Annotated in this window: 59 protein-coding genes and 1 other RNA gene (1 of these 60 running past the window's edge); 33 read left to right on the forward strand and 27 right to left on the reverse strand. The window is 67.8% G+C overall.

What is annotated here, in order from left to right; all coding sequences use genetic code 11:
- The 9 genes from A5705_RS23060 to A5705_RS23100 all read right to left on the reverse strand — a co-directional run.
- On the reverse strand, positions 1-744 hold a 744-nt coding region (locus A5705_RS23060), incomplete at its 3' end, for a hypothetical protein (protein WP_231982556.1).
- Between the two features lie 35 nt (positions 745-779).
- Positions 780-1,745: an MlaD family protein gene (locus A5705_RS23065; protein ID WP_067883428.1), complete on the reverse strand. Its 966-nt coding sequence runs from the start codon at positions 1,743-1,745 to the stop codon at positions 780-782.
- On the reverse strand, positions 1,742-2,794 hold the full coding sequence (locus tag A5705_RS23070) for an MlaD family protein (protein ID WP_067883429.1): 1,053 nt from the start codon (positions 2,792-2,794) through the stop codon (positions 1,742-1,744). The genes A5705_RS23065 and A5705_RS23070 overlap by 4 nt, the downstream gene beginning before the upstream one ends.
- Positions 2,791-3,948 (reverse strand): MlaD family protein, encoded by a 1,158-nt coding sequence (locus tag A5705_RS23075; protein WP_067883430.1) that lies wholly within the window; start codon positions 3,946-3,948, stop codon positions 2,791-2,793. Before A5705_RS23075 ends, A5705_RS23070 begins: the two co-directional genes overlap by 4 nt.
- Position 3,949: 1 nt before the next feature.
- On the reverse strand, positions 3,950-4,975 hold the full coding sequence (locus A5705_RS23080; RefSeq protein ID WP_067883541.1) for an MlaD family protein: 1,026 nt from the start codon (positions 4,973-4,975) through the stop codon (positions 3,950-3,952).
- Positions 4,972-5,982 carry an MlaD family protein gene (locus tag A5705_RS23085; RefSeq protein ID WP_067883431.1) on the reverse strand — a complete coding sequence of 337 codons (1,011 nt, stop codon included), beginning with the start codon at positions 5,980-5,982 and terminating at the stop codon, positions 4,972-4,974. The genes A5705_RS23080 and A5705_RS23085 overlap by 4 nt, the downstream gene beginning before the upstream one ends.
- Positions 5,979-6,962, reverse strand: a complete 984-nt coding sequence (locus tag A5705_RS23090; protein ID WP_369803389.1) for an MlaD family protein — start codon at positions 6,960-6,962, stop codon at positions 5,979-5,981. The genes A5705_RS23085 and A5705_RS23090 overlap by 4 nt, the downstream gene beginning before the upstream one ends.
- A 74-nt stretch (positions 6,963-7,036) precedes the next feature.
- Positions 7,037-7,906, reverse strand: coding sequence for an ABC transporter permease (locus A5705_RS23095; RefSeq protein ID WP_067883432.1), 870 nt, complete (start codon positions 7,904-7,906; stop codon positions 7,037-7,039).
- Positions 7,906-8,724, reverse strand: a complete 819-nt coding sequence (locus A5705_RS23100; RefSeq protein WP_067883543.1) for an ABC transporter permease — start codon at positions 8,722-8,724, stop codon at positions 7,906-7,908. The genes A5705_RS23095 and A5705_RS23100 overlap by 1 nt, the downstream gene beginning before the upstream one ends.
- Before the next feature lie 508 nt (positions 8,725-9,232).
- On the opposite strand from A5705_RS23100, the gene A5705_RS23105 reads away from it, so the two are divergent.
- Positions 9,233-9,961, forward strand: a complete 729-nt coding sequence (locus tag A5705_RS23105) for an N-acetylmuramoyl-L-alanine amidase (protein ID WP_197517061.1) — start codon at positions 9,233-9,235, stop codon at positions 9,959-9,961.
- 488 nt (positions 9,962-10,449) lie between these two features.
- On the opposite strand, the gene A5705_RS23115 is transcribed toward A5705_RS23105, so the two are convergent.
- The 3 genes from A5705_RS23115 to A5705_RS23125 form a co-directional block, all read right to left on the reverse strand.
- Positions 10,450-10,908 (reverse strand): hypothetical protein, encoded by a 459-nt coding sequence (locus A5705_RS23115; protein ID WP_067883434.1) that lies wholly within the window; start codon positions 10,906-10,908, stop codon positions 10,450-10,452.
- Positions 10,908-12,674, reverse strand: coding sequence for a hypothetical protein (locus tag A5705_RS27965; protein ID WP_068280310.1), 1,767 nt, complete (start codon positions 12,672-12,674; stop codon positions 10,908-10,910). Before A5705_RS27965 ends, A5705_RS23115 begins: the two co-directional genes overlap by 1 nt.
- A gap of 102 nt (positions 12,675-12,776) precedes the next feature.
- Entirely contained in the window at positions 12,777-13,085 is a 309-nt protein-coding gene (locus tag A5705_RS23125; RefSeq protein ID WP_231964576.1) for an RNA 2'-phosphotransferase, read from the reverse strand.
- 226 nt (positions 13,086-13,311) lie between these two features.
- Here A5705_RS23125 and A5705_RS23130 point away from each other — a divergent pair, with 226 nt between their 5' ends.
- Positions 13,312-13,626 (forward strand): hypothetical protein, encoded by a 315-nt coding sequence (locus tag A5705_RS23130; protein WP_067883436.1) that lies wholly within the window; start codon positions 13,312-13,314, stop codon positions 13,624-13,626.
- Between the two features lie 70 nt (positions 13,627-13,696).
- On the opposite strand, the gene A5705_RS23135 is transcribed toward A5705_RS23130, so the two are convergent.
- Both A5705_RS23135 and A5705_RS23140 read right to left on the reverse strand, forming a co-directional pair.
- Positions 13,697-14,896, reverse strand: a complete 1,200-nt coding sequence (locus A5705_RS23135) for a PE domain-containing protein (protein ID WP_082956651.1) — start codon at positions 14,894-14,896, stop codon at positions 13,697-13,699.
- Between the two features lie 125 nt (positions 14,897-15,021).
- Positions 15,022-15,438, reverse strand: coding sequence for a DUF4189 domain-containing protein (locus A5705_RS23140; protein ID WP_067883438.1), 417 nt, complete (start codon positions 15,436-15,438; stop codon positions 15,022-15,024).
- A 773-nt stretch (positions 15,439-16,211) separates the two neighbouring features.
- Here A5705_RS23140 and A5705_RS23145 point away from each other — a divergent pair.
- A complete protein-coding gene (locus A5705_RS23145; protein ID WP_067883439.1) occupies positions 16,212-17,111 on the forward strand; it encodes a universal stress protein in 900 nt (299 codons plus the stop codon).
- Between the two features lie 92 nt (positions 17,112-17,203).
- On the opposite strand, the gene ssrA is transcribed toward A5705_RS23145, so the two are convergent.
- From ssrA to prfB, 10 genes are all read right to left on the reverse strand, one after another.
- Positions 17,204-17,571: a transfer-messenger RNA gene (ssrA, locus tag A5705_RS23150) on the reverse strand.
- Positions 17,572-17,753: 182 nt separating this feature from the next.
- Positions 17,754-18,716, reverse strand: a complete 963-nt coding sequence (locus A5705_RS23155; protein ID WP_067883444.1) for a hypothetical protein — start codon at positions 18,714-18,716, stop codon at positions 17,754-17,756.
- Between the two features lie 134 nt (positions 18,717-18,850).
- Entirely contained in the window at positions 18,851-19,696 is an 846-nt protein-coding gene (locus A5705_RS23160) for a maleylpyruvate isomerase family mycothiol-dependent enzyme (RefSeq protein WP_067883445.1), read from the reverse strand.
- Between the two features lie 28 nt (positions 19,697-19,724).
- A complete protein-coding gene (locus tag A5705_RS23165) occupies positions 19,725-20,474 on the reverse strand; it encodes an EamA family transporter (protein ID WP_197517064.1) in 750 nt (249 codons plus the stop codon).
- 92 nt (positions 20,475-20,566) lie between these two features.
- Positions 20,567-21,076, reverse strand: a complete 510-nt coding sequence (smpB, locus tag A5705_RS23170) for an SsrA-binding protein SmpB (protein WP_067883447.1) — start codon at positions 21,074-21,076, stop codon at positions 20,567-20,569.
- Between the two features lie 2 nt (positions 21,077-21,078).
- A complete protein-coding gene (gene ftsX, locus A5705_RS23175) occupies positions 21,079-21,972 on the reverse strand; it encodes a permease-like cell division protein FtsX (RefSeq protein ID WP_067883448.1) in 894 nt (297 codons plus the stop codon).
- Positions 21,973-22,662, reverse strand: coding sequence for a cell division ATP-binding protein FtsE (ftsE, locus tag A5705_RS23180; protein ID WP_067883548.1), 690 nt, complete (start codon positions 22,660-22,662; stop codon positions 21,973-21,975).
- A 43-nt stretch (positions 22,663-22,705) separates the two neighbouring features.
- Positions 22,706-23,188 (reverse strand): hypothetical protein, encoded by a 483-nt coding sequence (locus A5705_RS27530; protein WP_082956653.1) that lies wholly within the window; start codon positions 23,186-23,188, stop codon positions 22,706-22,708.
- A complete protein-coding gene (locus A5705_RS23190; RefSeq protein ID WP_067883450.1) occupies positions 23,185-24,183 on the reverse strand; it encodes a mechanosensitive ion channel family protein in 999 nt (332 codons plus the stop codon). Before A5705_RS23190 ends, A5705_RS27530 begins: the two co-directional genes overlap by 4 nt.
- Positions 24,173-25,285: a peptide chain release factor 2 gene (gene prfB / locus A5705_RS23195; RefSeq protein ID WP_067883451.1), complete on the reverse strand. Its 1,113-nt coding sequence runs from the start codon at positions 25,283-25,285 to the stop codon at positions 24,173-24,175. The genes A5705_RS23190 and prfB overlap by 11 nt, the downstream gene beginning before the upstream one ends.
- 91 nt (positions 25,286-25,376) lie before the next feature.
- Here prfB and A5705_RS23200 point away from each other — a divergent pair, with 91 nt between their 5' ends.
- Complete coding sequence (locus A5705_RS23200; RefSeq protein ID WP_067883452.1) at positions 25,377-26,747, forward strand: FAD-dependent oxidoreductase; 1,371 nt, start codon at positions 25,377-25,379, stop codon at positions 26,745-26,747.
- An 8-nt stretch (positions 26,748-26,755) separates the two neighbouring features.
- Here A5705_RS23200 and A5705_RS23205 read toward each other — a convergent pair whose 3' ends face one another.
- Complete coding sequence (locus A5705_RS23205; RefSeq protein WP_369829619.1) at positions 26,756-27,379, reverse strand: response regulator; 624 nt, start codon at positions 27,377-27,379, stop codon at positions 26,756-26,758.
- A 21-nt stretch (positions 27,380-27,400) separates the two neighbouring features.
- A complete protein-coding gene (locus A5705_RS23210; protein ID WP_231982557.1) occupies positions 27,401-28,234 on the reverse strand; it encodes a universal stress protein in 834 nt (277 codons plus the stop codon).
- Positions 28,235-28,698: 464 nt separating this feature from the next.
- Between A5705_RS23210 and A5705_RS23215 the strand changes: the two genes are divergently transcribed.
- Entirely contained in the window at positions 28,699-29,856 is a 1,158-nt protein-coding gene (locus A5705_RS23215; RefSeq protein ID WP_068280316.1) for a PPE family protein, read from the forward strand.
- Here the strand turns inward: A5705_RS23215 and A5705_RS23220 are convergent.
- Positions 29,853-30,182 carry a hypothetical protein gene (locus tag A5705_RS23220; RefSeq protein ID WP_067883454.1) on the reverse strand — a complete coding sequence of 110 codons (330 nt, stop codon included), beginning with the start codon at positions 30,180-30,182 and terminating at the stop codon, positions 29,853-29,855. The genes A5705_RS23215 and A5705_RS23220 overlap by 4 nt on opposite strands.
- 23 nt (positions 30,183-30,205) lie before the next feature.
- On the opposite strand from A5705_RS23220, the gene hisN reads away from it, so the two are divergent.
- The 28 genes from hisN to nuoL all read left to right on the forward strand — a co-directional run.
- Positions 30,206-30,985: a histidinol-phosphatase gene (gene hisN / locus A5705_RS23225; protein ID WP_067883455.1), complete on the forward strand. Its 780-nt coding sequence runs from the start codon at positions 30,206-30,208 to the stop codon at positions 30,983-30,985.
- Positions 30,986-31,077: 92 nt separating this feature from the next.
- Positions 31,078-32,484 carry an acyl-CoA dehydrogenase family protein gene (locus A5705_RS23230; protein ID WP_068280318.1) on the forward strand — a complete coding sequence of 469 codons (1,407 nt, stop codon included), beginning with the start codon at positions 31,078-31,080 and terminating at the stop codon, positions 32,482-32,484.
- A gap of 44 nt (positions 32,485-32,528) precedes the next feature.
- Complete coding sequence (locus A5705_RS23235; RefSeq protein ID WP_068280321.1) at positions 32,529-33,734, forward strand: acyl-CoA dehydrogenase family protein; 1,206 nt, start codon at positions 32,529-32,531, stop codon at positions 33,732-33,734.
- Between the two features lie 81 nt (positions 33,735-33,815).
- Positions 33,816-34,838 (forward strand): acryloyl-CoA reductase, encoded by a 1,023-nt coding sequence (locus A5705_RS23240; protein WP_068280324.1) that lies wholly within the window; start codon positions 33,816-33,818, stop codon positions 34,836-34,838.
- 22 nt (positions 34,839-34,860) lie between these two features.
- On the forward strand, positions 34,861-35,832 hold the full coding sequence (locus A5705_RS23245; RefSeq protein WP_067883459.1) for an NADPH:quinone oxidoreductase family protein: 972 nt from the start codon (positions 34,861-34,863) through the stop codon (positions 35,830-35,832).
- A 106-nt stretch (positions 35,833-35,938) separates the two neighbouring features.
- Positions 35,939-37,045, forward strand: a complete 1,107-nt coding sequence (locus tag A5705_RS23250) for a homogentisate 1,2-dioxygenase (protein WP_067883460.1) — start codon at positions 35,939-35,941, stop codon at positions 37,043-37,045.
- Positions 37,042-38,217, forward strand: a complete 1,176-nt coding sequence (locus A5705_RS23255; protein ID WP_067883461.1) for a S9 family peptidase — start codon at positions 37,042-37,044, stop codon at positions 38,215-38,217. The genes A5705_RS23250 and A5705_RS23255 overlap by 4 nt, the downstream gene beginning before the upstream one ends.
- Positions 38,218-38,321: 104 nt before the next feature.
- Positions 38,322-39,521, forward strand: a complete 1,200-nt coding sequence (locus tag A5705_RS23260; protein WP_067883551.1) for a CaiB/BaiF CoA-transferase family protein — start codon at positions 38,322-38,324, stop codon at positions 39,519-39,521.
- Positions 39,518-40,414 carry a hydroxymethylglutaryl-CoA lyase gene (locus tag A5705_RS23265; RefSeq protein WP_067883462.1) on the forward strand — a complete coding sequence of 299 codons (897 nt, stop codon included), beginning with the start codon at positions 39,518-39,520 and terminating at the stop codon, positions 40,412-40,414. Before A5705_RS23260 ends, A5705_RS23265 begins: the two co-directional genes overlap by 4 nt.
- Positions 40,414-41,025 carry a TetR/AcrR family transcriptional regulator gene (locus A5705_RS23270; protein ID WP_068280326.1) on the forward strand — a complete coding sequence of 204 codons (612 nt, stop codon included), beginning with the start codon at positions 40,414-40,416 and terminating at the stop codon, positions 41,023-41,025. Before A5705_RS23265 ends, A5705_RS23270 begins: the two co-directional genes overlap by 1 nt.
- Positions 41,026-41,034: 9 nt before the next feature.
- On the forward strand, positions 41,035-42,273 hold the full coding sequence (locus A5705_RS23275; RefSeq protein WP_068280329.1) for an acyl-CoA dehydrogenase family protein: 1,239 nt from the start codon (positions 41,035-41,037) through the stop codon (positions 42,271-42,273).
- Entirely contained in the window at positions 42,270-43,244 is a 975-nt protein-coding gene (locus tag A5705_RS23280; RefSeq protein ID WP_068280332.1) for a phosphotransferase family protein, read from the forward strand. The genes A5705_RS23275 and A5705_RS23280 overlap by 4 nt, the downstream gene beginning before the upstream one ends.
- An 84-nt stretch (positions 43,245-43,328) precedes the next feature.
- Positions 43,329-43,667 carry a DUF6285 domain-containing protein gene (locus A5705_RS23285; RefSeq protein WP_067883466.1) on the forward strand — a complete coding sequence of 113 codons (339 nt, stop codon included), beginning with the start codon at positions 43,329-43,331 and terminating at the stop codon, positions 43,665-43,667.
- 11 nt (positions 43,668-43,678) lie between these two features.
- Entirely contained in the window at positions 43,679-44,080 is a 402-nt protein-coding gene (locus tag A5705_RS23290) for a nuclear transport factor 2 family protein (RefSeq protein ID WP_068280335.1), read from the forward strand.
- 25 nt (positions 44,081-44,105) lie between these two features.
- Positions 44,106-44,642: a YceI family protein gene (locus A5705_RS23295; RefSeq protein ID WP_067883468.1), complete on the forward strand. Its 537-nt coding sequence runs from the start codon at positions 44,106-44,108 to the stop codon at positions 44,640-44,642.
- A gap of 29 nt (positions 44,643-44,671) precedes the next feature.
- Entirely contained in the window at positions 44,672-45,070 is a 399-nt protein-coding gene (locus A5705_RS23300; protein WP_067883469.1) for a response regulator transcription factor, read from the forward strand.
- Positions 45,071-45,332: 262 nt separating this feature from the next.
- Entirely contained in the window at positions 45,333-45,710 is a 378-nt protein-coding gene (locus A5705_RS23305) for an NADH-quinone oxidoreductase subunit A (RefSeq protein ID WP_067883552.1), read from the forward strand.
- A 7-nt stretch (positions 45,711-45,717) separates the two neighbouring features.
- A complete protein-coding gene (locus A5705_RS23310; RefSeq protein WP_068280338.1) occupies positions 45,718-46,272 on the forward strand; it encodes an NADH-quinone oxidoreductase subunit B family protein in 555 nt (184 codons plus the stop codon).
- On the forward strand, positions 46,269-46,997 hold the full coding sequence (locus tag A5705_RS23315; RefSeq protein ID WP_067883470.1) for an NADH-quinone oxidoreductase subunit C: 729 nt from the start codon (positions 46,269-46,271) through the stop codon (positions 46,995-46,997). The genes A5705_RS23310 and A5705_RS23315 overlap by 4 nt, the downstream gene beginning before the upstream one ends.
- Positions 46,997-48,295 (forward strand): NADH dehydrogenase (quinone) subunit D, encoded by a 1,299-nt coding sequence (gene nuoD / locus A5705_RS23320; RefSeq protein WP_067883471.1) that lies wholly within the window; start codon positions 46,997-46,999, stop codon positions 48,293-48,295. The genes A5705_RS23315 and nuoD overlap by 1 nt, the downstream gene beginning before the upstream one ends.
- Positions 48,292-49,056, forward strand: a complete 765-nt coding sequence (nuoE, locus tag A5705_RS23325) for an NADH-quinone oxidoreductase subunit NuoE (RefSeq protein WP_067883472.1) — start codon at positions 48,292-48,294, stop codon at positions 49,054-49,056. The genes nuoD and nuoE overlap by 4 nt, the downstream gene beginning before the upstream one ends.
- Positions 49,056-50,387 (forward strand): NADH-quinone oxidoreductase subunit NuoF, encoded by a 1,332-nt coding sequence (gene nuoF, locus A5705_RS23330; protein WP_068280342.1) that lies wholly within the window; start codon positions 49,056-49,058, stop codon positions 50,385-50,387. Before nuoE ends, nuoF begins: the two co-directional genes overlap by 1 nt.
- Entirely contained in the window at positions 50,384-52,810 is a 2,427-nt protein-coding gene (locus A5705_RS23335) for an NADH-quinone oxidoreductase subunit G (protein WP_068280345.1), read from the forward strand. The genes nuoF and A5705_RS23335 overlap by 4 nt, the downstream gene beginning before the upstream one ends.
- A gap of 8 nt (positions 52,811-52,818) precedes the next feature.
- Positions 52,819-54,078, forward strand: coding sequence for an NADH-quinone oxidoreductase subunit NuoH (gene nuoH / locus A5705_RS23340; RefSeq protein WP_197521324.1), 1,260 nt, complete (start codon positions 52,819-52,821; stop codon positions 54,076-54,078).
- On the forward strand, positions 54,071-54,616 hold the full coding sequence (nuoI, locus tag A5705_RS23345; RefSeq protein ID WP_067883476.1) for an NADH-quinone oxidoreductase subunit NuoI: 546 nt from the start codon (positions 54,071-54,073) through the stop codon (positions 54,614-54,616). Before nuoH ends, nuoI begins: the two co-directional genes overlap by 8 nt.
- Positions 54,613-55,395, forward strand: a complete 783-nt coding sequence (locus A5705_RS23350) for an NADH-quinone oxidoreductase subunit J (protein ID WP_068280351.1) — start codon at positions 54,613-54,615, stop codon at positions 55,393-55,395. The genes nuoI and A5705_RS23350 overlap by 4 nt, the downstream gene beginning before the upstream one ends.
- Positions 55,392-55,691, forward strand: coding sequence for an NADH-quinone oxidoreductase subunit NuoK (nuoK, locus tag A5705_RS23355; RefSeq protein WP_047313174.1), 300 nt, complete (start codon positions 55,392-55,394; stop codon positions 55,689-55,691). Before A5705_RS23350 ends, nuoK begins: the two co-directional genes overlap by 4 nt.
- Positions 55,692-55,702: 11 nt before the next feature.
- A protein-coding gene (nuoL, locus tag A5705_RS23360; protein WP_068280354.1) for an NADH-quinone oxidoreductase subunit L crosses the window boundary here: on the forward strand, positions 55,703-57,341 show its 5' portion. 248 nt of this gene lie beyond the right edge of the window; the window shows 1,639 of its 1,887 coding nt (coding positions 1-1,639); the start codon lies at positions 55,703-55,705; its stop codon lies beyond the right edge, outside the window.

Below are 57,341 nucleotides of genomic sequence, written 5' to 3' on the forward strand. Positions count from 1 at the left end.
GCTGTCCTCCGCGGGCTTCTCCGTGTCGTCCTCCGGCTCCGAGTCGGCTTCGGGCTCTTGACCTTGGGGCTCGGCGGGCGGGATCTGCTGCTCGACCGGCGGGTGGGACCCGGTCTTGGGGCCGATATCGGAAACCTGCCAGGTATTGCCCACCTTGTTGACGGTGACCTGCAACAGGATGATGGACACCTTCGGCGTCGGGTTCTGCAGATTGCGGGTGGTTTGGTGGGCCGACACCACTACCTGGTAGACCCCGCCGGGCTGAGCGACCGGGTCGATGGCCAGCACCTCGCCGGTGGAGGTGACCTGGGCCTGCAGCATCACGCTTTTGAGCAGATCGCTGGCGTTGACGTATTTGTCTTTAAGCTGCTGCGACACACCGTCTTCGACGGAGCGGAAGAAGGCGTCGGGGTCTTCGAAGCTGTAGGTCAGCGACTTCAGCGCGTAGTCCTTGGCCAGCTGCGCCACGGTGTCGCGATCGGCCTGCTGTCGACGGAGCTCCGCGAGCTGGCCGGTCACCTGCCGATACTTCAGGTAACCGAACACGCCACCGGCGAGCACCGCCGCCACGAGTAGGGCCGCGACCCAGTGCCAGGGCTTTTCCAGCCTCGGGGGCTGCAGTCGCCACCTCGAGGACCGGTCGGGCCGCGCCTGGTCGTCTGCGGCGCTACCGGTCTCGTCCCGGTCGGCCGCCGGCGTTGCCTCGTCCGCCTTTTCGTCTTCGCTGACGATGGAATTGGTCATGTCAGTTCCTTCTTTGCCGTTGCCTTCTTCGCCGATCACCGATGCCATTCGGGCACGTTGAGTTGCACCCGCATGCCGCCGGTGTCGTTGAAAGTCGATTCCCAGAAGTCGAGCCAGTGCCCGGCGTCCACCTTGATGTCGTGCAGCGGTGCGACGGCGGGTTCCAGGACGGTCGTGAACGTGCTCAGCGGGCCGGCCAGCATGTCGAGCCATTGGCTGAGCTTGGCTACCAGAACCCCCGCCGGATCGTCGGGGCCGACGACGCCCACGCCGGTGTGCGACAGCGTTTCGATTTCGTGGATCATCCGCAAAAACGCCGGCACCGAGCGGGGAAGCAGCTTGCCGGTCTCGCTGATCACTTCGCCCGCGTTGATGTCGCCCAGGTTGGTGGTCATCGTGGCGAAGTTGCTGAACAGCGCGGCCAGCAATTGCTTGTCGTCGTGGATCACCTTCGCGGTCAGCCCCGCGGTTGTGGCCAGGGAATCGACCGTGTCGTCGTTGCCGGCGAACGCCGCGGAGACGTTGTCGATGATCGTGTGCACCTGCTCGAGGTTCAGCGCCGACATCAGGGCGTTGGCCTTGGTGAGCAAGTCGGCGCCGGTCACCATCGACGCGACCCGGTCCGCGGGGATCACCGTCCCGTCGCTGAAGTACGGCGGCGCAATCAGTTTCGGCTTGAAGTCGACGTACTGCTCGCCGGCGGCGGAGAGGTTTTCCACGCTGATCGCGCTGTCGGCGGGCACCGGGTGCGTGCTGTCGAGGTCGATCGACACCGCCAGCCCGCTCGCCGTGGTCTCGATGCTCCTCACCCGGCCGACCTTGATGCCACGCATCGTCACCTCCGATGTGGGCATCAGGCCGCCGGAAGTGTTGAGCATCAACGTGAGTCGGGTGACTTGTTTCGTCGGGCTGATGTCGAGCACGCCGATCGACATGTACGCCGCGCCGGCCAGTGTCATCACCGCCAGGATGGCCAGGGTGGCGCGGGCACCGAACTTCATGGCAGCATTCCCATGCTCTGCATCGCCTTGACCGCCTGGTCGGCCTTGTCGGCGGGATCCACGCCCTCGTGCCCGGTCGGTGGGTGAAGTTCGGAGACAATGTATTTCGGGCCTCCGTTGCGGAAGAACCCGAGAAGCTTGTAGTGCAGGAACGCGATCAGCTTGTCGGCGAGCACCGGAATGGTGGTGTCAAGGGTTGCCACCGTTCCGACCATTGGCGTGAGGTAGGAGAGCATTTGCATGATGTCGCCGGTGATCGGGTTGGTGAGTTCTCCGCCGAGCTTGCTGACGTCTCGGGAGTCCCCGACGACGTCGAGGATGGCCATGGTGATCGCCGACAGCCCTTCGAGCTTCGGCGGGCCCTCGGTCACCAGCCGGTTGAACACCGCGGTATTGGCCGCCATGTTGGTGGTGATGTTCTCCATGCTGGACAGGATGCCGTCGATGGTGTCCTGGTTGGCCGCCAGGTCATTGAGGACGCCGGCGAGGGTCTGCTGCATCCGGGTCAGCTCGGCGGGGTTTTTCGGGAACGACTTGTTGACGTTGACGACGGTGCTCTGCAGCGTGCCGATCGCGCCGCCCGCCACCAGGTTCGACACCGATCTCAAGAGATCCTCGACGTTGTCGGCTGGGGCGGTGTTGCGCAACGGGATGGTGCCGCCGTCGCGCAGCATTGCGGTGTCCCCGGCCCGGTCCTCTGGCGGCACGAGCGCGATGTAGATGTCGCCGAGGGGGGTGGCCTGGCGCAGTTCGGCGCGAGTGTTGCCGGGAAGCTTTGTGCCGCCGGCGATATCGACGTAGGCGACCGCCGTGGTGCCGTCGAGCTGGACGTGGTCGAGCACGCCGATCTGCACTCCGCCGGAGTCCACCTTGGCCCGGGCGGGCAGGTTGAGCACGCTGGAGAACTGGATCTTGATCCGGTAGGCGTGGTCGGGACTGTAGGCGCCCGGGACCGGCAGCCGGGTCGGATCCAGCGAGCACGCCGCCGTCAGGCAGATCGCCATCGCGGTCAGCAGCACGCGCACCGAGCTCCGGGTCCCCAGCTTCATGACAGCGCGGCCCCCAGGATGAGATCGGTCAGGCCGAGGGTGACCGGGTCCGACGCGGCGCCCGACGCGCAGGCCGCCGCGGCGCCGGGGACGTTGCGCTGCCGCAGCCCCTCGCAGATGGCGCCGGCCTGCGACGGCGAAATCGCCACCTGCGGCGGAATATAGGTGACGTTGTGGGTTCCCCACGCCGGTTCGTAGATGTCGCTCAGCCAGTGGCTGAACTGCGGCCACGACTTGATCATGGCCATGATGGCCGGGGTGTGTCGGTTCAGCATGTCGCTCAGCCAGCCGATCCAGTGGTCGAACCTTTGGTAGACCCGCGGCCCCCACCGGTTGATCGCCTCCACCAAGATCGGCAGCAGGTGCGACAGACGGCTCATGGCCGCCCCGAAGTTGTCCGACAGGCCCTCGACCAATTGCGTCGTGGCCGGCAGCGTTTCGACAAACCCGGCGAAGCTGTCCCAATTCTTGAGGAAGTCCGAGGTGAGGATCTCGCTGTTCTCGAACAGCTGCCGGTAGTCGGCGTCGGCCTTGTAGGGGTCGGCGAGCATGGTGACCAGATTGCGCAGGGTCTGGTTGAGGCCGGTGCCGGTCCCGTCCAGCGAGCGGCTGGCCGCGCGCAGGCTGTCGTTGATCGCTTGCACGCCCGGCGCCCGGGACGGGTCTTGGCCGTGTTGAGGTTCCATGATGGCGTCGGCGAGCTTGCCGATGGCAGTGAAGGTTTCGCTGATGCTGATCGGGGTCTTGGTGGACTTCAGCCTGATGCACCCCGGCCCGGTGAACTTCGGGCCCGAGGTGTAGGGCTTGGTCAGTTCGATGTGGCGGTCGGTGACAATCGATTGCGAGTAGGTGACCGCCCCGACGTCGGCCGGTAGGTCGAGGTCGGTGGGCACGGTGAAGTCGACCTCGACATGGTCGGGCTTGTTGACGATCGCGGTCGTCGTGCCGACCTCGATACCCAGCAGCGCCACCTTGTTGCCGGGATAGAGCCCTACCGCGTCGGTGAATTCGGCGCACATCGCGCGGGTGGGTGTGCGCATCAGCGTCTTGGTGCCGAAGATCACCGCCGCCGCGACCGCGGCTACCGTGGCCACCACCACGGCGACACCCCACCGGGAGCGCAGCCGCGAGCCGACAGCCGACAACCTGCTCATCTCAACAGTTCCTCATGATGTTGGGCAGGCACAGGTCCTGTCCGGGCACCAGCCGGCTGTGTTTGTCGAAGACGACCCCGTTGCCGCTGAGCATCGGCAACACGATGTTCAGGCTCTGCCCCAGGCCCTCGAGCGCCTCGCCCCACCGCTCGGGATGGGCGTTCAGCGTGTCGGTGATGTCTTCGAGTCCGTTGACAACCGGCCCGACCTCGCGGCCGTAGAACACCACGATGCGGTCGAGGATGCGGGCCAGTTCGCTGAACAGGCCGAAGAACTCGACAATGTCGACCGACTTGGAGGTGTAGGACTGGCCGATGATGTCCAGCTGCTCGAACAGCGTGATGAGCTGCTTACGCGCGGCGACCGCCGCCCGCAGGCCGTTGTTGGTGAAGTCCAGGCTGCGATGGAAGTCGGCGGTGGACTTGCTCATCGACGTCGTCAAGGCATTGGCCGAGCGGAGCAGGTCGCGCACCGCCTCGGGAAACTTGTTGGCGGCGTTGGCCACCTCGGTGAACGTGTCGTGGATGACCTGGCCGTCGACTTCCTTGATCAGCGGGGTCGCCGCCTGGATGATGTCGTTGACCTCGAACGGCAGCGCGACCCGTTGCGGCGGAATCACGTTGTGGCCCAGCGGAAGAGCACCCTTCGGGTCAAGCGCCACGTAATGGCCGCCCAGCGGCGTCAGCAGCTTGATGTCCAGCGTGGATTCCGAACCGACCGCCACCGAACGCTCGACGTCGAACTTCATCTCGACGACGGCGCCGTCGAGCCGCACGCCGGTGACCTTCCCGACCGGGATGCCGGCGATGCGAACCTGGTCGCCGGCGCGCACACCGCCGGAGTTGGACAGGCGCGCGACATAAGCGGTCTGGCCGGTCGGATTGAGGTAGGCCATCGCGGTGGCGGCCAGCGCCGCGACGATGACGACGACACCGACGATCCCGTGCCGGCGATTGCGGACCGCCGCGGCGCGCTCGTCGAGCACCGGACGCCGCCGCCGTACGCTCTTGTCCCCGAACGGCATCATCGGCACACCACCAAGTTCTGCTGCGCGAAGGACACCTGCCCGATCCCCGGCAGGGTGACTTCGCCGTGCGAGCACGAGAACGACGGTCTGGCGGGCTGGTCGTCGGCCAGCCAGTCCCGCATTCCCTGGATCAGCGACGGCGCGAGCGACAGGCCCGCGATGATCGTCGCGGTCTGCGGCCACATCCGGCTGGTCAGGTCGTAGAGCGGAACCGTGGTCCCGTCGAAGGTGTGCTCGGTGTACTGCAAGATGTGCGTGGTGTTCCGCAGGACGGGCAGCCCTTCGTCCATCGCCGCACGGAACTCCTCGGCCTTGGAACCGAACTTGGTCACCACGTCGTTGAGCGTGGCGATGAGATGAAAGAGTTGCTGCGATTTGCCGCCCAGGTCCGCCGAGATCGCGCTGAGGTTGCGGAGCACGGCGGTGATGACCGCCTGGCGGTTCACGGCCAACTTGGAGATGACGTCGAGGTCGTGCAGGAACGGGCCGATGCCGTTTTCGTCACCTTGGATCAATCGCAGCAGGTTCTCGCCGAGCAGATTGAACTGGGCCGGGTCGAGGGTTTGAAATATCGGCCGAAACCCGTTGAACAGCTTCGCCACATCGAACGAGGGAATCGTCTGCGCCAGGCCGAGGGTGGCCCCGGCCCGCAGCCGTTGATCCGGCCTGGCCGGCTGGACGAGTTCCAGGTAGCGCTGACCGACCAGGGTTTGGTAGCGCACCGCGGCAACGGTGTTGGTGAACACCGGGTGATCGTCCTGCGCGGTGAAATCCACCTTGGCGATCCGGCCGTCGAGCCGGATGGTTTCCACCTTGCCGACCTGCACGCCGGAGATGCGGACGTCGTCGCCGGCGTAGAGGCCCGACACGTCGGAGAATGCCGCGGTGTAGTGGGAAACCGCCCCGGTGACGGGACTGCGCAAGGCGGTCAGCACGATGAGCGTGCAGACCACCGACACCGCGGTGAAGATGGTCAGCCAAATCACCGATTTGGTAACACTTCTCATCGGCCACCCCGCTGCGGTGCGGGCGCGGGCGGCGGGGACGGTAGGGCCGCCGCCAGCCCCGGCATCGTGTCCAGGGTGACTTCGATCTGCATGCGGACCTTGCCGTTGATGATCGGAAACGCCGCGCTGGTGCGGTCCAGCAGACCCGAGAGCCGGTCATAGACCGGCGCCTGGCTGCCCTGGAGGTACGAGAGTGGCAGCAACACGTCCATCACGGATTTCATGAAGGGCGCGAGCCACGCGATGTTCTTCGCGAAGATCCCGTCCGTCTTGAAGAGGAGCTTCGCGGTCTGGTCCAGGATCAGGTTCATGCGCTCGACCCCGTCGGGGTGGGCCAGAAATTCCATCCCGTTGAGTAGGTCGTAGGCCAATCCGATGAGCGGGATCGCGTCGCTGGCGCCGTTGACCACCGAGGCGAACACCGACAGCGACTGTGAGAACGGCACCTTCTGGGCGTCGACGAGCATCTTGATCAGATCGAAGTAGGACCGGGTCACCGGCTCGGTCAGGTCCGCGTGTCGGCGCACTATCTCGATGATGTGGTCGACGTCGGGCGAGTCCACCATCTTGCCGATTTTCTGGCCCTGGCGTAGCAGGCCGGTGATGGAAGCCGACCGGACGTTGGCGCCTATCAGCAGCGTCTGGTTCGGCCTCAGCCGGGCGCCGGTGCCGCTGCTGACGAGTTCGACCGCCGCGAGGCCAAAAGTGTTGGAGGACATGAAGTTCGCGGTCGTGTCGGCGGCGAGGGCCCGCGCTTGCCGCGGCTCGAGTTCCACCGTGATCTTCTGGCGGTTGTATCCGGCGGATTCCAGCGATTTCACCGATCCGATCGTCAGCCCGCGGAACTTCACCTCCGCGCCCGGCGTCAGGCCCTCACCGATCGAATCGGCCACCACGGTCAGCTTGAACGTGTCGTCGTAGCCGCCGTTGCCCAGCTGATACAACGAGACGCCCGCGATGCTCAGCGTCACCGCTGCGATCAAGCCCCGGATCCGCAACGAGCGCGGACTTGGCGCCCGCACTCCTTGGTCCGACCCCGGCAGTATCGGCACGACTACCCCGATATCCGGATGCCGGGGTTGTTGCCCCAGAACAACAGCGTCAGCACCATGTCGGCGGCGACCACGGTGACGATGCTGGCGCGGATGGCCCGGCCCGAGGCCCGCCCGACCCCCTCGGGACCACCGCTGGCGAAGTAGCCCTGGTAGCAGTGGATGGCAATGATCAGCGTCACGAAGATGGCGGCCTTGAGCACCGAGAACACCACGTCGGACGGGTGGATGAACGAGTCGAAGTAGTGGTAGTAGGTGCCCGAGGACTGCCCGTGCAGCACGTTGACCACCAACGCGCACGACACATAGCTCAACGCCAGCGTCACCACGTACAGCGGAACGATGGTGATCATCCCGGCGATGACCCGGGTCGTGACCACGAACGGGATCGACTGAATGCCAAGGGCTTCCAACGCGTCGATCTCCTCCGAGATCCGCATGGCGCCGATCTCGGCGGTCATGCGGCACCCCGCCTGTGCCGCGAAGCCGATCCCCGCGATCATCGGCGCCATCTCGCGGGTGTTCGCGTACGCGGAGACGAACCCGGTCAGCGGGCCCATGCCGACCATGTCGAGGGCCCCGTATCCCTCGATTCCCACCGAACCGCCGACCGCCGCGCCCATGAAGATCAGCACGCCGATGGTGCCGCCACCGACGATGAGCGACCCGTTCCCCCAGATCATGTCGACCAACAACACCCCGGTCTGGTGCCGGTAACGCTTCAGCGTGTGCGGGATCGCACCGAGCACCTGGAACAGGAAGGTGATCTGGTGTCCGAGGCGCTGAAGCAGCGAATCACCCCGTCCGGCGACCCACCGCGAGGCCCGCAGCGGCGCGGGTAGGTAGCGTGCCGGCACGGCGATGCGGGCCATCAGCCCACCCTCAGCGGCATGGACATCGACAACCCTTGCGTGATCAGGAGGTTCAGCAGGAACACCGCCACGATGCCGATGACGACGGAGGCGTTGACCGCGTCGGCCACGCCGCGCGCGCCGCCCTTGGCCTCGAGGCCGCGCTGGCAGGCCACGAGGATCACGACCACGCCGAAGAGCCACGTCTTGAGGACGGCGACGACGACGTCGTTGACGCTGGCGAAGGACGCGAACGACGCGATATAGCTGCCGGGGGTGCCGGACTGGAAGCCGACGTTGATGGCGTAGCCCGCCGCGAGCCCCATGAAGATGATGAAGGAGCACAGCACCGGCGCCACGATCACGATCGCCGCCAGCCGCGGGGTGACCAGCCGCTGCACCGGGTCGATGCCCATGACGCGCAGCGCGTCGACCTCTTCGCGGATGGTGCGGGCGCCGAGATCGGTCGCCACCGCCGAACCCGCCGCACCGCCCAGCAGCAGCGCGGCGACGACCGGTGCGCCCTGCCGGATCACCCCGAGGCCGCCGGCCGCACCCGACACCGAAGAGGCGCCGACCTGCTGGATGAAGTTGCCCACCTGTACCGCGACGATGACCCCGAACGGGATGGACACCAGCAACGCGGGTATCGCCGTGACGCTGATGATGAACCAGGCCTGGTTGAGGGTGTCGCGCCACGGGTGACGCAACCTGATCAAATCCCTGAGCAGGTATACGAAGGACTGGGCGGCGAGGTCGAAGAAGCGGCCCAGCGTCTGCAACGAGGAATCGAGTTGGTTGAGGCCGTACCGCAGCGGTTTGGCAAGCAGCGGGACGATTCGCCCGCCGGCGGGCCCTTCGACGGCGGGCCGATCTTCCGGCCCGGCGGCCTCCAGCGGATGGGCGACGTCTTCGCCGTCGGTGATGGTGCTCGCGTCGACATCGACACAGGAGACTTCACTGCCTTCTGTCTCGGTGGCCGGTTCAGCCGCTGTCGCGTCGTGGACACCTGCGGTCAACGGCAAATCCCTTCCTGATCGCTGTCAGGACTTCGCCCCCAGCAAAGATTACGCGTGTTTGACGTGTGTTTATCAGCGGTAGGTGCGTTCTACCAGCGGCAGCGAGGGTCTGTTCGCGGAAGCAGGCGAGTGTGACGTACGTCACATTTCGTGGAGCGTGAAGACCTCCACGGCGGCAGTTTGCCCTGCAACGCGTGGGATCCGCTATCGATGAGCCCAGGCGGTCGAGAAGCCAGTCCGTCGACGCACGAACGGGTGAGAAGGATGGCGTCGCCCGTGCGTTTTCGGGTCTTGACCGCGTCGGGAGCGCAGGGGAGGTTCAACTGGTATGCCCACACCCGACCGGCCCGGCGAACCCCCGGGTCTGCTCGACCGCCGTCAGCTGCTCACGCTGGCGGGCGGCCTCGGCGTGGCGTCCATACTCGGTGCGTGCTCGACGTCGACGACCGGTGTCCGGCTGACCGCTGCGACGTCGGCTCAGTTGCTGTGCCGAGACGCCTGGGGCGCGCGGGCCGCCCGCCCCGGCGGCAAGCCGCACACCATCACCCGCATGACGCTGCACCACGAGGCCGTGGTTCTCGGTGACAACCGCAACGCTCCGAGCCGCCTCCGAGAGGACCAGCGGTACCACCAAGACCAGAAGGGCTGGATCGACATCGCGTATCACGTCGGTGTCGATCGCAACGGCAACATCTACGAACTGCGGAGCACCGAAATCGCCGGCGACACCGCGACGGACTACAACACGACCGGCCATTTCCTCGTTCTCTGCGAAGGAGACTTCGATCAAGAGGCCGTGTCGGAAGCCCAGCTGCACGGCGCGGCTCTGGCGTTCGCCTGGGCCGTGCAGAACTTCCGCATCGCGACCGACACGCTGGCCGGCCATCGCGACCTGGCCCAGACCTCGTGCCCCGGTGCGAACTTGTATGCCCATCTCACCTCAGGAGACCTGAAGCGGCGCATCAACGATCTGGTATCCGCCGGTCCAGTGGATCTTCAGCGCTTCTGCGGACCCGACGCCGCCGCGAGAGTCGCGGCGATCGAGGCGGGCGGCTGAGCTTCGTGTTGGGCACCGGCCAGCCGACGCGCCGACAAGCGACGAAAAGAATGTTTGCGGTCAGGTAAAGCGGGCATGGCTCTCAAACAGCTGACTACACCGGTCTACAGCCGGTGTCCGCATCTACCAAGAAGGGGCCAGCGTGTCGGTCACACATCTCAGCGGTTTCGGGACCGCCTGTCAGGAGGCCGTGAGGGCGGTCCTACACGCCATCACCACCGGCGGGGACGAACGCCGGGGACACCTCTGCGACGCGAAGTTGGCAGTCAACACGGCCTTACGCGTCGCTAATAGCGGCGAAGAATGGTATCTGGCCGAGCACCTGCGCCAGGGCATCAAGGATGTGGAGACTCGACTGCGGGACGCTTCCTAGCCGCCTCGCGTCTGGCTGCCATAGCGACGGCGAAAGTCCTTGTCCCGCAAGGACGCGCGGCGGCAACTTTCGTTGCGTCATCGCAGCTGGGCGCTGCGGAGGCTGTCGCCGCGGCCTACCGGCCAGGGCGTTCGCCGCTCGAGTCCCAGTATTCCGGTCCATCCATCTCGAGAACGCCATCGTGGGCAACCGGATAATATTTTTCGATGCGGCGGCGCACTGACTCAAGAAACTGATCAGTCGTCGGGAAGTCCACCGGCAATTTGTCCTTCATGATTTCTTCGGCCGGGACCCCTTGCCGAATGGCAAATCTGGGAAGGTATTGCCACTTCCCGGACTGATCGTGCGGGCCAAAAACATTCATCGCATCAAGCGGAGCAATCATGCAATTGATCGATCCATCCCGCGTTGAGTCATAGATCTGAATCTTGCAATCACTTGAACGGAAGAAGGCGACGGCGCCGTTCCGGCCGCCTTCGTCAACATCACCGTCGTACTCCTCCAGCCGAAAGCCCAGTTCGTTGAGCAGAGGCTCGACAATGGACTTGACTCCCGCCAAGAACTCCTCCGTCATTACCGCCCACCCCCAATCCGCACCCACGTGTTTCCGACCTGCCGATAGCCATACGCCTCGGCGTTGCTCTTCAAGAACGCAATTTCCTTGGCGGAGAAGGAATCTGCATCCAGCGCCAAGACCTGTTCCACACTACTGAATTGTTGCGGCAAATGGTATTCGATGCGAGGCACACCGTTCTCCATCTGGCTGCGGAGGAAGTTTTCGTTCACTTGCCACGCGAGGCCGTTGGCGTCAGGCTTGCTCAGCCCGAAGGTCATGGCGTCCCAAACCGGGTCGCCGGTATCGAAATAAATTCCGCCGGTGCCCCGGGCCTCCCCGATGTAGCCACCATCCTGGCCCGCCCACTTACCTAGGACCACCCGGTCCGGGCTGTCACCAACGTAGTGAGTCGACATGTCAGCGAGTTGCTGGCTGAGCCCCGCAGTGGGTTCCCCGTGCACGAACGAGGCATAGAGATCCTGCGCCGCCTCGTCTGCGAAGGGCTGGTAAGTGACGGGGTGATCGAAGCCCACCGGTACGTGCGGCAAATGCGTTGGACCGTAATCGATTGCGGCGGCGGCATCGATGTCGGCCAGTCGGCCCACGCCCGCCCCTTCGCCACCGAACAGCAACCCCGGCAGGGCGAACGCGCCGTCGGAGGCCTTGCCGCCCAGGTAGTAGGCGGGACTGGGCGAGTCCAGCATGTTCTTCACTTCGCCGACCGCCGCACCGAACGGGTTCTGGACCGTCTCGACGGTGCCCTTGAGCATCTGCTGCCACGACTCGAGCACGCCGGGCGCCCCCGGGCCTCCTACCCCGAGAAGGTTGTGGATGCCCTGTTCTGTGGCGAGCCAGCGGTCAGCGAACCCTTCGCCGAACCCCGGGGGCGGCGGCGCCTTCGGCTCGGGCGGAACGTAGTTCGGCATCCCGCTGTCGATCCACTGTTGGGTGCGGCCCACGATGTCGTTCAGGCGCGCCTCGATCTGTTCCGGCGGCACGCCATCGCGGATCATGGATTGGCGGGCCAGCGCCTTGAAACTCTCCACGTCCGCGGGCTTGAGCTGTGGCGGCGGGCCGGGGACAACGGGTTGATGAAGCCGGCTCAAGAGGTCCGGCAGGCTGCCCGGTTGCGGCTGTTCGGCCTGGCCGGTCGAGGGCTGCTTGCCGTCGGGCAGCAGGAGGTCTTGCAGGGACGGCGGCTTGCCCGCGGCGCCCGCCGCCGGGGCGGGTGCGTCCGACGGCGGGCCGTTACCGGCCGCCGGATCTGCGGCGCCTTCGGGCAACAGCATGTCTTCCAGCGACCGCGGGTGGCGTGCTCCGGGGGGCTTGGGCCGGCCTTGGGCCGGCGGGGGACCGCCGGCCGGCGGACGTCCGCCGGCATCCAACGGGACCTCGCTCACGGCCGCGCGGATGGCGGCGGCGAGCTCGTGGTCGGCGCTGTCGGCGTGCGCCTTCAACAGAATCAGCCGATCCTGCAACAGCTGCTGCTGTGCGGCGAACTCCAAGGTGTCGCGCCCAATCCAGGTGTCGCCCACGTCTATTCGCCAGTCCGGCGTGATCTTCCAGCCCTTGGCGTCAGCGGCGCGCTCGATGTCCGCCAGCTCGTCCTTACACGCGCGCACGTCGGCCTCGGCGCGTGACACCGCGGCGGCCACCTGCCTGGACTCCTGGCCGTCCGCCTCGACGTCGCGACGAGCCTTACCCAAGTCGGCGCGAAACGCCTCGCCGGCCTCCCCGTCCCAACCGGCAAGAACGCTGTTGACCTGCTGCAGGTTGTCCCCCAACCGCTACAAGGTGGCGGCGCGTCCGTTGGCCGTCTCGAACACCTGCTGGATCGCGCCGAGATCCCACCGCTTGACGTCATTTGGGGTCAACGGCCCCACGGGCTACCCCTCGTCCCGCAGCGACCCGAAAGCCCGCGCCGAGTCGTCCTCGTTGGTCGCATAGCTGAACATCGCCTCGGCGACATGCGACCCCAGCCCGTCCACGCGGAGCCGGTGTTGGTCGTGCCGGATCTCCCACCGCGCCGCCAGCTCAGCCAATGCCAGCTGCGAGGACCCGACCCAACCCGGCGCGGCCCCGGCAAGCCCTTCCTCATGCCTGAGGAACTCCACAGCCGCCTGACCGATTGCGTTGAACATGTCGTTGCTGCCGACGTGCAGTGCCGCGGGATCGACCTTGAATCCATCGGTCACGACGGCCCCCCTTCGGCTCACCGGCGTTGCGCCCTGAATCGTAATTCGTCCCGGGAACGCGCGCCCTTCACCTTGAGCGATCGACTGAACACGAAGCCCAAATCAGGCGGTCGACTGCCGGACCGACACCGACAAATCACGGCGCCGCAAGCAGAAGTGGGTAAACAACCCAAACAGCATGGCACCAGGTTGGGAAACCGGGTCAGTAGTCGGAAGGCGGCATCAGATGGTTGGTCAAGAGGGGGGCCGGTGGGACGTCGGCACCAAGGATAAGGCGGTCTACCTTGAGCGCGTCTCCGAGAGCGACGAGCGGGTATTCGACGACTTGCTGGCAGCCGATGAGGCCCGTGCATTGGCCGGGCTGTTGGCGAAGTACGCCGACAAGCTCGACGCCGCGGAGGACTCCCGCAAGTCTGACGATTCCGACGAGACGAACAACTCCGAGGACGCTGACGCAGCCGACGAGCCCGAGGATTCCGGCAAATCGGACGATTCCGACGACTCGAAGGACTCCGAGGACGCCGACGAGTCGTCGGCGTAGCAACGGAGTTGCCCGGAACCGGGGCCGATGGGTGGGAAGTCGTGTGGAGGTCCGGCTTTTTGACCCGCGCTCAGTGCACGAGGCCGAGTTCCTGGTCGATCTGCGCCCAGTAGCGGGGGCCGGTCGGGGTGAGCAGGATCCAGTCGTGAACTTGGCCGTTGGCCAGTATGAAGCTCATCGGGGCGCCGTCGGCCAACGCTGCTTGCTGGAGCGCAAGCGTCTCGTTGAAGAGTCCATCCAGCGAGCCCGAGTAGACATACGTCGGCGGAAGGCCATGAAGTTGCGCGGGTGACCCATCCAGCGGACTCACCTGATAGTTGGTCAGAGGAAGGTTGGCCGCCCACACCGTGCCGATCTGCCCCCCGGACCGCGCCAAGTCCAGCCAGGGGGACAGCAACACAATCGACGCGGGCACGGTTTGGCCGTGGGCCACCAGGTATTCGGCGGCGGCCAGGGCGAGGTTGCCGCCCGCTGAGTCACCGGTCACGCTGACGTGCGAGGCCCCGTGTAAGGCGATCTCCGAGGAGATGAGGCCGGCCATGTTGGGCACCACCGTGCCGGCGGTGCCGCCCTGCTGCATCAGCGGGTAGATCGGCACCTCGATCGTCGCGCCGGTCTGGTAGGCCATCACCGTGTAATCCAGCCAGTGGAAGATCGACGGCCCGAAGATGAACGCGCCGCCGTGAATGGCCACCACGTAGTCGCCGGTCGGATGAGCCGGGGTGATCTGTACGACGGGCATGCCGTTATAGGTGGTGTGCTGCACCGTTTCGCCGAGCAGCAGCGGCAGCAACCGCGGCGGCGTGTTGGACACGCCTATCCCGAGCAGCGGATTGTCGCCGGTAAACGCCGCTAACAGCGGGGAACCCGGCTCGAAAAACAGGAAATTGAGTTCCTGGCTCAACCCGCTCGCCAGCGTCGTGGGGAGCTGCTGGATTTCTTGTTGAACACCGAGCACCGCCTGCTCGAGGGCCACCAACGGGGATGCGTTGGCCGCCTCGGTGGCGGCATACGCGCCGGCCGCGCCGGTCAATGCCTGGGCAAACCACTTCTGATAGGCCGCCGCCTGTGACCCCAGAGCTTGATAGCCCTGGGCGTGGGCGGAGAACAGCGCGGCGACCGCCAGGGAGACCTCGTCCTCGGCCGCGGCCACCACTCTCGTGGTGGCACCAGCGGCGACCTGGTTTGCCTTCGCTACCGCCGAACCAACCGAAGCCACGTTCGTGGCCGCGGCTGACATCACCTCTGGCAACGCAACAACATACGACACCGCGCCGCTCCCATTACCAATCGCCGATCAGCCAGAGCTTATGCCTGCCCCGAGGAGTCACGTACGAGTTTGCCGTGACTGCCTGGACAGGATCCGACACGGGCACAAGACCGTCGCGGGGACTTTCAGTCCCAACTGCAACGCCCACCTCCGGGCAGGTTGACGCGGTCGTGGATCTCCATGGAGGCCAAGACCTGCGCCGTCTGCACCGTCGGGGCGTAGGCGACGGCGTAATTACTGCCCGCACCGAGGGCGATGGCCATGCAGCTCGTGGTGCTTCCAACGAGTTGGCAGCCGGTCGGGAACTTCGCGCGGCAGTTCGCCATCGCGTATTGCTCGGCATCAGACTGGGTGTAGGCGTTTGTGTAGAAAAACGCCTGGGTCTTGTTGCTCGTCGAGCTGGAGCTCACCGCCCCGGCCATCCAGGTGGCGGCGGCGTGTGCGGGCGACGCATGCCAGAGGGCGCCCGTCAGGACGAGCGGGGCGGCCACTGCCAGCGGCGCGATGCTGCGGGCAGCCGGTTTCCAAGAGTACGTTGCCATTTGACTGGTCTTTCTGTCGTTTCTTCCTGTCGTTGTGGTGCAGCACCCGGCAGTGGCCACGGACGACATCGGCTTTCCTGACCGGACAGATCGACCGCGACGGCTGCTGGCGGTTTGAGGCACGCCCGCGCCAGGCATCCCGGCTGGCGCGGAGTGATGAGCAAACCAGTAGCTCATTTAACGATGATATTACATACTCGACGCATGATCTAGATGTCTTGTCTAAACTTTAAGTATTACCGCCGTGGGTGTCTCGGCGCTCGGCAGCAGCAGGTCGAGGCGTGTCGCAAAGGGCGCTAATGGCCAACTCGACGGGCCCGAGTGAGGTGAGTGAAACGGGCGAGCGTAAAGCCGGCTGACCAACCAAATTGGCCCTGTGAGCGGCGTAAACGATGGTGGAGCTACCGGGACGAACCCGACGCCCTACCAGGCATTTTGGATTCTGAGCTGCGTTTTCGTTACGTCTCGTCAGATTTCGGTCCCGCTCGTTACCTGCCGATTCGTTTTCGAGTCTTGGCGGCGTCAAGAGTGGTCAAAGCAGTGAGTCGCCGGGCGCAGGTGGTGCCAAGACGGACGCCGCGGTCCGGCGGCTACGTCGCAGCCTCGTTCACTCCATGTCCTTTGTGGCCTCAAGCGCCGCCGCGTCGGCCAGAGTGCGTTGGGCGTTTCAATCGGTGCCTTTGGTCCTTCGGCTTGATCTCTTCGGCCCTGACGGTCACGGCCACCCTGAGCGATCGTGCCGGTGGGTAATCGCCGATCAGAAATGAACTCAGATGTGGCAACCACCACGTGGCGCGATCTTGGTAGGCGTTGACGGCTCGGCAGCGGCACTGATTGCCGTCCGGTGGGCGGCCCGTGATGCAGCGCTGCGGAATGTGCCGCTGACTGTGGTCCATGTCGTCGACGCCCCCTTACCGGAGTGGTTCGAGGTCGCCGCGCCAGCCGGCTTCAGGCAATGGCAGGAACAGCGGGCACGGGGCTTCATCGAGTCGGCGATCAAGGTCGCCAAGGCGAGCACTGATGAGTGCGGTCCGGTGCAGATCGATGGCAAGGTGTTTCATTCGGCGACCATCCCGACGCTCGTCGGCATCTCCGCAGACGCGGAGATGGTCGTCGTCGGCTACCGGGGACATCGCGGCGCGCTGGCCCGCAGCTCCCTGGGCTCGGTGAGTTCGGCATTGGTCTACCACGCGCATTGCGCGGTCGCCGTGATCCACGACGACGGAGCCATGATCGGCGACGACGCACGGACGACGGTGCTGTTGGGTATCGACGGCTCGCCGGCGTCGGAAGCGGCGACTGCTATTGCATTTAACGAAGCCTCCCGACGAGGTGTCGGTCTCATGGCTATGCACGTCTGGACCGATCCCCGGGTTTCCGGCTCCAAGGGGTTGTTTCAGGACGCCAAATGGGACGCTCAGCTATCCGAGGAGGAGGAGACGCTCGCTGAACGGCTGGCGGGTTGGCGCGAACGCTATCCCGACGTGGGGATCCGTCGCAGAATCGAAACCGGTGATCCGGCACGTCGGCTGATCGAGGCGTCCGAACAGGCGCAACTGATTGTGGTCGGCAGCCACGGCTGCGGCCGGTTCAGGGGCACTTTGCTGGGATCCGTCGGGGCGGCGGTGGTCAACAGGGCCAGGATCCCGGTGATCGTGGCGCGTCAGCCCTGACGGCGGCCGTCGTGGGTGGGCTTAACCAACAAATGTTGATGTTGACGGGAAAAGAGAATGGCCAGAGCTTGTGGCCCTGACCAGTCAGTTCTCAGTGGAGCTGCCGGGAATCGAACCCGGGTCCTACGGCATTCCCTCAAGGCTTCTCCGTGCGCAGTCCGCTATGCCTCTACTCGGATCTCCCGGTCACGCGAACCAGCCAGGATGACGATCCCAGTCGCTGTGTATGTCCCGATGAGTCCCGCGACCGGACTCACCGGTGGATCCCTCTAGCTGACGCCAGGGTCCGGGTCGAGGGCGTTCCCGGTCTGACGGACTAGCTGTCGCTTAGGCAGCGAGAGCGTAGTCGCGCTGATGTGAATCGGCGCTTATATGGTTGCAACGACGCTTACGGTGGTCTCTTGCCTGCACCGGCACGCTTCCCTTGATTCGATGCGCGAAGTCGAAACCTTTCAGCCCCTTGTCTATCTTCCTTCGAGCATCCCCGCCGATTTTCGGCAGGAAAATCAATGGTACGCGCTAACCAACGACGGACGACGGAAAAAACTTCCCGACCGACCGACCCGCGACAGCCGAGTACCCCCCGGTCTCACGACTCCAGGGGGTACTCGGTGTCGAAGCGGCGAAAACGTTGCCGACCGCTTACTTGATCCCCACGACGTCCTGCGCGATGGCGGCGACGCGGGTCTGCGCTGCCGAAACGATGCGTTGCCGGTTCTTGTGCGCCTCCTCGTAGGCGATGATCGTGCGGACGTCATCGGCCGAGGTCAGCTCCTTGATCGCGGCGACCGCGTCGTTGACGTTCAGGTCGTCGTACTTGCGGATGGGCAGTTCCTTGGCGTCCAGGACACCGGCGGCGGCACGGCCCGAGTGCAACGCGTCGGCGGCCCCGTCCGCCCCCTCGGAACGGGTGACGCGCTCGGCGGCCTTCAGCGCCGCACTCTGCGAAGCCGACAGCGCCTTGGCCGCGATCTCACCCGCGTTGCCCCCGCGCTTGACCAGGTCGTTGAACGCCGGACCCGCGGAGCGCAGCGCATCCACGGTCCGGTCCACGCCGCGCGCCGACCATGCGACCGGCAGGTTGACCAGCTTCACGGCGGTACCCGCGGCCACCTGGAGAGGTGTGCGACGAAGTGCGGCCGGCCCGCCGAGCGCATCCTCGGCCAGCACGGTGGTCAGCCAGTCGACCGTCGCCGAGTGGGCGGTGATCAGGCGCTCGGCCAGGTTCTCGATGTCCTGGCGCTTGGCGGCCACCGCCAGTGCCTTGGCGTAGCGGGCACGGTCCAGCAGCTGGTCCTCGAGCGCGAGGTCACCCAGCAGGGCCTCGTCGAACGGTTCGGCCTGCTCCGTCAGCGCCTTGACCGCCGCGGCCGCGCGACCCAGGAACGGGCCGATGACGTCGGGGTAACCGCCGAGCTTGCGGATCGCCGCGGCCAGAGCCTCGGCCCGCTTGCGACCGTTCGCAGCGTTCTGCGAGAGCTCGCGGCGCACCGCCTCGGTGCGCGCCTGGATCACGCGGGTCTCCGCGATTTGGATCTCGGTGTTGGTCAGATCGAGCAGCGTGCGCAGCTGCGCGAGCAAACGAGTGGTGTCGGGTGCAGTCATAACTAGTCGGCCCTCCTGGCGTTGACGATTCGGTGTCGGCGCGAGGCGCGCCTGTACTTCTGCGGCTACCCAATGAGGCGGCAGGGCTACACATACGCCGCGCAGTGTGACCTACATCGCGGCCAAAGATGCTGCTAAATCACGAAATTGAGATTTTCGACGACCTGGGTCGCGACGTCCCGCGCACCGGCCAGTTCGATGTCCCGGGAGCGCGCGGGACTCATCGGGCGCCCGCCGGAAAGCCTGGTGAACTGCAACCCGTCCAGCCGGATCGTCGCCGTCGGTTCCTGGCCGCCGAAGTCGCTGACCAGCCGGGCGCGACCATCCACGCTGACCCGGATCTCGCGGGCCACCGGGCCGGTCAGCTCGAACAGGATGCGCGAGCCGTCGGGCGCCTTGCCGCGCTTGCCCACCACGTATCCCATGGTGGAGGCGATCTCGTCGAGGGAGAGTTTCGTCGCGGGCCCGCGCAACGCGTCATCGGACGACGGGCGCGACAACGCCTCGCGGATGTCCTGATCGTGCATCCAGCAGTCGAACACGCGGACCCGCATGAACCGCCCGTAGCTTTCCGGGCCGACCGGCGTCGGCGTCACCGCGTCCCATTCCTCGTCGGACATGCTCGTCAGCGCCTTGCGCCGGTCGCTGGTGACGTCCCTGAACCGTGCCAGGACGTCGGCGCCGGCTTCGGTGCGCAGGTGACGAACCCAGCATTCGTTCATCACGCCGATATCGTTGCGGACGTGCTCGAGCGCCGAGACGTCGATGTCGGGCTGCGGCGCGGCGACGCCGGCGAGGAAGGACTCGGTGCCGATCATGTGCGCCACCAGTGCCTTGACGTCCCACCCGGGCAGCGGGCTGGCCGCCTGCCAGTCCGCCTCCGTGAGCCCGTCGAGCAGGGCGTCGATGTCGTCCCACACCGCGAAGAGGCCGGCGAGCACCTCGGACTTGTCGAGTTTGGTCACGGGGCGATCGGCCATGGTCGGATAGTAGGCCGCGAGCCGTCCCTCAGCTAGCGGCGATCATCGCCACCGAGCCCATGGCCATCACCATGCCGACCCCCTGCAGACGGCTGACCCGCTCGCGCAGCACCACCATCGCCAGCACCACCGTCGCGGCCGGATACAGCGAGATCAGGATGCTGGCCAGCGAGAGCAGCCAGGTGTGCAACGCCAGCAGCATCGTCACGTTGGCGCAGATGTCCAGCAGGGCCACCGTGAGCGCCATCTTCATCGGCTTGCCGCGCGGTAGCCGCAAGTTGTTGCTCATTGCCGACATCCCGAACACCACGATCGTGGCGGCCAACCGGGCGAACACCAACGGCCACAGCTTGGTCGCATGAGGCGCCTGGTGCAGGAACACCATGTTGAGTCCCATCGCCGAGCCGGCCAGCACGGTGAGCCAGGCCACCTTCGGGGTGAAGCGATACGGCGTCACGCCGTCGGCGGTGGCCTCGCGGCTCACCAACGTCACCGCGATCAGCGCCAGGACGACGCCCACCGAGGCCGCCTGGCCCGGTCGCTCCCCCAGCGCCACACCTACCGCCACGGGCACGGCCGCGTTCAGGACGGCGGCAAGCGGCGAGACCACCGAGATGGGTCCGGAGCCGAGCGCGGCGAAGAACGCCCACATCCCGAACGCCATGCCAATGCCGTACAGACTGCCCCAGATGATCGCGCCGGACTGGATCGGGCCGCCCACGCCGATCGCCAGCACGCCCAGTATCAGCGCCTCGAGCGGGTAGGCCACGAGCATCACCCGCAGCGCGGCCACCCGTCGAGCGGCGACACCGCCCACAAAATCGCTGACACCGTAGGTAACGGCCGACAGCTGGGCGTAAGCCGCCCCGATCAGTTCATGCCCTTGGCTCGCCGACCCAGCTCTCGATGCAGTTCGCGATTGGCGTCGCGACGGGCCATGTCCTGGCGCTTGTCGTAGGCTCGCTTGCCGCGCGCGAGCGCGAGCTCGACCTTGACCTTTCCTTCGGAGAAATACAGAGACATTGGCACGAGCGCGAGGTTACCATCTCGGATCTTGCCGACCAGTCTGTCGATTTGTTGCCTATGTAACAACAACTTTCGATTGCGACGGGGCTCATGGTTGGTCCAGCTACCATGCTGATACTCGGGGATGTACAGGTTGCGCAACCACACCTCACCGTCGTCGACGGTTGCGAACGCGTCGGCCAGCGACGCGTGGCCCTGACGCAAACTCTTGACTTCGGTGCCCTGTAAAGCCACTCCCGCCTCGTAGAGCTCCTCAATCGAATAGTTGTGGCGCGCTTTGCGATTGGTGGCCACGATCTGTTTGCTGCCGCGCTTGCCGCCCGCCGCCTTGCCGCGGCTCGAGTCTTTGGCCACGGCTACCGCCGCACGTACAGGCGCAAGGTCGCGTAAGCGGTCGCCCCGGCCATCGCCAGGCCGAGCAGAAACAGCCACGGGGCGATGTAGAGGATGTCGGCATAGTCGATCTTGGCGATCAAATGAGCTTGGTAGAACTGGCTCAACGCGTTGTCGAGGAAGAACGCACGCACCAGAACCAAGCCGACGACGGCGATCACCACGCCGATCGTGGCGGCCACCATCGCCTCTACCAGGAAGGGAAGTTGGGTGTACCAGCGGCTGGCCCCGACCAGACGCATGATGCCGATCTCGGTGCGCCGGGTGTACGCCGCGACCTGAACCATATTGGCGATCAATAGAATCGCGCCGACGGCCTGCACGAGCGCGACGGCGAAGGCGGCGTCCCGCAAGCCGTCCAACACGGCGAACAGCCGGTCGATCAGCTCTTTTTCGTTCTGGATGCCGCGCACCCCCGGCTGGCCGCGCATGGCGTCATCGAAATCCCGGTGTTGTTCGGGGTCGTTCAGCTTGACAACGAAAGATGCTGGAAAAGCGTCTTTTCCGGCGACGTCCTTGTACTCCGGGAACTTTCGGATCGCATCGTTGTAGGCGTCCTGCTGATTGATGAACCGCACCGACTTGACGTCTTGTCGCGCATCGATCTTGTTCCGCAGCGCTTTACACGGGCCGGACGAGCAGGTCGGATCGTTGGCGGAGATGTCTTCGGTGAGGAAAACCTGGGTCTCGACGCGGTCGAGATAGATCTCGCGGGAGTTGTCCGCCAACCGAACCACCAGCAGGCCGCCGCCGAACAGGCCGATCGAGATCGCCGTCGTCAGGATCATCGCGGCCGTCATGGTGACGTTGCGACGAAGGCCGGTCAGGACCTCGTTGAGCAGGAAGCCGAAGCGCACTTAGCGGTCCATCCCGTAGATGCCGCGCTGCTCGTCGCGGACCAGCCGGCCCAGCGACAGCTCGACGACCCGCTGCCGCATCGAGTCGACGATGTGGTGATCGTGGGTCGCCATCAGCACCGTCGTGCCCGTCCGATTGATCCGCTCCAACAAATCCATGATGTCCTTACTGGTGTCCGGGTCGAGGTTGCCGGTCGGCTCGTCGGCCAGGAGCACCAGCGGCCGGTTGACGAACGCGCGGGCGATCGCCACCCGCTGCTGCTCACCACCCGACAACTCGTGGGGCAGCCGGTTGGCCTTGCCGGACAGGCCGACCGTCTCGAGCACGTCGGGAACCACGCGATTGATCGCGTCCCGGCGCTTGCCGATGACCTCCAGCGCGAATGCGACGTTTTCGTACACGGTTTTCTGCTGTAGCAGCCGGAAATCCTGGAACACGCAGCCGATCACCTGGCGCAGCTTCGGGATGTGGCGTCCGGGCAGCTTGTTGACGTGAAACTTCGACACCCGGATGTCTCCGGCGTTCGGGGATTCCTCACCCAGCAGCAGCCGCATGAACGTCGACTTGCCCGAGCCCGAGGGCCCGATCAGGAAGACGAATTCACCCTTGTCGATCTTGACGTTGATGTCGTCCAGCGCCGGGCGCGCCGACGCTTTGTACTTCTTGCTGACATTGTCAAGGGTGATCATCACGGCACGCCAGTGTAGCGGTGAATTTCGCTGGCAAGCGAAGTCAGCTCGCCGGCAGTGGCGAACTCGGCGCCGGGCCCGGCCCCGGCTGGGGCAGCTGCGGCGGGGTCGGCGTGGGGCTGGTGCTCGGCGGGCAGAAGGGCGGCGGCAACAGGCATGGCGGCGTGGGCAGCTGGAACGGCGGCGGCGCGGTGGTGGTCGTCGACGTGGGCGGCGGCATCGTGGTGGTCGGCGGGACGGTCGTCGTCGGAGTCGGAGTGAACGTGACGGTCGGCGGCGGCTGCTGCACCCGGCTGCGCGGCACCCAGGTGTAGTTCGGGTCGGGCACGAACCCCGGCGGCACCACCTGGGGGGCCGCCGGCTTGGGAGCAGGTTCCGGGCGGTACGTGTCGTAGACCCACCACACCGCGAAGAACGCGACGATCAAGACCAGCGTCGACGTGCGCATCCGGCCGCCGAAGAGGTGGCTCCAGCGCCGCTCGGCCCCCCCGGCACGCTTCTCGAGGATGTTCAGGGTGAGCTTCAACGCCGCTGCACCGCCGCACCCTCATCCGCGCCGTCGGACCGCGCCTCGGCGGCCTGAGCCACCGGGACCGAGGGATCGTCGACCAGCCCCACCGTCGCGTCGGCCGCGGTCATGATCCCGACGCGGGCCAGCGCGCGGATGACCAGGACGCGCAGCTGCCTGCCGACCTCGAACTGTTTGCCGGGCAGGGTGCGGGCCACCACCCGCAGGGTGACGGTGTCGACCTCGATGCTTTCCACGCCCATCACCGTGGGCGGGTCCAACAGCAATTCCCCCAGCACCGGGTTGTCCATCGCGCGGTCGCATTCCTGGTGCAGCACCTCGTTGACGCGGTTGAGGTCGGCGGTGGTCGACACCGGGATGTCCACCACCGCACGCGCCCAATCCTTGGACAGGTTGACCACCTTGACGATCTGCCCGTTGGGGATCGTCAACACCTCGCCGTCCGGCGAGCGCAGGCGGGTGACCCGCAGCGTCACGTTCTCCACCGTGCCGCTGGCCTCGGTCGACGCGACGACGGTGAGGTTGACCAGGTCTCCGAACCCGTACTGCTTCTCCACCAGAATGAAGAAGCCGGAGAGCAGGTCTCGCACCAGTTGCTGGGCACCGAAACCGAGCGCCGCGCCCACCACGGTGGCCGGCGCGACCAGGCCGCCCACCGAAAACCGCAGGATGTCGGCGATCTGCAGCATGACCCAGATGCCGATGATCACCACCGAAACCCAGGAGATCACCGACGCCACGGCCTGCCGGTGCTTGGTGGCCTCCGAGCGCACCAACGCGTCGCTTTCGGCGAAGCCCACGTCGAGCCGGCGGGTGACCTGTTGCGCCACCCAGTTGACGAACCGGGCCGCGAGGACCGCGGCGATGAGCACCATGACGATCCGCAGACCGCGGGTGATGATCCATTGACCGGCGTCGCCGCGCCAGAAGTCGTGCCAGCCCAGCGCCTTGATGGTCGCGGTGGAGGCAAGAACAGTCGTGTTAGTCAGCATCTTTTCGGTTGCGCCACCGGATCCCCGCTTCCAGGAATCCGTCGATGTCCCCGTCCAGAACGGCGGTCGGATTGCCCACCTCGTACTCGGTTCGCAGATCCTTGACCATCTGATACGGATGCAGTACGTAGGAGCGCATCTGGTTACCCCAGGAGCTGCCGCCCTCACCCTTCAACGCGTCCAGCTCAGCGCGCTCTTCTGATCGCTTGCGCTCCAACAACTTTGCCTGAAGCACTCGCATTGCCGAGATCTTGTTCTGCAGTTGCGATTTTTCGTTCTGGCAAGTCACCACGATACCCGTCGGGATGTGGGTTAAACGAACCGCCGAGTCGGTGGTGTTCACCGACTGGCCGCCGGGGCCGCTGGAACGGTAGACGTCAACGCGCACATCGCCTTCCGGGATGTCGATGTGATCGGTGGTCTCCACCACCGGCAGCACCTCGACTTCGGCGAAGGAAGTCTGGCGCCGGCTCTGGTTGTCGAACGGGCTGATCCGCACCAGCCGGTGCGTGCCCTGCTCGACGGACAACGTGCCGTAGGCGAACGGCGCATGCACCGCGAAGGTGGCGCTCTTGATGCCCGCCTCCTCCGCGTAGGAGGTGTCGAACACCTCGACCGGATACTTGTGCTGCTCGGCCCAGCGGACGTACATCCGCATCAGCATCTCGGCCCAGTCGGCGGCGTCCACCCCGCCGGCGCCGGAACGGATTGTCACCAGCGCCTCGCGTTCGTCGTACTCACCCGACAGCAGCGTGCGCACCTCGGTGGCCTCTATATCGGCGCGCAGCGCCTTGAGTTCGGCGTCGGCCTCCGCCAGGGTGTCGGCGCCGCCCTCACCCGCTTCGGCGGCCAGCTCGTAGAGCACCGGCAGGTCGTCGAGGCGCTGCCGCAGCTCCTCGATCCGGCGCAGCTCGCCCTGCGTGTGAGACAACTCGCTGGTCACGCGTTGGGCGCGGGTCTGGTCGTCCCACAGTTTGGGGTCGGAAGCCTCCTGCTCCAGCTTCTGGATGCGGGTGCGCAGACCGTCCACGTCGAGCACCCGCTCCACCGTGGTCAGGGTGGAGTCCAGGGCGGCGATGTCGGCTTGACGGTCGGGTTCCACAGGCGCCCACGTTACCAATGCTCAGGTCGTGGCCCCGGCGGCAGCGTTTAGCATCAAGTGACCAGCCCCACAGCACAGAAGGCTCGAGGACATGCGCCCGCCTCACCGGTATTACATAGCGATCGTCGGCTCCGGGCCGTCGGGATTCTTCGCCGCGGCATCGTTGCTCAAGGCGGCCGACGCGTCGGAGGACATCGATGTGGCCGTCGACATGCTGGAGATGCTGCCGACGCCGTGGGGGCTGGTCCGCTCCGGCGTCGCCCCCGACCACCCGAAAATCAAGTCGATCAGCAAGCAGTTCGAGAAGACCGCCGAGGATCCGCGCTTCCGTTTCTTCGGCAACGTGGTGGTGGGCGAGCACGTCGAGGCGGGTGAGCTTGCCGAGCGCTATGACGCGGTGATCTATGCCATCGGGGCCCAATCCGATCGGTCGCTGAAGATTCCGGGCGAGGACCTGACCGGCAGCATGGCCGCCGTCGAATTCGTGGGCTGGTACAACGCGCATCCGAGCTTCGAGCACAACACCCCCGACCTTTCGGGCGCCCGGGCCGTCGTCGTCGGCAACGGCAACGTGGCGCTCGACGTCGCGCGCATCCTGGTCACCGACCCCGCGGTGCTGGGGCAGACCGACATCGCCGACCACGCCCTGGAGTCGCTCCGCCCCTGCGGTGTCGCCGAGGTGGTCATCATCGGCCGGCGCGGCCCCCTGCAGACGGCGTTCACGACGCTGGAGCTGCGCGAGCTCGCGGACCTCGAGGGCGTCGACGTGATCGTCGACCCAGCTCAGCTGGAGGGCATCAGCGACGAGGACGCGGCCGCGGCGGGCAAGACGACGAAGCAGAACATCAAGGTGCTGCGCGACTACGCGCAGCGGGCGCCGCGGCCCGGGCATCGGCGAATAGTCTTCCGGTTCCTCACTTCTCCGATCGAGATCAAGGGTGACGGCAGGGTGGAGAGCATCGTGCTGGGCCGCAACGAGCTGGTCACCGACGAGAGCGGCTGGGTGGCGGCCAAGGACACCGGCGAACGCGAGGAACTGCCCGTCCAGTTGGTCGTGCGTTCGGTCGGTTACCGCGGTATGCCCACCCCGGGGCTGCCGTTCGACGAGAAGACGGCGACCATCCCCAACACCGCGGGCCGGGTGGAGGGCAGCCGCAACGAGTACGTGGCCGGGTGGATCAAGCGCGGACCGACGGGCGTGATCGGCACCAACAAGAAGGACTCCCAGGACACCGTCGACACCCTGCTGGGCGATCTGGCCCGCACCGAGCAACTCCCCGACTTCCCCCCCGACCACGCCGACAGGCTGGCCGACTGGCTGGCGGCACGGCAGCCGAAGCTGGTCACCTCCGCGCACTGGGAGATCATCGACCGCCACGAACGAGCGGCCGGCGAACCGCACGGGCGTCCCCGGGTCAAGCTGCCCAGCCTGGCCAAACTCCTGGACATCGGGCACGGCTGACCGGGCGGTCAAAACCATTGGCGATCAAGCGAATACGGATAGCGGGCCACGCCGAGTTTCACCAGTAGGCGCGCCACGTGCCTGCGCACCACCTCTTCGTCCAACTTCGTGCGCTCGGCGATCTGCCGGTTGGTCAGGCCGTCTCCGAGCAGGCTCAGCAGCGCGCGGTCCCGGTCGTTGAGGGCCCAGACCCCTTCGCCGTTCTCGGCGATCCGCCACAGCCTCTCCATCAGCGCGGCCGTGGCCCGCGGGTCCAGCAGCGATCGCCCGGCGCCGACATCCTTGATGGCGCAAGCCAATTCCATGCCCTTGACGTCTTTGAGGACATAGCCGCTGCCGCCGGCCAGGATCGCATACAGCATGGCCTCGTCGGCGGTGTGCGACGTCAGGATCAGGCAGCGCAGCTCCGGCGTGGACGACAACAGATCCCGGCACAGTTCCACGCCGTTCCCGTCGGGCAGCCAATCGTCGAGCACCGCGACGTCGGCACCGACGCCCGGGATCTTGGTCATCGCCTCGGCGACGGATCCGGCCTCCCCCACGCAGTGGAGTTCGGGGTCCGCGCACAGCAGATCCGTCAGGGCGCGCCGCACCGCCACATGATCGTCGACCAAGAAGAAACCCACGCTCACACGAGTCCCCGCCGCCGGCCTCTACAAATTGCTCGAACGCGTGACGAGAATGGAGCTTCCCGCGTTGTGCGCGCCGCACAGGTCGTGGCACGCGCGCGCGTCGGTGACGAAAAGCTGATCCGGCCCGTGGTCGGCGGCCAGAAACTCCACGACGCTCCCCCGTACGATGGCGCACTCGACCTGCACATCGGGGTACCGCCGCGTCCACCGGGCAATCCGGCGTCTCAGTTGCGCCTGCGCCGAACGCTTGGTGTCGGCGTCATCGGGTCCCGTGGCGTGGGATACCGCAATCACTCGCAGCGGGGCGCGGCGCAATCTTGCTTCCTCGAAGGCTTGGCGCAGCGCCCCTGCTTCGTCCGCTTGCACCGTGACGCGAGCGACCTTGGCGGTCGCCCGCCTGCCCCTCGGGCGCGGGATGACTGCGACGGGGCACAGCGCCGACGCGGCGAGGCTCGAGGAAAGCGAGCCGACGCCATGGGCGGCGTGGTTGAGCCCGATGGATCCGACACACATCATCTCCGCCGACCTGGATTCTTCGATCAGGTTGGCGAGCGGCCTCCCCCAGAGGATTTCGGTTTCGACCTTCGCCGGTTGCCCGGTCGCCTCGATCGCCCGATGCGCGTCTTGCAGTGCCAGACGGGCGGCCGCCAACCGGCCCTTGCGATCCCCGGCAGGCGCAGATTCCGGTGGCTCGATCACGTAAACCAGTCTCAGCGGTATGTCACGGCCGACCGCCTCGTCGACCGCCCAGCGGGCCGCCGCAATGGCCGCCTTCGATCCGTCGACACCAACGACGACGGTCGGAGCTGAATCACGCATCCGCGTCTCCTGCGCTGCTCGGAACTGCCACATCATCGTTACGGCCTCCCCGTAAGGTATTGCCGGGTGCGGCGGTAACCCCAGGGGCGTTAGGTTCACAAATGGGGGCCATTGGTCCCTATCTAGGGCTCGCGGCCGCATTGCCGCCCCTGGCCCGCCGCCCCACCCGAAGGACTCGCGGGTTCCCGTCGCAGGGCGTCACTTCGCCGCAACCGCACTGTTTCGCCGACATCGGATTCGGGTGCAGCAGAATTCGACGGCGCTTCGGGCTGCGACCGCTTTTCTTTAGGTATCGCTTCCCGCATTGCGCTGAATTCGGCCATTTTCGGTGAGCGGCATTGGATCGGGCCGACACGCTGGACGTTTGGCGCTAAATCTCCACTACTGACGCGAAACCGCGCCTACATTCTTATCACCACCGCGCCGACGCGGCGCTGGCGGGTAAGTGCCGAATCGGGATCGGCACGGTTCACCATGTACACCAACAGGGAGACCTGACAATGGATTACGCCCTTTTCCCGCCCGAAATCAATTCCGCTCGTATTTACAGTGGCCCGGGGTCGGGCTCGCTAATGGCGGCCGCTGGAAGCTGGGATTCGCTGTCCGCCGAATTGGGCAGCACGGCCGAGACCTACGAATCCGTGCTCTCGAGCCTGACCACCTTGCACTGGCGCGGCCCGGCGTCCGATTCGATGACGGCGGCGGCCGCCCCTTACGTGCAGTGGCTGACCACGACCGCCCAGCAGACGAAACAGACGGCCATGCAGGCCAGGGCCGCGGCGACGGCGTTCGACCAGGCGTTCGCCATGACGGTGCCCCCACCGCTGATAGCGGCCAATCGGGCGCAGCTGCAGGCCCTGATCGCGACGAATTTCTTCGGCCAGAACACGGCGGCGATCGCGGCGACCGAGGCGCAGTACGCCGAGATGTGGGCCCAGGACGCGACCGCCATGAACGGCTACGCCGTCAGCTCGGCGGCGGCTTCCCGGCTGGCCTCGTTCTTGTCCCCGCAGCAGACGACCAACCCGGACGGCGTGATCGAGCAGAACGCAGCGGCCAACCAGGCAGCCGGCGGCCCACTCGCGAACGTGTATTCGCTGTTTCAGCAGTTGACTTCGCAGCTGGGAAACGCCCTCAACCTCAGCCCCGTTCCCATCAGTACAAACCCGCTCAGCGTGCTGGATTCCATCCAGCTCGTGAACACCGCGATCCAGGGGACCGGAACCATGGCGGGGATCCCGGCATCGCTGAGCGCCAATACGGCCAATCTCTTCGGCATCCAAGCGAATATGGCGTATCTGGCCGGCCTCTCGGGGCCTTCCCCGGCGCTCGGGCCCATAGGGCTCGGCGAGCTGAGGGATGCCGCCAGCGCGACGGGACCCGGCGGTATGCCTAACGCGATCACCGTGAGCATGGGCCGGTCGAACACGATCGGTCCGATGGCGGTGCCGGCCGGCTGGTCGGCGCCGTCGGCCACCCGCGTCGCGGCGCTGGAGCCCGCCGGCCTGACCACGCTCCCGGGAACCGACGAGCTCGCCGGTTCCGGTTATCCGGGCGTGCCCGGGATGCCGGCGGGCACGATGGCGCGGGCCTCGGGCGTGCTGCCGCGCTACGGGACCCGGCTCACCGTGATGACGCGCCCGCCCGCGGGCGGCTAGACGGCCGGCGGCTCGGCCGGCGCGAGCCGCCAGTTGTCCGGATTCTTCGGCGAGTACACCACCGGGAGCAGCTGGCCCATGGTCGGCCAGTGCTCGACGTCGACCGCCATGCGCTGGTAGACGGCGTACTCGCTGACGGTCGGCCCGTTGATGACGCCGGCGATGGTGACGTACTGCTCGCCGGCGGCGTCCGGCCGCGGGCTGACCCCGGTCACCAGCAGCGTCCCGCTCGCCAGCTCACCGCGTGGGCCGCGCGGAATGAACCGCTGGGCCAGGAACACCCCCAGAACCGCCACCAGCAGGATCAGCACTCCGAATTCCCACACCCGGCCATGGTAGGACTGCTCCCATGGGTCGCGACGATCTCGCGCTGGCGCTCGCGCTGGCGGACCGCGCCGACGCGCTGACCGCCGCCCGGTTCGGCGCGTTGGACCTGCGCGTCGACACCAAACCGGACCTGACGCCGGTGACCGACGCCGATCGCGCGGTCGAGACCGACCTGCGCGGGGCGCTGGGACGCGAACGGCCCGACGACAGCGTCGTCGGCGAGGAATTCGGCGGGACCGCGACCTTCAGCGGCCGGCAGTGGATCATCGACCCGATCGACGGCACCAAGAACTTCGTGCGCGGGGTGCCGGTGTGGGCCAGCCTGATCGCGCTGCTCGTCGACGGCGTCCCCGCGGTGGGCGTCGTGAGCGCGCCGGCGCTGCACCGCCGTTGGTGGGCCGCGCGAGGCTGTGGCGCGTTCGCCGCCGTCGGCGGCGGCCCACCGCGACGGCTCACGGTTTCTTCGGTGGCACAACTGGATTCGGCGAGCCTGTCGTTCTCCAGCCTGTCGGGATGGGCGCAACGCGGCCTGCGCGATCGCTTCATCGGGCTGACCGATGCGGTGTGGCGGGTCCGCGCCTACGGGGACTTCCTGTCCTACTGCCTGGTCGCCGAGGGGGCGGTGGACATCGCCGCCGAACCGGAGGTCTCGGTGTGGGACCTGGCGCCCCTCGACGTCCTGGTGCGCGAGGCGGGCGGGGCGTTCACCGACCTGGACGGGACCCCGGGCCCGCACGGTGGCAGCGCCGTCGCGACCAACGGACATTTGCACGAGCAGGTGCTTTCCCTCCTGCGGGCCTAATCTTTGTGAATTAGTTAACACGCAGTCCCAACTATCTTACTCCGGAGTAAGATAGAGATATCCGCATCGCCCCAACGACAGAGGCTGCTGACATGACCGACACTCGCTCCGGTTCACAACAGACGAAGACCCCCCGCCCACGGCCGAAACGGCGCGGCCGCAAGACCGGCGTCGGGCTGCAACCGCACAAGCGGACCGGCATCGACATCACCCTGGCGCTGCTCACCCCCCTCGTCGGCCAGGAGTTCCTGGACAAATACCACCTGCGCGACCCGCTCAACCAGGGCCTGCGCTACGGCACGAAGACCATCTTCTCCACCGCCGGCGCGGCGTCCCGCCAGTTCAAGCGGGTCCAGAACCTCCGCGGCGGGCCGACCCGGCTCAAGTCGAGCGGCAAGGACTACTTCGACCTGACCCCCGACGACGAGCAGAAGATGATCGTCGAGACCCTCGACGAGTTCGCCGCCGAGGTGTTGCGTCCCGCGGCGCATGACGCCGACGAGGCCGCGACCTACCCGCCGGATCTGATCGCCAAGGCCGCCGAGCTGGGCATCACCGCGATCAACATCCCCGAGGACTTCGAGGGCATCGCCGCCCACCGCTCCAGCGTGACCAACGTCCTGGTGGCCGAGGCTCTCGCGTACGGCGACATGGGCCTGGCGCTGCCGATTCTCGCGCCCGGCGGCGTGGCGTCGGCGCTCACCCACTGGGGCAGCGCCGACCAGCAGGCCACCTACCTGCACGAGTTCGCCGGCGAGAAAGTGCCGCAGGCGTGCGTCGCCATCGCCGAACCGCAACCGCTGTTCGACCCCACCCGGCTGAAGACGACCGCGGTGCGCACCCCGAGCGGCTACCGGCTCGACGGCGTGAAATCGCTGGTCCCCGCCGCCGCCGACGCCGAGCTGTTCATCGTGGGCGCCCAGCTGGACGGCAAGCCCACGCTGTTCATCGTCGAGTCGTCCAGCAAAGGCCTTGCGGTCAAGGCGGATCCGAGCATGGGGATTCGGGCGGCGGCCCTGGGCCGGGTCGAGCTGTCCGGGGTGTCGGTGCCGCTGGGTGCGCGGCTCGGCGAGGACGAGGCTTCCGACGAGGATTACTCGGAAGCGATCGCGCTGTCCCGGCTCGGCTGGGCCGCGCTGGCGGTCGGCACCTCGCACGCGGTGCTCGACTACGTCGTCCCCTACGTCAAGGAACGCGAGGCCTTCGGCGAGCCCATCGCGCGCCGCCAGGCGGTGGCCTTCATGTGCGCCAACATCGCCATCGAACTCGACGGCCTGCGGCTGATCACGTGGCGCGGCGCCGCCCGCGCCGAACAAGGCCTGCCGTTCACTCGCGAGGCCGCGCTCGCCAAGCGGCTCGGCGCCGACAAGGGCATGCAGATCGGCCTGGACGGCGTGCAACTGCTCGGCGGCCACGGCTACACCAAGGAGCACCCGGTCGAACGCTGGTACCGCGACCTGCGGGCCATCGGTGTGGCCGAGGGCGTCGTCGTTATTTAGGTCGTTATCTAGGTCGTTATCTCACTCGAGCCGAAAGACCAATCATGGCAATCAATCTGGAACTCCCTCGCAAGCTGCAGGCGGTCAGCGTCAAGACCCACCAGGGCGCCGCCGAGATGATGCGGCCGATCGCGCGCAAGTACGACCTCAAGGAGCACGCGTACCCGGTCGAGCTGGACACCCTGATCAACCTGTTCGAGGGGGCCTCCGAATCGGTCGCCTTCGCCGGGGCCGACGCGCTGCGCGACGAGGACGAGGACAGGGACCGAAACCACAACGGCGCCAACATGGCCGCGCTGCTGCAGACGCTGGAGGCCAGCTGGGGTGACGTCGCGATGATGCTGTCGGTGCCCTATCAGGGGCTGGGCAACGCCGCCATCTCCGCGGTCGCCACCGACGAGCAGCTGGAACGCCTGGGCAAGGTGTGGGCGGCGATGGCCATCACCGAACCGGGCTTCGGGTCCGACTCCGCGGCGGTGTCCACCACCGCCAAGCTGGACGGCGACGAGTACGTCATCAACGGCGAGAAGATCTTCGTCACCGCCGGCTCGCGCGCCACCCACATCGTGGTGTGGGCGACGCTGGACAAATCGCAGGGCCGCGCCGCGATCAAGTCGTTCATCGTGCCGCGCGACCACCCCGGCGTCACCGTCGACCGGCTCGAGCACAAGCTCGGCATCAAGGGGTCCGACACCGCGGCGATCCGGTTCGACAACGTGCGCATCCCGAAGGACAACCTGCTGGGCAACCCGGAAATCGAGGTCGGCAAGGGCTTTTCGGGGGTGATGGAGACCTTCGACAACACCCGCCCGATCGTTGCCGCCATGGCCATCGGAGTCGGCCGCGCAGCACTGGAGGAGATCCGCAAGATCCTCACCGAGGCCGGGGTGGAGATCTCCTACGACCGGCCCTCCCACGCCCAGAGCGCGGCCGCCGCCGAGTTCCTGCGGATGGAGGCCGACTGGGAGGCCGCCTACCTGCTGTCGCTGCGGGCGGCGTGGCAGGCCGACAACAAGATCCCCAACTCCAAAGAGGCGTCGATGAGCAAGGCCAAGGCCGGCCGGATGGCGAGCGACGTCACCCTGAAGTCCGTCGAGTTGTCCGGCACCGCAGGCTATTCCGAGCAGTCACTGCTGGAGAAGTGGGCCCGCGACTCCAAGATCCTGGACATCTTCGAGGGCACCCAGCAGATCCAGCAGCTGGTGGTCGCGCGCCGCCTGTTGGGGCTGTCGTCGGCGGAGCTCAAATAAGCGCCGGCGGCCGGCCCGTGCGCGAGACGGTACGGCCACCGCGTGGACAGCGATCCCTCGGGTGCGGTTAGCGTCGTCGGTATGGACACGTTTCACGCGCTCGTCGCGCGCCAAGATGGTGACCGGATTACCGCGTCGGTCGAGACGCTGAACCCCTCGGACCTGCCGCCCGGCGAGGTGACGATCCGGGTGCAGTACTCGAGCGTCAACTTCAAGGACGCGCTGGCGCTGACGCCGGGCGGCGGCGTGGTCCGCAATTACCCGGTGGTGCCGGGCATCGACCTGACCGGCGAGGTCGTCGAGTCGCACTCCCCCGACTTCGCCGTCGGCGACAAGGTGCTGGCCCACGGGTATGCGATCGGCACCGGCCACCACGGCGGCTACGCCGAGTACGCGCGGCTGCCGGCCGACCAGGTGGTGGCGCTGGGCGACCTGACGCCGCGCGAGGGCGCCGCCATCGGGACCGCCGGCTTCACCGCCGCGATGAGCGTGCGGGCGTTGATCGACTGGGGCCTGCAACCCGGCGCCGGGTCGATCGTCGTCACCGGCGCCTCGGGCGGCGTCGGCTCCGTCAGCGTGGACCTGCTGGCCGCCGCCGGCTACCGGGTGGTCGCCTCCACCGGCAAGGAGCAGGCGGCCGGGCTGCTGAAAGAGCTTGGCGCCGCGGAGGTTATCGGGCGGTTGCCCGAGGACCCCGACGCCAAGCCGCGCCCCCTGGCCAAGGCGCGCTGGGCGGGCGCGGTGGATTGCGTGGGCGGGGCGACCCTGGCCGATGTGCTCAGCGCCGTCGACTACGGCGGGGCGGTGGCCTGCAGCGGCCTGACGGGGGGCCCGGCGCTGCACACCACGGTGATGCCGTTCATCCTGCGTGGCATCGCGCTGCTCGGGATGGACTCCGTGCTGATGCCGATCGGCCGGCGCCGCAAACTGTGGGCGCTGCTGGGCGATTCGTCCCCCGCAAGCGGGAGGTACCCCCTGCGGCCCCGCCACCTGGAGTCGGTGATCCACGAGGTCGACGTGAAGGACGTCGTCGGGGTGCTCGACCAGCTGCGCGCCGGCGCCTTCTCGGGCCGGGCGGTGGTGCGGGTCGCCGACGGGTTTTGAGTCGGCAGTAGGCTGTCCGACCATGCGGGCGGCACGGGTGACTCGGCTGGATGGTCCGGACGCGATCGAGGTCGGGGAGGTCGACGAGCCCTCGGGCGACGGCGTGGTCGTCGACGTGTACGCCGCCGGCGCGGCATTTCCCGACGCGCTGCTGACCCGCGGGCTCTACCAGTACCGGCCGGAGCCGCCGTTCGTGCTCGGTGCGGAGATCGCCGGCGTGGTGCGCTCGGCGCCGGAGGGCGCGCACGTGCGACCCGGCGACCGGGTCGTCGGGCTGACGATGCTGTCGGGCGGCATGGCCGAGGTGGCGATCCTGCAGCCCGACCGGGTGTTCAAGCTGCCCGACAACGTGAGCTTCGAGGCCGGCGCCGGCCTGCTGTTCAACGACCTGACGGTGTATTTCGCGCTGACCGTGCGCGGCCGGCTGGCCCACGGCGAGACGGTGCTGGTGCACGGCGCCGCCGGCGGGATCGGGACGTCGACGCTGCGGCTGGCGTCGCTACTCGGGGCGTCCCGCACGATCGCGGTCGTCAGCACCGAAGACAAGGCGGACGTCGCGACGGCGGCCGGCGCCACCGATGTGGTGCTGGCCGAGGGGTTCAAGGACGCGGTCAAGGAGCTCACCGGCGGCAGCGGCGTGGACGTGGTGGTCGATCCGGTCGGCGGCGACCGGTTCACCGATTCGCTGCGCTCGCTCGCCCCGGGCGGACGGCTGCTGGTCATCGGGTTCACCGGCGGCGAGATCCCGACCGTGAAGGTGAACCGGCTGCTGCTCAACAACATTGACGTCGTCGGCGTCGGGTGGGGAGCGTGGACGGCGACGCACCCGAACGCGCTCGCCGAGCAGTGGGCCGGACTCGAGGAACTGCTCAGCTCGGGCCGGCTGACTCCCCCGACGCCGGAGGTCTATCCGCTCGAGCAGGCGGCCGCGGCCGTGGCGTCCCTCGAGAATCGAACGGCCAAGGGCAAAGTCGTGGTGCGCGTCCGCGATTGAGGCCTGCCATCCGTGCGGTGGGAGGCCTCCGAGCACCTTGTGCGCCGGGTAAACAAAAAGTAATGTCACTTTCAGTTTTGTAGCCCGCCGGTAGCCAGGAGGTTCCATGGAATCGTTCGTGCACTTGCGAAAAGGGAAGACGCCGCGACGGGTGCACGCCGACCTGGACGGGCTGAAGGACGACGAGCTGGGCCGCGGCGGATTCACCGGCCGCACCGCGAACATGTACCGCCGCAACGACCCCACCGCCTATCGCGCGGACGGTCCCCTGCGACCCGTCGACGTGCTGGCCGGCGAGCTCAAACCGAGCGACGCCACCGACGCCAACGGCGGGCCGCTGCTGATGTTCAGCAACGACGACTGCCGAATCCTGTTGAGCCGCCGTCACGAGCCGATGCCGTTCTACGCCCGCCACGTCGACGGCGACCTGCTGTGCTTCGTGCACCGCGGTGCGGGACTGCTGGAGACCGAGTTCGGGCCGCTGCGCTATCGGGAGGGCGATTGGGTGTACATCCCGAAGGCATGCACCTGGCGCCAGCTGCCCGACAGCGAAACCACGTTGCTGATGATCGAGTCCGGCGACGAGTTCCGGGTGCCGCCGCCGGGCGTGCTGGGCCGGCACTTCCCGTTCGACCCCTCGCAGGCCACCGTCCCCGAACCGGAACCGCCCACCGATGACGGCTTGCCACCTGGGAAAGACGGGTACGAGGTCCGCCTGATCCATGAGGGCGGCCCGACAACGCTGTTCTACCAACACAATCCGCTGGATGTCGAGGGCTGGCGTGGTGACAACTTCGCGTTCACCTTCAACATCGCCGACTACAACGTGATCACCTCGGACAGCGTCCACCTGCCGCCCACGGTCCATCTGTTCATGCAGGCGACGGGCGTGTACGTGATGAACTTCCTGCCGAGGCCCGCCGAAGGCGTGCGGGGCACCGAACGCACGCCCTGGTACCACCGCAACGTCGACTACGACGAGATCGCCTTCTTCCATGGCGGTTCGCTCTACGGCATCCCGATGCCGCCGGGCCTGATCACCCATGCGCCGCAGGGCGTCCACCACGGCGCGCCGGAGAAGGCGCGGGAACGGGCACGCCGCAAGTTCGACGAGCATTCGCGGGTGGACTGGCAGGTCATCGCCGTCGACACGCGAAGGCGGCTCACGCCGTCGGCCGAGGTGCTCGCCCACGACCTCGGGCAGCACTCGTGAAGCACGACTACGACCGGATCCCGTATCTGGTTGCGTTCCAGAACAATTCCGCGGTGCGCGACGTCTACGGCGGGCTTGCCGAGATCACCGTGTTGGAAAGCTATCTGCTCAAGCCGAAGGCCAAGCCGTCCGACACCGTGCTGGTGTTCATGCACCCGATCGGCGGCGGCGCGTACCTGCCGATGACGGGCGCGCTGGCCCGCGCCGGTCACCATGTCATCTACTGCAACAGCCGGTTCCGCGGCACGGATTCGGGGCTGCTGATGGAGAAGGTGGTCGAGGACCTCGGCGAGTGCATCAAGGACGCCAAGAACCGGCTCGGGTACGCCAAGGTGGTGCTGGCCGGGTGGAGCGGCGGCGGCTCGCTGTCGATGTTCTACCAGCAGCAGGCCCACAAACCGACGATCACCGCGAGCCCGTCCGGCGACGGCCCCGACCTCACCAAGCTGGACCTGCCCGAGGCCGACGGCATCATGCTGCTGGCCGCACACATCAGCCGGCACGGCACGCTCACCGAATGGCTGGACGCGTCCATCCTCGACGAATCCGACCCGACCAAGCGGGATCCCGAGCTGGACCTGTACGACCCGGACAACCCCAATCAACCGCCCTACAGCCAAGAGTTTCTGGATCGCTACCGGCAGGCGCAGATCGACCGCAACCGGCGCATCACCGCGTGGGTCCGAGCGAAGCTGGCGGAACTCAAAGCCAGCGGCCGTCCGGACGACGAATTCTGTTTCGTCGTGCACGGCACCATGGCCGACCCGCGCTGGCTGGACCCGACCGTCGATCCCAACGAACGCACCCCCGGGACCTGCTATCTGGGTGATCCTCGGGTGGTGAACATGAGCCCCGTCGGTTTGGCCCGGTTCTCCACGCTGCGCGGCTGGCTGTCGCAATGGAGCTACGACGACGCCCGCGGCGACGGGGTGGCCTGCGGGCGTGACCTCACGGTCCCGGCGCTGGTGATCGGTAACCTGGCCGATGACGCCTGCACACCCAGCCACACCCGACGGCTCTTCGAGGCGATCGGGCACCCCGACAAGGAGATGCACGAAATCCCCGGCGCCACACACTATTACGCGGGACCCGACCAGCGGGACAAGCTGCGCGCGGCCGTCGACATCGTCACCGACTGGCTGGTCCGGCACGACTTCGCGGGCGCCGAATGACTTCCGCCGGCGACGATGCAGTGGGGGCACCCCCAGCCGCGCAGCGGCGAGGGGGACGAAGCGATGAGGTGGGGGCACCTCCCGCTTGCGGGGGAGAGCGGCGCATCGTTGGTGCGCTGGACGGCGTCCGGGTGCTCGAGCTCGGAACCCTGATCGCCGGCCCGTTCGCCGGCCGGCTGCTCGGCGACATGGGCGCGGACGTCATCAAAGTGGAGCCACCCGGCGCGCCGGACCCGCTGCGCACCTGGGGGCAGGCCGAACTCGACGGGCAGCACGTGTTCTGGACGGTGCACGCGCGCAACAAGCGGGCCATCACCCTCGACCTGCGCAAGCCGCGCGGACGCGAGCTGTTCCTCGATCTCGTCGCCGAATCCGACGTCGTGGTGGAGAACTTCCGCCCGGGCACGCTGGAAAAATGGAACCTGGGCTACGACGTGCTGTCCGAGCGCAACCCGCGCGTCATCCTGGTCCGGGTGTCCGGCTACGGGCAGACGGGACCGGAGGCGCACAAGGCCGGCTACGCCTCGGTGGCCGAGGCGGCCAGCGGCCTGCGGCACCTCAACGGCTTCCCGGGCGGGCCCCCGCCCCGGCTGGCGCTCTCGCTCGGCGACAGCCTGGCCGGCATGTTCGGCGCCCAGGGGGCGCTGGCGGCCCTGTACCGCCGCGGCGTCACGGGCCGCGGTCAGGTGGTCGACGTCGCGCTCACCGAATCGTGTTTGGCCGTGCAGGAATCCACGATCCCCGACTACGACGTCGGCGGCGTGGTGCGCGGGCCGTCGGGCACCCGGCTCGAGGGCATCGCGCCGTCCAACATCTACCGCAGCGCCGACGGGTCCTGGGTGGTGATCGCCGCCAACCAGGACACCGTGTTCGCCCGGCTGTGCACGGCCATCGGGCGCCCGGAACTGGCCGCCGACGATCGGTTCGCCACCCACGGCGCCCGCGGCCGCAACCAGGACGAACTCGACGAGATCATCGGCGCGTGGGCCGCCGACCGGCAACCCGGCGAGATCATCGAAACATTAAGCGCCGCAGGAGTGATCACCGGGCCGATCAACACCGTCGCCGACGTGGTCGACGACCCGCAGCTGCGGGCCCGCGGCATGCTGGTCGAGCACTACGACGAACGGGTGCGCCGCAACGTGCTGGGACCGGGCGTCGTGCCGGTGCTCTCCGAATCCCCGGGCGGCGTCCGCAACGCCGGTCCCGCGCGCCCGGGCCAACACAACGAGGACGTGTACATCGGGCTGCTGGGCAAGACCGCCGACGAGCTCGAGGCTCTACGGCGCGAGGAGGTGCTGTGACGCAGCACGTGGACATTCGGGAGGTGTCGCTGCGCGACGGCCTGCAGATCGAAAAGCCGATCCCGTTGGCCGCCAAGCTGGAATTGCTGGCTGCGGTGGCCGCCACCGGGGTGCGCGAGGTGGAGGCCACGGCGTTCGTGTCCCCGTCCAAGGTGCCCTCGATGGCCGACGCCGCCGAACTCGCCGCACACCTGCGCGACTACCCCGACATCGAGTTTTCCGCCCTGGTGGCCAGTCCGAACGGCGCCAGGCGCGCCGTCGCCGCGGGCCTGCGGTCGATCGAGTACGTGGTGGCCGCCAGCGACGCGTTCAGCGAGGCGAACGTCGGGCGGCCCGCCGCCGAGGCCACGGACCAGATCGAGGACGTCGTCGCCATCGCCCACGACGCCGGCGTCACCGTGGAGATCATCGTCGCGACCGCGTGGGACTGCCCGTTCGAGGGGCCGACCCCGCCCCAGCGGGTCCTCGAGATCGGCGCGGCCGCGCGCGAGAAAGGCGTCGACCGCTTCTCGATCGCCGACACCATCGGCACCACCACGCCACGACGGGTGAGTTCGCTGATCGCCCAACTGCGCCCGGTGATCGGCGACATGCCGCTGGGCGGGCATTTCCACAACACCCGCGGCACCGGCCTGGCCAGCGCCTACGCCGCGGTCGGCGCCGGGGTCACCAGGCTCGACGCCTCGGTGGGCGGACTGGGTGGCTGCCCGTTCGCGCCCGGCGCCACCGGCAACATCGCCACCGAGGACCTGGTCTACCTGCTGCGCGACAGCGACATCGACGTCGACGTCGACCTGGAGGCCGCCATCGCCGCCGCCGAAGTCGCCAAATCCCTTGTCGGCCACGACTTGCCGGGCGCGCTGCTGCGTGCCGGCGACCGGATCCGGGTCTGATGCCGGCGGAAAGCCTGACCGCCAAGGGCCGCCAGACCAGGCAGGCCATCGAACAGGCCGCCCGGAAGCTGTTCGCCGAACGCGGCTTTCACGGCACCACCCTGGCGGACATCACGTCTGCCGCGGGCAAGTCGCCCGCGGTGTTCTACCGCTATTTCGGCGACAAGGAAGACCTGTTGGCCGACCTGGCGGAGTCGTTTCTGCACGAGGTCGTGACGCCGTCCGGGCTGAGCGTGGAGCTGCCGAAGTCGCCCGACGACGACGCGTTCTTCACCGCGGTGGTCACCGGGTACTGGAACATGTTCAAGCAGAACATCGGCATCATGATCGCGGTGGCCCAGCTGGCCACCACGCAGCCACGATTCGCCACCGTCCAGAACGAGTTCCGGCGCTTCGGCATCGACATCGTCGCCGCCTCGGTTCGCCGCGCCCAGGAACAGGGATACGCAACCGAGCTCGACCCCGAGCACACCGCGGCAGCCATCGCGCTGCTGTTCGAGAACTTCACCACCGTGGTCGTCGGCCCGTCGGGCCTGGGGCTGAAGATCAGCGACGGGGACGCCGTCGCCACCCTGTCCACCATCTGGAAGAAAACGCTCTACGGCGCTTAAGGAGTCGACATGGATTTCACACTGCCGGAACATCTTCCGGGGGTGCTCGCGGAGATGGACGCATTCATCGAGCGCGAGATCGCCCCGCTGCAGGCCGAGAACATGCAGTACTTCGACCGGCGCCGCGAACACGCCCGCACCGATTGGGACAACGACGGCATCCCGACGCGCGAGTGGGAGGACCTGCTCGCCGAGATGCGCAGGCGCGCCGACCGGGCGGGCTGGCTGCGCTACGGGCTGCCGGCGTCGCTGGGCGGCCGCGACGGCACCAACGTCGACATGGCCGTCATCCGGGAACACCTGGCGCACAAGGGTCTTGGCCTGCACAACGACCTGCAGAACGAGTCGTCGATCGTCGGGAACTTCCCGCAGGTGATCATGATGGAGCGCTTCGGCACCGACCAGCAACGCCGCGGCTGGTCGGAGGCGCTGATCACGGGGGAACGGTCCATGGCGTTCGGCCTCACCGAACCGCAGCACGGCTCGGACGCGACCTGGCTAAAGACGCGGGCGCAGGCCGACGGGGACGGCTGGGTGATCAACGGCGCCAAGCGATTCAACACCGGCGTGCACCGCGCCACCCACGACCTGGTCTTCGCCCGCACCTCCGGCGAGCCGGGCTCCGCCGTGGGCATCACCGCCTTCCTGGTGCCGACCGACGCGCCCGGATTCCACGTCCCCTACTACTGGTGGACCTTCAACATGCCGACCGACCACGGCGAGGTCGAGCTGACCGACGTGCGGGTGCCCGCCGACGCGGTGCTCGGCGAGGTGGACCGCGGCCTCGAGGTCGCGCAAACGTTCCTGCACGAGAACCGGATTCGCCAGGCCGCGAGCAGCCTGGGCGCGGCGCAGTACTGCATCGACCGCGCCGCCGAATACGCCGGCCAGCGCACCGTCTTCGGCAAGCCGCTGTCGGTGAACCAGGCCGTGCAGTGGCCGCTGGCCGAACTGCAGACCGAGGCCCAGATGGTGCGGCTGCTCGTGGCCTACGCGGCCTGGCATCTCGACCGCGACCACCACATGGAGGTCTCGGACAAGGTGTCGATGGCCAACTACCGGGCCAACCGGCTGGTCTGCGACGCCGCGGACCGGGCCATGCAGATCTTCGGCGGCCTGGGCTACAGCCGCCACGAGCCGTTCGAGCACATCTACCGCCATCACCGCCGCTACCGGATCACCGAGGGCGCCGAGGAGATTCAGATTCGCCGGGTGGCCCAGCGGCTGTTCAAGTTCGGTCACAGGTGACCCTGCAAGAGCGCCTGCCGGCGGTGCTGGGCCCGGTCCTGGGTACCGGCGTGGCAGTCGAGAACCTGCGCGCGTTGACCGGCGGCGCCAGCCGCGCCACGTGGGCGTTCGACGCCGTCACCGGCACGCAACGCCGCCCGCTGATCCTGCGCACCGGTCCGCCCGACGACGTGCACGCCGGCATGGAGCTCGAGGCCCGCACCCAGGCGGCCGCAGCGGCGGCCGGCGCGCCGGTCCCCCACATCCTGGTCGCCGACGATTCTGTTGCCGCACTGGGCAATCCGTTCCTCATCTGCGATGAGATCCCCGGCGAGACCATCGTCCGGCGCATCCAACGCGGCCTCGACGCCGATGGCGGGCACGCGGGCCGCACGCGGTTGCTACACCAGTGCGCGCGGGCGCTCGCCGCCATTCACCGGGCCGATTCGGCGATCCCCGGCCTGATCCACGAGGACCAACTGGTGCAGTGGCGCGAGCGCCTCGACGCGATGGGCGACACCACCGCCACCTTCGAATGGGCGTTTCGCTGGCTGGCCGCCCACCGGCCGCAACCGACGGCGCCGGTCCTGGTGCACGGGGACTACCGGATGGGGAACCTGATCGTGGACGGCTCCCGGCTGGCCGCCGTGCTGGACTGGGAGTTGGTACACCTCGGCGAGGCCTACGAAGACCTGGCCTGGTTCTGCATCCGGGCCTGGCGGTTCGGCGCACCGGCCAGCCTCGGAGCCGGCGGCCTCGGCAGCGTCGAAAGCTTCCTGCGGGCCTACGAGGAGGCCGGCGCGACTACCGTCGACCGGGTGGCGTTTCACTGGTGGCTGGTGCTGGCCACACTGCGTTGGGGGGTCATCTGCCGCTACCAGGCCGAGCGGCATCTCAGCGGCGAATTCCGCTCGGTCGAATTGGCGACGATCGGCCGCCGCGTCTGCGAAACGGAGTGGGACCTGCTCGACCTGCTCGAGGGGGCCCGGTGAGACGATGTGCGCCGCGCTGGGGGTACCGCCCGCTTGCGGGGGACGGCGCGAGGAGGGAGGCGGGCAATTGACGGAGGTGCGGCCGTGATCGGCGCCTACGGCCGGCCGCTCGCGGCCGAACTCGTGGCCGCGGTGGCCGAATTCCTGGAAACCGACGTCCGGGAAGCGACCAGCGGGCAGGTCAACTTCCACGCCCGGGTCGCCGCCAACGCGCTGCGGATCGTCGAGCGGGAACTGCTCGACGAGACCGAGGCGGAATCCCTTGCGGCGCTGGCCGATCTGGGCTTTGCCGACGAGGAACAACTGGCCGCCGCCATCCGGGCCGGCGAGTTGGACGGGCGCGGTGACGAGGTCACCGCCTGCCTGCGCACCCTGGTGCGGCGCCGGCTGGCCGTCGCCCACCCCGGATACGACAGCGAATAGGAGCGGGTGTCATGCCGGCTGCCAGTGCGGAAACGATCATCGACGTCGCCGACCGACTGTTCGCGGCGATCGAACAAGGCGATTCCGGCGCCGTCGACCGGATGTGGAGCGGCGACGTCGCCGTGTGGCGCGCCGGGGCGCGCCGCGACCCCGCCAGGTCGGACGACAAGGCGCGCGCGATGCGGGTCATCGACTGGTTCATCACCGCGACCACGGATCGGCGCTACGAGATCCTCGACCGTCAGCTGTTCGACGGGGGCTTCGTGCAGCAGCACATCCTGCACGCCACGGGGCATGCCGGGCAATCGATCTCGATGCGGGTCTGCATCGTGATTAGGGTGGGCGAAGACGGCCTGATCGACCGGATCGACGAGTACTTCGACCCGGCTGACATCGCGCCCCTGATCGACTGAGGGGCCGGAAAGGGGCGAGTTGACGATGACGACACTGGAAACGCTGCTGAGCGATCCCGACACGGCCGGGGTGTGGAACCTCGTTCCCGACCGGTCCGCGATCACCTTCAAGATCAAGAACATGTGGGGGCTGCTGACCGTCAAGGGCCGCTTCACCGAGTTCAGCGGCGACGGGCAGTTGACCAACAAGGGCGCCGTCTTCGGCCGCGTCGACATCCGGGCGGCGTCGGTGGACACCGGCATCGGCCGCCGCGACAAACACCTGCGCTCGCCCGACTTCTTCGACGTCGAGCGCTACCCCGACATCAGCGTCGTCGTCACCGCCGTGCACCCCACCCAGGGCCGGTCCGCCGACCTCCAGGCGTCCTTCACCATCAAGGGCAGCACCGCGCCGCTGCCCCTGCCCGTCACGATCACCGAGCTCGACGACGGGGCCATCCAGATCGCCGGGGGAACCCAAATCGACCGGTCCAAGTTCGGGCTGGGCTGGAACAGGCTGGGCATGATGGGCGCGACGGTGACGGCCGCCGCGCAGGTGGTCTTCGTTCGGGCGGACGGGTAAGGCGGCGGGGTCACCGCTACCATCTGAGCGTGGCCGACTCCACCCCCCTGCGGATCCTCGTCTACAGCGACAACGCCGAAACCCGCGAGCAGGTGATGCGGGCGCTCGGCAAGCAGCTGCACCCGGACCTGCCCGAGTTGAGCTACGTGGAGGTGGCGACCGGCCCGATGGTGATCCGCACCATGGACGAGGGCGGCATCGACTTGGCCATTCTCGACGGGGAGGCGACCCCGACCGGCGGCATGGGCATCGCCAAACAGCTCAAGGACGAACTCTCCAGCTGCCCGCCGATCGTGGTGCTCACCGGCCGCCGCGACGACGCCTGGTTGGCCAGTTGGTCGCGCGCCGAGGGCGCGGTGCCGCACCCGCTGGACCCCATCGTGCTGGGCCGCACGGTGCTGGGGCTGCTCCGCACTCCCGCTCGCTAGCAATTAGCGCTTTCACCTGCGCCGACACGGAAACCTGAGCCGTGTGGGCGGTCGCCCGGCATCCCCGCCGCGACGCGCCCGGATGCGGCCACGTTAAAACCGGGCAAATAGCACCACCCCGGGCACGTGCGCCGGCCGCAACGACGCTATGTTGAAGGTCACTGCGGCGGGCTACAGACCCGGCTCGTCACAGCGGCCCGGTTACCGCCTGGCCACCGTTGAAAGGCTCAGCGGCGGCCCACACGACGGATCATGGAGCGAGTTGAACGTCTACATACCCATCCTGGTGCTGGGCGCGATCGCCGCTGCCTTTGCCGTGGGCTCGGTCGCGATCGCGAGTTTGGCCGGCCCGACCCGCTACAACAAGTCGAAGCTGGCCGCCTACGAGTGCGGCATCGAGCCCACCGAAACGCCGGTGAGCGGCCCGCACGCGACGGCCGGCCAGCGGTTTCCGGTGAAGTACTACCTCACGGCGATGCTGTTCATCGTCTTCGACATCGAGATCGTCTTCCTGTACCCGTGGGCGGTCAGCTACGACGCGCTGGGGACCTTCGCGCTGGTCGAGATGGTGGTGTTCATGCTCACGGTCTTCGTGGCCTACGCCTACGTGTGGCGCCGCGGCGGCCTGACGTGGGATTGAGGTAGACGTGGGCCTGGAAGAACAGCTGCCCGGTGGCATCCTGCTGTCGACGGTCGAGAAGGTTGCGGGCTACGTCCGCAAGAACTCGTTGTGGCCGGCGACCTTCGGGCTGGCCTGCTGCGCCATCGAGATGATGGCGACGGCCGGGCCGAGGTTCGACATCGCGCGGTTCGGCATGGAGCGGTTCTCGGCGACCCCGCGCCAGGCCGACCTGATGATCGTGGCCGGGCGGGTGAGCCAGAAGATGGCGCCGGTGCTGCGGCAGATCTACGACCAGATGGGCGAGCCGAAATGGGTGCTGGCCATGGGCGTCTGCGCGTCATCGGGCGGGATGTTCAACAACTACGCGATCGTGCAGGGCGTGGATCACGTGGTCCCGGTGGACATCTACCTGCCCGGCTGCCCGCCGCGTCCGGAGATGCTGCTGCACGCAATCCTGACGCTGCACGAGAAGATTCAGCAGATGCCGCTGGGCGTCAACCGCGAGGAAGCCATCGCCGAGGCCGAGCAGGCGGCGCTGGCGGCCCGGCCCACCATCGAGATGCGCGGTCTGCTGCGATGAGCTCGCCAGACCACGACCCGAAGGTTGCGGCCAGCGAGGTGGGAGGAGCCGTCCCTACGGCCGACGAAGAGGTCATCGACGTCCGTCGCGGCATGTTCGGCGTCAGGGGCACCGGCGACACGTCCGGATACGGGCGGTTGGTGCGCGAGGTCACGCTGCCGGGCAGCAGCCCCCGGCCCTACGGCGGTTACTTCGACGACATCGCCGACCGGCTGGCCGAGGCGCTGGGCCGCGAGGGCGTCGAATTCGACGACGCCGTAGAGAAAGTCGTGGTCGACCGCGGCGAGCTGACGTTGCACGTGAACCGCGGGCTGCTGCCGCAGGTCGCCCGGCGGCTGCGCGACGAACCGGACCTGCGCTTCGAGATGTGCCTGGGTGTGAACGGCGTGCACTACCCCCACGAGACCGGCCGGGAACTGCACGCCGTCTACCCGCTGCAGTCGATCACCCACAACCGTCGGCTGCGGCTGGAAGTGGCTGCGCCGGACAGCGATCCGCACATCCCGTCGCTGTATGCGGTCTACCCCACCAACGACTGGCACGAGCGGGAAACCTACGACTTCTTCGGGATCATCTTCGACGGCCATCCCTCGCTCACCAGGATCGAGATGCCCGACGACTGGCACGGGCATCCGCAGCGCAAGGACTACCCGCTGGGCGGCATCCCGGTCGAATACAAGGGCGCGAAGATTCCCCCACCCGACGAGCGCAGGGGCTATAACTGATGACCGACACCGAAACCGTCCTGGTCGCGGGCGGCCAGGACTGGGACCAGATCGTCGACGCCGCCCGCAACGCCGACCCGGGCGAGCGCATCGTCGTCAACATGGGCCCGCAGCACCCGTCCACCCACGGGGTGTTGCGGTTGATCCTGGAGATCGAGGGCGAGACCGTCACCCAGGCGCGGTGCGGAATCGGCTATCTGCACACCGGGATCGAGAAGAACCTCGAATACCGCTACTGGACCCAGGGTGTCACCTTCGTGACCCGGATGGATTATCTCTCACCGTTTTTCAACGAGGCCGCCTACTGCCTCGGTGTGGAGAAGCTGCTCGGCATCACCGACGAGATACCGGAGCGCGTCAACGTCATCCGCGTCATGATGATGGAGCTCAACCGGATCTCGTCGCATCTGGTCGCGTTGGCCACCGGCGGCATGGAACTGGGCGCGATGACCCCGATGTTCGTCGGCTTCCGGGGCCGCGAGATCGTCCTGACGCTGTTCGAGAAGATCACCGGCCTGCGGATGAACAGCGCCTACATCCGTCCCGGCGGCGTGGCGCAGGACCTGCCGCCCGGCGCGGAAACCGAGATCGCCGAGGCCCTCGAGCAGCTGAAGCAACCGCTGCGCGAAATGGGCGATCTGCTCAACGAGAACGCCATCTGGAAGGCGCGCACCGAGGGCGTGGGCTACCTGGACCTGACCGGCTGCATGGCGCTGGGCATCACCGGCCCGATCCTGCGTGCCACCGGGCTGCCGCACGACCTGCGCAAGAGCGAGCCCTACTGCGGCTACGAGAACTACGAGTTCGACGTGATCACCGATGAAGGTTGTGATGCGTACGGGCGCTACATCATTCGCGTCAAGGAGATGTGGGAGTCGATCAAGATCGTGGAGCAGTGTCTGGACAAGCTGCGGCCGGGACCGACGATGATCGAGGATCGCAAGATCGCCTGGCCGGCCGACCTGAAGCTCGGGCCCGACGGCCTGGGGAACTCACCCGAGCACATCGCCAAGATCATGGGCAGCTCGATGGAGTCGCTGATCCACCACTTCAAGCTGGTCACCGAGGGCATCCGCGTTCCCGCGGGCCAGGTGTACACCGCGGTGGAATCGCCCCGCGGCGAGCTCGGCGTGCACATGGTCAGCGACGGCGGCACCCGCCCCTACCGGGTGCACTACCGGGACCCGTCCTTCACCAACCTGCAATCCGTCGCCGCGATGTGCGAGGGCGGGATGGTCGCCGACCTCATCGCCGCGGTCGCCAGCATCGACCCGGTGATGGGCGGGGTGGACCGATGACGGGGCCGCAGGGGCAGCCGGTGTTCATCCGGCTCGGCCCGCCGCCCGGCGAGCCCAACGCGTTCGTGGTCGAGGGCGCCCCGCAGTCGTACCCGCCGGAGGTACGGGCGCGCCTCGAGGTCGACGCCAAGGAGATCATGGGCCGCTACCCCAACAAGCGCTCGGCCCTGCTGCCGCTGCTGCACCTGGTGCAGGCGCAAGACTCCTACCTGACCCCGGCGGGCCTGGAGTTCTGCGGGGAGCAGCTGGGGCTGACCGGCGCCGAAGTGTCCGCGGTGGCAAGCTTTTACACGATGTATCGCCGCGGGCCCACCGGCGACTACCTGGTCGGGGTCTGCACCAACACCCTGTGCGCGGTGATGGGCGGCGACGCCATCTTCGAAACGCTGGTCAATCACCTCGGCGTGCGCAACGACCAGACCACGCCCGACGGCAAGATCACCCTGCAGCACATCGAGTGCAACGCCGCGTGCGACTTCGCACCCGTCGTCATGGTCAACTGGGAGTTCTTCGACAACCAGACGCCGGAGTCGGCGCGCGAACTCGTCGACTCCCTGCGCTCCGGCCGCCCCCAGGCGCCGACCCGCGGCGCCCCGCTGTGTGCCTTCCGTGAGACGTCGCGCATCCTGGCCGGCCTGCCCGACGAGCGCCCCGACCAGGGCCAGGGCGGCGCGGGCGAGGCGACGCTGGCCGGCCTGCGGGTGGCGAAGGAACTCGGCATGGAGGCGCCCGACACCCCGTCGTCCGGGAAGGATCAGTGATGGCCGCGCCCAGCGCCCAGGCGACGCCGCTGACACCGGTGATCAGCCGCTTTTGGGACGATCCCGAGTCGTGGACGTTGGAGACCTACCGCCGCAACGACGGCTATCGGGCCATGCAGAAGGCGCTGGGCATGGAGCCCGACGACGTGATCGGGGTCGTCAAGGACTCCGGCCTGCGCGGCCGCGGCGGCGCGGGCTTCTCGACGGGAACCAAGTGGTCGTTCATCCCGCAGGGCGACACCGGCCCGGCCGCCAAGCCGCACTACCTGGTGGTCAACGCCGACGAGTCGGAACCCGGTACGTGCAAAGACATTCCGCTGATGCTGGCGACGCCGCACGTGCTCGTCGAGGGCGTCATCATCGCCGCGTACGCGATCCGGGCCAGCCACGCGTTCATCTACGTGCGCGGTGAGGTGCTGCCGGTGTTGCGCCGGCTGCAGAACGCGGTGGCCGAGGCCTACGCCGCCGGTTACCTGGGCCGCGACATCAACGGTTCGGGCTTCGATCTGGAGTTGGTGGTGCACGCCGGCGCCGGCGCCTACATCTGTGGCGAGGAGACGGCGCTGCTGGACTCGCTGGAGGGCAGGCGCGGGCAGCCGCGGCTGCGGCCACCGTTCCCCGCGGTGGCCGGGCTGTACGGCTGCCCCACGGTGATCAACAACGTCGAGACGATCGCCAGCGTGCCGGCGATCATCCTGCACGGCGTCGAGTGGTTCCGGTCGATGGGCAGCGAGAAATCGCCGGGCTTCACGCTGTATTCGCTGTCCGGTCACGTCACCCGGCCGGGCCAGTACGAGGCCCCTCTCGGGATCACGTTGCGCGAGTTGCTCGCCTACGCGGGCGGCGTGCGGACGGGGCACCGGCTCAAGTTCTGGACGCCCGGCGGGTCGTCGACGCCGCTGCTCACCGACGAGCACCTCGACGTGCCGCTGGACTACGAGGGCGTGGGCGGCGCCGGTTCCATGCTGGGCACCAAGGCGCTCGAGATCTTCGACGAGACCACGTGCGTGGTGCGCGCGGTCCGCCGCTGGACCGAGTTCTACAAGCACGAATCGTGCGGCAAGTGCACCCCGTGCCGGGAGGGCACCTTCTGGCTGGACAAGATCTACGAGCGGCTGGAAACCGGTGGGGGCACGTCAGAGGACATCGACAAGCTGTCGGACATCTCCGACACCATCCTGGGAAAGTCCTTCTGCGCCTTGGGCGATGGCGCCGCCAGCCCGGTGATGTCGTCGATCAAGTACTTCCGCGACGAATACGTCGCGCACGTCGAGGGGGGCGGCTGCCCGTTCGACCCGCAAGACTCGATGCTCAACGGAGGTACCGCGTGACACAGGCCGCCGACACCGAAAACCAGGTGAGCCGGCCGGAGATGGTGACGTTGACCATCGACGGCGCCGAAATCAGCGTGCCCAAGGGGACTCTGGTGATCCGCGCGGCCGAGTTGATGGGCATCCAGATCCCGCGGTTCTGCGATCACCCGCTGCTGGACCCGGTCGGCGCGTGCCGGCAGTGCCTGGTCGAGGTAGAGGGACAGCGCAAGCCGATGGCGTCGTGCACGACCGTCGCCACCGACGACATGGTGGTGCGCACCCAGCTCACGTCCGAGGCCGCGGACAAGGCCCAGCACGGCGTCATGGAGCTGCTGCTGATCAACCACCCGCTGGACTGCCCGATGTGCGACAAGGGCGGCGAATGCCCGTTGCAGAACCAGGCAATGTCCAACGGCCGCACCGACTCTCGCTTCACCGACGTCAAGCGCACCTTCGCCAAGCCGATCAACATCTCCGCGCAGGTGCTGCTGGACCGCGAGCGCTGCATCCTGTGCGCCCGCTGCACCCGGTTCTCCGAGCAGATCGCCGGTGACCCGTTCATCGACATGCAGGAGCGCGGCGCCCTGCAACAGGTCGGCATCTACGCCAACGAGCCGTTCGACTCCTACTTTTCGGGCAACACGGTGCAGATCTGCCCGGTGGGCGCGCTGACCGGGACCGCGTATCGCTTCCGGGCGCGCCCCTTCGACCTGGTCTCCAGCCCCAGCGTGTGCGAGCACTGCGCCTCCGGGTGCGCGCAGCGCACCGACCACCGCCGCGGCAAGGTGCTGCGCCGGCTGGCCGGCGACGACCCCGAGGTCAACGAGGAGTGGAACTGCGACAAGGGCCGGTGGGCGTTCACCTACGCGACCCGGCACGACGTGATCACCAACCCCCTGGTCCGGGACGCCAACGGCGAGCTGCAGCCCGCGTCGTGGTCGCACGCGATCGTCGCGGCGGCCGAGGGGCTCGAAGCGGCCCGCGGGCGCACCGGCGTGCTGGTCGGCGGCCGGGCCACCTGGGAAGACGCCTACGCCTACAGCAAGTTCGCCCGAATCACGTTGGACACCAACGACATCGACTTCCGCGCCCGGCCGCACTCGGCCGAGGAGGCCGACTTCCTGGCCGCCCGCGTCGCCGGCCGGCCGGTGACGGTGAGCTACACCGACCTGGAAACCGCGCCGGTGGTGGTCCTGGTCTCCTTCGAGCCGGAGGACGAGTCGCCCATCGTGTTCCTGCGGCTGCGCAAGGCCGCCCGCAAGCACGGGGTCCCCGTATACGCGGTCGCGCCGTTCGCGACGCGCGCGCTGACCAAGATGGCGGGCCGGCTGATCAGGACCGTTCCCGGCGCCGAAGCGGCCGCGCTGGACGCGCTGGGCGGCGGCGAGATCGGTGAGCTGCTGTCGAAACCGGGCGCGGTCATCATGGTCGGCGAGCGCCTGGCCACGGTGCCCGGCGGGCTGTCCGCGGCCGCCCGGCTCGCCGACGCGACCGGCGCGCGGCTGGCGTGGGTGCCGCGCCGCGCCGGCGAGCGCGGCGCGCTGGAGGCCGGCGCGCTGCCCACGCTGCTGCCCGGCGGTCGCCCGGTGTCCGACGACGCCGCCCGGGCGCAGGTCGCGGCGGCCTGGAACGTCGACGAATTGCCTTCCGCCGCAGGGCGGGACGCCCATGCCATCCTGGCCGCCGCCACGGACGGCTCCCTGGCGGCGCTGCTGGTCGGCGGCATCGAACCCAACGACTTCCCCGATCCCGACGCGGTGCTGGCCGCGCTGGACGCCGCCGGTTTCGTCGTCAGCCTGGAGCTGCGGCACAGCCCGGTCACCGAGCGCGCCGACGTGGTGTTCCCGGTCGCGCCGACGACGCAGAAGTCCGGCGCCTTCGTCAACTGGGAGGGCCGCTACCGCGGGTTCGCGCCCGCGCTGCACGGCACCACCCAGCAGGCCGGGGTGTCCGACCACAAGGTGCTCGACACGCTGGCCGACGAGATGGGCGTCTATCTGGGAACCACCACCGTCGAAGCGGCCCGCGAGGAACTGTCCCGCCTGGGTACCTGGGACGGTGAGCACGCCGCCGCCCCGCAGGTCGCCACCCCGGCGCCGGCCGAGCCGGGGCAGGGTCAGGCCGTGCTGGCCGGATGGCGGTTGCTGCTCGACGAGGGCCGGATGCAGGACGGCGAACCGCACCTGGCCGGCACCGCGCGCAAGCCCGTCGCCCGGCTGTCCGCAGGCACCGCCGCCGAGATCGGCGCCGCCGACGGCGACAACGTCACGGTCAGCACGCCGCGCGGATCGATCACGCTGCCGCTGGACATCACCGACATGCCCGACCGGGTGGTGTGGCTTCCGCTGAACTCGCCGGGTTCGGCGGTGCACCGGAAATTGGGCGTAACGATCGGCAGCACAGTGGAAATCGCAGTGGGGGAAATCGGAGTGGGCTCATGACGACCACCTTGACCGACTTCGGGCACGACACCTGGTGGCTGGTGCTGGGCAAGGCGCTGGCCATCTTCGTCTTCCTCATGCTCAACGTGCTGGTCGCGATCCTGCTCGAACGCAAGATCCTCGGCTGGATGCAGTTGCGGCCCGGCCCCAACCGGGCGGGGCCGTGGGGCGCCCTGCAGAGCCTGGCCGACGGGATCAAGCTGGCGCTGAAGGAAAGCATCACCCCCGGCGGCATCGACAAGTTCGTTTACTTTGCGGCGCCGGTCTTTTCGGTCATCCCCGCGTTCACCGCGTTCGCGTTCATCCCGTTCGGCCCGGTGGTGTCGGTGTTCGGCCACCGCACGCCCCTGCAGCTGACCGACCTCCCGGTCGCGGTGTTGTTCATCCTGGGGCTCTCGGCGATCGGCGTGTACGGCATCGTGCTCGGCGGCTGGGCGTCGGGATCGACCTACCCGCTGCTGGGCGGGGTGCGCTCCACCGCGCAGGTGATCTCCTATGAGGTCGCGATGGGGCTGTCGTTCACCGCGGTGTTCCTCTACGCCGGCACCATGTCGACGTCGCAGATCGTGGCCGCGCAGGACCGCGTCTGGTTCGTGTTCCTGTTGCTGCCGTCGTTCGTGATCTACCTGATCTCGATGGTCGGCGAGACCAACCGCGCCCCATTCGATCTGCCCGAGGCCGAAGGCGAACTGGTCGCGGGATTCCACACCGAATACTCCTCGCTGAAGTTCGCCATGTTCATGCTGGCCGAGTACGTCAACATGATGACGGTGTCCTCACTGGCCACGGCCATGTTCTTCGGCGGCTGGCACGCGCCCTGGCCGCTGAACATGTGGGCGGGCGCCAACTCCGGATGGTGGCCGGTGCTGTGGTTCACGCTCAAGATGTGGACCTTCCTGTTCATCTACTTCTGGCTGCGCGCCAGCCTGCCCCGGCTGCGCTACGACCAGTTCATGGCGCTGGGGTGGAAACTGCTGATCCCGGCCTCACTGGTGTGGGTGCTGATCGCCGCCGTGATCCGCACGGCGCGCAACCAGGGATACGCGCACTGGACGCCGGTGCTGGTGGTCAGCAGCATCGTCGTGGCCGGCGCGCTGGTGCTGCTGTTGCGAAAACCGTTCACGGCGCCGAGCATTCGCGCGATGGAGCGTCAGCTGCGCCGGCAGCGCGACGAAATCCCCTCCCCCGCAATCACCGAGCCGGCCTTCCCGACGCCGCCGCTACCCGCGCGGAAGGTCGGCGCGAGCAAGGAGGAAGCACGTGCCTAAATTTCTCGACGCCGTAGCCGGATTCGGCGTGACGCTCGGCTCGATGTTCAAAAAGCACGTCACGGAGGAATATCCGGAGAAGCCGGGGCCGGTCGCGCCGCGCTATCACGGCCGTCACCAACTCAACCGGTACCCCGACGGCCTGGAGAAGTGCATCGGGTGCGAGCTGTGCGCCTGGGCCTGCCCCGCCGACGCGATCTACGTCGAGGGCGCCGACAACACCGAGGAGCTGCGGTACTCGCCGGGCGAACGCTACGGCCGCGTGTACCAGATCAACTACCTGCGCTGCATCGGCTGCGGCCTGTGCATCGAGGCCTGCCCCACCAGGGCGCTGACGATGACCAACGACTACGAGATGGCCGACGACAACCGGGCCGACCTCATCTACGAGAAGGACCGGCTGCTCGCCCCCCTCACGCCGGAGATGACGGCGCCGCCGCACCCGCGGGCCGCCGGCGCCACCGACAAGGACTACTACCAGGGCAACGTGACCGCGGAGGGACTGCGCGAGCACGAGAGCGCCGGAGACGCAAGATGACCGCGACGCTCGCCGCCGACACCATCGTTCGCACCTCGACCGGCGAGGCGGTCACGTTCTGGGTGCTGGGCGCGCTGGCGGTGCTCGGCGCGCTCGGCGTGGTGCTGGCGGCCAACGCTGTCTACTCCGCGATGTTCCTGGCGATGACGATGATCATCCTGGCGGTGTTCTACATGGTCCAGGACGCGCTGTTCCTGGGCATCGTCCAGGTGGTCGTCTACACCGGCGCGGTGATGATGCTGTTCCTGTTCGTGCTGATGCTGATCGGCGTGGATTCCGCGGAGTCGCTGAAGGAGACGCTGCGCGGCCAGCGCATCGCGGCGGTGTTCACGGGCCTCGGGTTCGGCATCCTGCTGCTCGCGGGCATCGGCAACGTGGCGACCGGCGGTTTCCTCGGCCTCACCACGGCCAATTCCGGCGGCAACGTGGAAGGCCTGGCCGCCCTGATCTTTTCGCGCTACCTCTGGGCGTTCGAGCTGACCAGCGCGCTGCTGATCACCGCGGCCGTGGGGGCGATGGTGCTGGCGCACCGGGAGCGCTTCGAACGCCGCAAGACGCAACGCGAACTGTCCGAGGAGCGGTTCCGGCCCGGCGGGCGGGCGACCCCGCTGCCCAACCCCGGTGTGTACGCGCGCCACAACGCGGTCGACGTCGCCGCGCTGCTGCCCGACGGCTCCTACTCGGGCCTGTCGGTGTCCCCGATCCTGAAGATCCGGGGCGCGGACGGCGCAGAAGTCCGAGAGACACCCGCGGAGGCCGTGCAGGGCGGTGCGTCGTGAATCCGGCCAACTATCTGTATCTTTCGGCGCTGCTCTTCACCATCGGCGCCGCGGGTGTGTTGTTGCGCCGCAACGCCATCGTGATGTTCATGTGCGTCGAGCTGATGCTCAACGCCGTCAACCTGGCGTTCGTCACGTTCGCGCGGATGCACGGCCATCTCGACGGCCAGATGATCGCCTTCTTCACGATGGTGGTCGCCGCGTGCGAGGTCGTGGTGGGCCTGGCCATCATCATGACGATTTTCCGTGCCCGCAAATCGGCGTCGGTCGACGACGCGAACCTACTCAAAGGCTGAACAACGTCACGATGACTGACTACACCTGGCTGCTGGTGGCGCTGCCATTGGCGGGCGCCGCGATCTTGTTGTTCGGGGGTAGGCGCACCGACGGGTGGGGGCACCTGCTGGGCTGCGCGACCGCGCTGGCAGCGTTCGGCGTGGGGCTGGGCCTGCTCAGCGAGCTGCTCGGCCGCGGCGGGGACGACCGGGTCATCCACCAGAAGGTGTTCAGCTGGATTCCCGTCGGTCAACTGCAGGTGGACCTCGGGCTGCAGATCGACCAGCTGTCAGTGTGTTTCGTGCTGCTGATCTCCGGCGTCGGGTCGCTGATCCACATCTATTCGGTCGGCTACATGGCCGACGACCCGGACCGCCGCCGCTTCTTCGGCTACCTCAACCTGTTTCTGGCCTCGATGCTGCTGCTGGTGGTCGCCGACAACTACGTGGTGCTCTACGTCGGCTGGGAGGGCGTCGGCCTGGCCTCGTATCTGCTCATCGGCTTCTGGTATCACAAGCCGACGGCGGCCACCGCGGCCAAGAAGGCGTTCGTGATGAACCGGGTCGGGGACGCCGGCCTGGCACTCGGAATGTTCCTGATGTTCAGCACATTCGGCACGCTGTCGTACGCCGGCGTGTTCGCCGGCGCGCCCGCCGCCGGCCGGGGCGCGCTGACGGCGATGGGATTGCTGCTGCTGCTGGGCGCCTGCGCCAAATCCGCCCAGGTCCCGCTGCAGGCCTGGTTGGGCGACGCGATGGAGGGCCCGACGCCGGTGTCCGCGCTGATCCACGCCGCCACCATGGTGACCGCCGGCGTGTACCTGATCGTGCGGTCCAATCCGCTCTACAACCTCTCCCCCGACGCGCAATTGGGCGTGGTGATCGTCGGGGCCGTCACCCTGCTGTTCGGGGCGCTCATCGGCTGCGCCAAGGACGACATCAAGCGCGCCCTGGCGGCGTCGACCATGAGCCAGATCGGCTATATGGTGCTGGCCGCCGGCCTCGGCCCGGCCGGCTACGCCTTCGCGATCATGCACCTGCTCACCCACGGCTTCTTCAAGGCCGGGCTGTTCCTCGGCTCCGGTGCGGTGATCCACGCGATGCACGAGGAGCAGAACATGCGCCGCTACGGCGGCCTGCGCAAGGCTTTGCCGATCACCTTCGCCACATTCGGCCTGGGCTATCTGGCGATCATCGGGGTGCCACCCTTCGCCGGTTTCTTCTCCAAGGACAAGATCATCGAGGCGGCCCTGTCCTCCGGGGACACCCGCGGCTACGTGCTGGGCGGGGCGGCGCTGCTGGGCGCCGGCGTCACCGCCTTCTACATGACCCGCGTCATGCTGATGACCTTCTTCGGTGAAAAGCGTTGGGCCCCCGGCAGCCACCCGCACGAGGCGCCGGCCGTGATGGCGTGGCCGATGATCCTGCTCGCCGTCGGTTCGGCGTTCTCCGGCCTGCTGTTCTGGTGGGGCGGAGCCCTGCAGCACTGGCTCGAGCCCGTCGTCGGGACGCGCGAAGAGGCCGCCCATGCGCTGCCCGCCTGGGTCACCACCGTCGTGGCGCTCGGCGTCGTCGCGATCGGCATCGCGGTGGCCTACCGGATGTACGCGATGTCGCCCATCCCCAGGGTGGCCCCCCTCCGGGTCTCGCCGCTCACCACCGCCGCGCGCG

This window comes from Mycobacterium sp. E787 (assembly GCF_001668725.1).
Classification (GTDB): domain Bacteria; phylum Actinomycetota; class Actinomycetes; order Mycobacteriales; family Mycobacteriaceae; genus Mycobacterium.

Coding starts and splice junctions, on each gene's coding strand:
- A5705_RS23160 (WP_067883445.1), bottom strand. CDS start 19,696: ATGGCCGATCGCCCCGTGACCAAACTCGACAAGTCCGAGGTGCTCGCC.
- A5705_RS23080 (WP_067883541.1), bottom strand. CDS start 4,975: ATGATGCCGTTCGGGGACAAGAGCGTACGGCGGCGGCGTCCGGTGCTC.
- nuoF (WP_068280342.1), top strand. CDS start 49,056: ATGGCCGCGCCCAGCGCCCAGGCGACGCCGCTGACACCGGTGATCAGC.
- A5705_RS23230 (WP_068280318.1), top strand. CDS start 31,078: ATGACCGACACTCGCTCCGGTTCACAACAGACGAAGACCCCCCGCCCA.
- A5705_RS23145 (WP_067883439.1), top strand. CDS start 16,212: ATGTGGCAACCACCACGTGGCGCGATCTTGGTAGGCGTTGACGGCTCG.
- A5705_RS23070 (WP_067883429.1), bottom strand. CDS start 2,794: ATGAAGCTGGGGACCCGGAGCTCGGTGCGCGTGCTGCTGACCGCGATG.
- A5705_RS23085 (WP_067883431.1), bottom strand. CDS start 5,982: ATGAGAAGTGTTACCAAATCGGTGATTTGGCTGACCATCTTCACCGCG.
- A5705_RS23270 (WP_068280326.1), top strand. CDS start 40,414: ATGCCGGCGGAAAGCCTGACCGCCAAGGGCCGCCAGACCAGGCAGGCC.
- A5705_RS23140 (WP_067883438.1), bottom strand. CDS start 15,438: ATGGCAACGTACTCTTGGAAACCGGCTGCCCGCAGCATCGCGCCGCTG.
- A5705_RS23075 (WP_067883430.1), bottom strand. CDS start 3,948: ATGAGCAGGTTGTCGGCTGTCGGCTCGCGGCTGCGCTCCCGGTGGGGT.
- A5705_RS23240 (WP_068280324.1), top strand. CDS start 33,816: ATGGACACGTTTCACGCGCTCGTCGCGCGCCAAGATGGTGACCGGATT.
- A5705_RS23295 (WP_067883468.1), top strand. CDS start 44,106: ATGACGACACTGGAAACGCTGCTGAGCGATCCCGACACGGCCGGGGTG.
- A5705_RS23215 (WP_068280316.1), top strand. CDS start 28,699: ATGGATTACGCCCTTTTCCCGCCCGAAATCAATTCCGCTCGTATTTAC.
- nuoE (WP_067883472.1), top strand. CDS start 48,292: ATGACGGGGCCGCAGGGGCAGCCGGTGTTCATCCGGCTCGGCCCGCCG.
- A5705_RS23350 (WP_068280351.1), top strand. CDS start 54,613: ATGACCGCGACGCTCGCCGCCGACACCATCGTTCGCACCTCGACCGGC.
- A5705_RS23095 (WP_067883432.1), bottom strand. CDS start 7,906: ATGGCCCGCATCGCCGTGCCGGCACGCTACCTACCCGCGCCGCTGCGG.
- A5705_RS23130 (WP_067883436.1), top strand. CDS start 13,312: ATGGTTGGTCAAGAGGGGGGCCGGTGGGACGTCGGCACCAAGGATAAG.
- nuoD (WP_067883471.1), top strand. CDS start 46,997: ATGACCGACACCGAAACCGTCCTGGTCGCGGGCGGCCAGGACTGGGAC.
- A5705_RS23315 (WP_067883470.1), top strand. CDS start 46,269: ATGAGCTCGCCAGACCACGACCCGAAGGTTGCGGCCAGCGAGGTGGGA.
- A5705_RS23275 (WP_068280329.1), top strand. CDS start 41,035: ATGGATTTCACACTGCCGGAACATCTTCCGGGGGTGCTCGCGGAGATG.
- A5705_RS23190 (WP_067883450.1), bottom strand. CDS start 24,183: ATGCTGACTAACACGACTGTTCTTGCCTCCACCGCGACCATCAAGGCG.
- A5705_RS23105 (WP_197517061.1), top strand. CDS start 9,233: ATGCCCACACCCGACCGGCCCGGCGAACCCCCGGGTCTGCTCGACCGC.
- A5705_RS23115 (WP_067883434.1), bottom strand. CDS start 10,908: ATGACGGAGGAGTTCTTGGCGGGAGTCAAGTCCATTGTCGAGCCTCTG.
- A5705_RS23200 (WP_067883452.1), top strand. CDS start 25,377: ATGCGCCCGCCTCACCGGTATTACATAGCGATCGTCGGCTCCGGGCCG.
- hisN (WP_067883455.1), top strand. CDS start 30,206: ATGGGTCGCGACGATCTCGCGCTGGCGCTCGCGCTGGCGGACCGCGCC.
- A5705_RS23210 (WP_231982557.1), bottom strand. CDS start 28,234: ATGATGTGGCAGTTCCGAGCAGCGCAGGAGACGCGGATGCGTGATTCA.
- A5705_RS23065 (WP_067883428.1), bottom strand. CDS start 1,745: ATGAAGTTCGGTGCCCGCGCCACCCTGGCCATCCTGGCGGTGATGACA.
- A5705_RS23245 (WP_067883459.1), top strand. CDS start 34,861: ATGCGGGCGGCACGGGTGACTCGGCTGGATGGTCCGGACGCGATCGAG.
- A5705_RS23235 (WP_068280321.1), top strand. CDS start 32,529: ATGGCAATCAATCTGGAACTCCCTCGCAAGCTGCAGGCGGTCAGCGTC.
- A5705_RS23290 (WP_068280335.1), top strand. CDS start 43,679: ATGCCGGCTGCCAGTGCGGAAACGATCATCGACGTCGCCGACCGACTG.
- A5705_RS23155 (WP_067883444.1), bottom strand. CDS start 18,716: ATGACTGCACCCGACACCACTCGTTTGCTCGCGCAGCTGCGCACGCTG.
- A5705_RS23250 (WP_067883460.1), top strand. CDS start 35,939: ATGGAATCGTTCGTGCACTTGCGAAAAGGGAAGACGCCGCGACGGGTG.
- ftsE (WP_067883548.1), bottom strand. CDS start 22,662: ATGATCACCCTTGACAATGTCAGCAAGAAGTACAAAGCGTCGGCGCGC.